This window comes from Dolichospermum sp. LEGE 00240 (assembly GCF_015207875.1).
In the GTDB taxonomy this organism is placed as follows: domain Bacteria; phylum Cyanobacteriota; class Cyanobacteriia; order Cyanobacteriales; family Nostocaceae; genus Dolichospermum; species Dolichospermum gracile.
Map to the genome: position 1 here is coordinate 57672 of NZ_JADEVZ010000007.1, position 50244 is coordinate 107915.

The 50244-nt window shown below is 38.2% G+C and carries 48 protein-coding genes and 2 pseudogenes (1 of these 50 cut by a window edge); 30 read left to right on the top strand and 20 right to left on the bottom strand.

What is annotated here, in order from left to right; all coding sequences use genetic code 11:
- The 5 genes and pseudogenes from IQ226_RS03905 to IQ226_RS25830 form a co-directional block, all read right to left on the bottom strand.
- Window positions 1-494 carry the 5' portion of a hypothetical protein gene (locus tag IQ226_RS03905; protein WP_193892376.1) on the bottom strand. 19 nt of this gene lie to the left of the window's left edge, so 494 of the gene's 513 nt are visible here — the first part of the coding sequence; its start codon is at window positions 492-494; its stop codon lies off the left edge, out of view.
- A gap of 260 nt (window positions 495-754) precedes the next feature.
- Window positions 755-991: a hypothetical protein gene (locus IQ226_RS03910; protein WP_193892379.1), complete on the bottom strand. Its 237-nt coding sequence runs from the start codon at window positions 989-991 to the stop codon at window positions 755-757.
- Window positions 988-1182 (bottom strand): hypothetical protein, encoded by a 195-nt coding sequence (locus tag IQ226_RS03915; protein ID WP_193892381.1) that lies wholly within the window; start codon window positions 1180-1182, stop codon window positions 988-990. The genes IQ226_RS03910 and IQ226_RS03915 overlap by 4 nt, the downstream gene beginning before the upstream one ends.
- A gap of 104 nt (window positions 1183-1286) precedes the next feature.
- Complete coding sequence (thrB, locus tag IQ226_RS03920) at window positions 1287-2207, bottom strand: homoserine kinase (RefSeq protein ID WP_193892383.1); 921 nt, start codon at window positions 2205-2207, stop codon at window positions 1287-1289.
- Window positions 2208-2392: 185 nt separating this feature from the next.
- A pseudogene (locus IQ226_RS25830) lies at window positions 2393-2485 on the bottom strand (rhomboid family intramembrane serine protease); the annotation flags it as partial.
- A 322-nt stretch (window positions 2486-2807) separates the two neighbouring features.
- On the opposite strand from IQ226_RS25830, the gene IQ226_RS03930 reads away from it, so the two are divergent.
- From IQ226_RS03930 to IQ226_RS03985, 12 genes and pseudogenes are all read left to right on the top strand, one after another.
- A complete protein-coding gene (locus IQ226_RS03930) occupies window positions 2808-4889 on the top strand; it encodes a serine/threonine-protein kinase (protein ID WP_193892385.1) in 2082 nt (693 codons plus the stop codon).
- A 209-nt stretch (window positions 4890-5098) separates the two neighbouring features.
- Window positions 5099-6215, top strand: a protein-coding gene (prfB, locus tag IQ226_RS03935) for a peptide chain release factor 2 (RefSeq protein ID WP_193892386.1) whose coding sequence is annotated in 2 segments (ribosomal slippage) — window positions 5099-5170 and window positions 5172-6215 — 1116 coding nt in all. Because the reading frame shifts where the segments join, the coding sequence is not laid out codon by codon here.
- A 191-nt stretch (window positions 6216-6406) separates the two neighbouring features.
- Window positions 6407-6562, top strand: coding sequence for a DUF3285 domain-containing protein (locus IQ226_RS03940; RefSeq protein ID WP_071992792.1), 156 nt, complete (start codon window positions 6407-6409; stop codon window positions 6560-6562).
- 13 nt (window positions 6563-6575) lie between these two features.
- Entirely contained in the window at window positions 6576-7076 is a 501-nt protein-coding gene (gene ybeY / locus IQ226_RS03945; RefSeq protein ID WP_193892387.1) for an rRNA maturation RNase YbeY, read from the top strand.
- A 387-nt stretch (window positions 7077-7463) separates the two neighbouring features.
- Window positions 7464-7827, top strand: a pseudogene (locus tag IQ226_RS03950) (four helix bundle protein).
- A 58-nt stretch (window positions 7828-7885) separates the two neighbouring features.
- Window positions 7886-9286 (top strand): HlyD family secretion protein, encoded by a 1401-nt coding sequence (locus IQ226_RS03955; RefSeq protein ID WP_193892388.1) that lies wholly within the window; start codon window positions 7886-7888, stop codon window positions 9284-9286.
- Between the two features lie 1152 nt (window positions 9287-10438).
- Window positions 10439-11116, top strand: a complete 678-nt coding sequence (locus IQ226_RS03960) for a response regulator (RefSeq protein ID WP_193892389.1) — start codon at window positions 10439-10441, stop codon at window positions 11114-11116.
- A gap of 76 nt (window positions 11117-11192) precedes the next feature.
- Entirely contained in the window at window positions 11193-12092 is a 900-nt protein-coding gene (locus IQ226_RS03965) for a sensor histidine kinase (RefSeq protein ID WP_193892390.1), read from the top strand.
- Window positions 12093-12213: 121 nt separating this feature from the next.
- The gene (locus tag IQ226_RS03970) at window positions 12214-13170 is read left to right on the top strand and encodes a ribonuclease Z (RefSeq protein ID WP_193892391.1); all 957 of its coding nucleotides are present in this window, start codon (window positions 12214-12216) and stop codon (window positions 13168-13170) included.
- Window positions 13171-13215: 45 nt separating this feature from the next.
- Window positions 13216-13692: a thioredoxin-dependent thiol peroxidase gene (gene bcp / locus IQ226_RS03975; protein WP_193892392.1), complete on the top strand. Its 477-nt coding sequence runs from the start codon at window positions 13216-13218 to the stop codon at window positions 13690-13692.
- A 467-nt stretch (window positions 13693-14159) separates the two neighbouring features.
- Window positions 14160-14786: a type I restriction endonuclease gene (locus tag IQ226_RS03980; RefSeq protein ID WP_193892393.1), complete on the top strand. Its 627-nt coding sequence runs from the start codon at window positions 14160-14162 to the stop codon at window positions 14784-14786.
- Between the two features lie 13 nt (window positions 14787-14799).
- Window positions 14800-15972 (top strand): IscS subfamily cysteine desulfurase, encoded by a 1173-nt coding sequence (locus IQ226_RS03985; protein WP_193892394.1) that lies wholly within the window; start codon window positions 14800-14802, stop codon window positions 15970-15972.
- A gap of 167 nt (window positions 15973-16139) precedes the next feature.
- Here the strand turns inward: IQ226_RS03985 and IQ226_RS03990 are convergent, their stop codons facing one another.
- Window positions 16140-17075 (bottom strand): alpha/beta fold hydrolase, encoded by a 936-nt coding sequence (locus IQ226_RS03990; protein ID WP_193892395.1) that lies wholly within the window; start codon window positions 17073-17075, stop codon window positions 16140-16142.
- Window positions 17076-17094: 19 nt separating this feature from the next.
- Window positions 17095-17598 (bottom strand): DUF4112 domain-containing protein, encoded by a 504-nt coding sequence (locus IQ226_RS03995; RefSeq protein ID WP_193892397.1) that lies wholly within the window; start codon window positions 17596-17598, stop codon window positions 17095-17097.
- A gap of 359 nt (window positions 17599-17957) precedes the next feature.
- Here IQ226_RS03995 and IQ226_RS04000 point away from each other — a divergent pair, with 359 nt between their 5' ends.
- The 5 genes from IQ226_RS04000 (at window position 17958) to IQ226_RS04020 (ending at window position 22536) form a co-directional block, all read left to right on the top strand.
- Complete coding sequence (locus IQ226_RS04000; RefSeq protein WP_193892399.1) at window positions 17958-18419, top strand: hypothetical protein; 462 nt, start codon at window positions 17958-17960, stop codon at window positions 18417-18419.
- Between the two features lie 195 nt (window positions 18420-18614).
- The gene (locus tag IQ226_RS04005; protein ID WP_193892401.1) at window positions 18615-19736 is read left to right on the top strand and encodes a ferrochelatase; all 1122 of its coding nucleotides are present in this window, start codon (window positions 18615-18617) and stop codon (window positions 19734-19736) included.
- Window positions 19737-20051: 315 nt separating this feature from the next.
- The gene (locus IQ226_RS04010; protein ID WP_193892403.1) at window positions 20052-20858 is read left to right on the top strand and encodes an inositol monophosphatase family protein; all 807 of its coding nucleotides are present in this window, start codon (window positions 20052-20054) and stop codon (window positions 20856-20858) included.
- A 45-nt stretch (window positions 20859-20903) separates the two neighbouring features.
- Entirely contained in the window at window positions 20904-21515 is a 612-nt protein-coding gene (locus IQ226_RS04015) for a hypothetical protein (protein WP_193892405.1), read from the top strand.
- 64 nt (window positions 21516-21579) lie between these two features.
- Window positions 21580-22536: an alcohol dehydrogenase catalytic domain-containing protein gene (locus tag IQ226_RS04020; RefSeq protein ID WP_193892407.1), complete on the top strand. Its 957-nt coding sequence runs from the start codon at window positions 21580-21582 to the stop codon at window positions 22534-22536.
- A gap of 28 nt (window positions 22537-22564) precedes the next feature.
- Here the strand turns inward: IQ226_RS04020 and IQ226_RS04025 are convergent, their stop codons facing one another.
- The gene (locus tag IQ226_RS04025; RefSeq protein WP_193892409.1) at window positions 22565-22816 is read right to left on the bottom strand and encodes a hypothetical protein; all 252 of its coding nucleotides are present in this window, start codon (window positions 22814-22816) and stop codon (window positions 22565-22567) included.
- Window positions 22817-22995: 179 nt separating this feature from the next.
- Window positions 22996-24654 (bottom strand): citramalate synthase, encoded by a 1659-nt coding sequence (gene cimA, locus IQ226_RS04030; RefSeq protein ID WP_193892411.1) that lies wholly within the window; start codon window positions 24652-24654, stop codon window positions 22996-22998.
- A gap of 759 nt (window positions 24655-25413) precedes the next feature.
- On the opposite strand from cimA, the gene IQ226_RS04035 reads away from it, so the two are divergent.
- The 8 genes from IQ226_RS04035 to IQ226_RS04070 all read left to right on the top strand — a co-directional run bounded on the left by IQ226_RS04035 (window position 25414) and on the right by IQ226_RS04070 (window position 34659).
- Window positions 25414-25845: a hypothetical protein gene (locus IQ226_RS04035; RefSeq protein ID WP_193892413.1), complete on the top strand. Its 432-nt coding sequence runs from the start codon at window positions 25414-25416 to the stop codon at window positions 25843-25845.
- Between the two features lie 247 nt (window positions 25846-26092).
- Window positions 26093-28051 (top strand): glycine oxidase ThiO, encoded by a 1959-nt coding sequence (thiO, locus tag IQ226_RS04040; protein WP_193892415.1) that lies wholly within the window; start codon window positions 26093-26095, stop codon window positions 28049-28051.
- A gap of 188 nt (window positions 28052-28239) precedes the next feature.
- Window positions 28240-28926 carry a Coq4 family protein gene (locus tag IQ226_RS04045; RefSeq protein WP_193892417.1) on the top strand — a complete coding sequence of 229 codons (687 nt, stop codon included), beginning with the start codon at window positions 28240-28242 and terminating at the stop codon, window positions 28924-28926.
- A gap of 222 nt (window positions 28927-29148) precedes the next feature.
- The gene (gene psb34, locus IQ226_RS04050; protein WP_193892420.1) at window positions 29149-29328 is read left to right on the top strand and encodes a photosystem II assembly protein Psb34; all 180 of its coding nucleotides are present in this window, start codon (window positions 29149-29151) and stop codon (window positions 29326-29328) included.
- A gap of 219 nt (window positions 29329-29547) precedes the next feature.
- Window positions 29548-31710: a tetratricopeptide repeat protein gene (locus IQ226_RS04055; RefSeq protein ID WP_193892422.1), complete on the top strand. Its 2163-nt coding sequence runs from the start codon at window positions 29548-29550 to the stop codon at window positions 31708-31710.
- A gap of 135 nt (window positions 31711-31845) precedes the next feature.
- Window positions 31846-33702 carry an ABC transporter ATP-binding protein gene (locus IQ226_RS04060; protein WP_193892424.1) on the top strand — a complete coding sequence of 619 codons (1857 nt, stop codon included), beginning with the start codon at window positions 31846-31848 and terminating at the stop codon, window positions 33700-33702.
- A 93-nt stretch (window positions 33703-33795) separates the two neighbouring features.
- The gene (locus IQ226_RS04065) at window positions 33796-34383 is read left to right on the top strand and encodes a Crp/Fnr family transcriptional regulator (RefSeq protein ID WP_193892426.1); all 588 of its coding nucleotides are present in this window, start codon (window positions 33796-33798) and stop codon (window positions 34381-34383) included.
- 75 nt (window positions 34384-34458) lie between these two features.
- Entirely contained in the window at window positions 34459-34659 is a 201-nt protein-coding gene (locus IQ226_RS04070; protein WP_193892428.1) for a type II toxin-antitoxin system HicB family antitoxin, read from the top strand.
- Here the strand turns inward: IQ226_RS04070 and IQ226_RS04075 are convergent.
- The 6 genes from IQ226_RS04075 to IQ226_RS04100 form a co-directional block, all read right to left on the bottom strand.
- Window positions 34625-35041 carry a putative toxin-antitoxin system toxin component, PIN family gene (locus tag IQ226_RS04075; protein WP_193892430.1) on the bottom strand — a complete coding sequence of 139 codons (417 nt, stop codon included), beginning with the start codon at window positions 35039-35041 and terminating at the stop codon, window positions 34625-34627. The two genes, IQ226_RS04070 and IQ226_RS04075, sit on opposite strands and share 35 nt — an antisense overlap.
- Window positions 35031-35255, bottom strand: a complete 225-nt coding sequence (locus IQ226_RS04080; protein ID WP_193892432.1) for a hypothetical protein — start codon at window positions 35253-35255, stop codon at window positions 35031-35033. Before IQ226_RS04080 ends, IQ226_RS04075 begins: the two co-directional genes overlap by 11 nt.
- 429 nt (window positions 35256-35684) lie before the next feature.
- Window positions 35685-36929, bottom strand: coding sequence for an extracellular solute-binding protein (locus IQ226_RS04085; RefSeq protein WP_193892434.1), 1245 nt, complete (start codon window positions 36927-36929; stop codon window positions 35685-35687).
- 374 nt (window positions 36930-37303) lie between these two features.
- Entirely contained in the window at window positions 37304-37852 is a 549-nt protein-coding gene (locus IQ226_RS04090; RefSeq protein WP_193892436.1) for an EF-hand domain-containing protein, read from the bottom strand.
- 139 nt (window positions 37853-37991) lie between these two features.
- Entirely contained in the window at window positions 37992-38291 is a 300-nt protein-coding gene (locus IQ226_RS04095; protein ID WP_193892438.1) for a type II toxin-antitoxin system RelE/ParE family toxin, read from the bottom strand.
- Complete coding sequence (locus IQ226_RS04100) at window positions 38288-38515, bottom strand: addiction module protein (protein WP_193892471.1); 228 nt, start codon at window positions 38513-38515, stop codon at window positions 38288-38290. The genes IQ226_RS04095 and IQ226_RS04100 overlap by 4 nt, the downstream gene beginning before the upstream one ends.
- A 216-nt stretch (window positions 38516-38731) precedes the next feature.
- Between IQ226_RS04100 and IQ226_RS04105 the strand changes: the two genes are divergently transcribed.
- Window positions 38732-39715, top strand: coding sequence for a DUF4365 domain-containing protein (locus tag IQ226_RS04105; protein ID WP_193892440.1), 984 nt, complete (start codon window positions 38732-38734; stop codon window positions 39713-39715).
- 150 nt (window positions 39716-39865) lie between these two features.
- On the opposite strand, the gene IQ226_RS04110 is transcribed toward IQ226_RS04105, so the two are convergent.
- Both IQ226_RS04110 and IQ226_RS04115 read right to left on the bottom strand, forming a co-directional pair.
- On the bottom strand, window positions 39866-40063 hold the full coding sequence (locus tag IQ226_RS04110) for a hypothetical protein (protein ID WP_193892442.1): 198 nt from the start codon (window positions 40061-40063) through the stop codon (window positions 39866-39868).
- A 132-nt stretch (window positions 40064-40195) separates the two neighbouring features.
- The gene (locus IQ226_RS04115; RefSeq protein WP_193892444.1) at window positions 40196-40537 is read right to left on the bottom strand and encodes a hypothetical protein; all 342 of its coding nucleotides are present in this window, start codon (window positions 40535-40537) and stop codon (window positions 40196-40198) included.
- Window positions 40538-42023: 1486 nt separating this feature from the next.
- On the opposite strand from IQ226_RS04115, the gene IQ226_RS04120 reads away from it, so the two are divergent.
- On the top strand, window positions 42024-42668 hold the full coding sequence (locus tag IQ226_RS04120) for a type I restriction enzyme HsdR N-terminal domain-containing protein (protein WP_193892446.1): 645 nt from the start codon (window positions 42024-42026) through the stop codon (window positions 42666-42668).
- A gap of 368 nt (window positions 42669-43036) precedes the next feature.
- On the opposite strand, the gene IQ226_RS04125 is transcribed toward IQ226_RS04120, so the two are convergent.
- The 3 genes from IQ226_RS04125 to IQ226_RS04135 all read right to left on the bottom strand — a co-directional run bounded on the left by IQ226_RS04125 (window position 43037) and on the right by IQ226_RS04135 (window position 47065).
- The gene (locus tag IQ226_RS04125) at window positions 43037-44293 is read right to left on the bottom strand and encodes a sulfatase-like hydrolase/transferase (RefSeq protein ID WP_370567075.1); all 1257 of its coding nucleotides are present in this window, start codon (window positions 44291-44293) and stop codon (window positions 43037-43039) included.
- 11 nt (window positions 44294-44304) lie between these two features.
- The gene (locus IQ226_RS04130; RefSeq protein ID WP_193892448.1) at window positions 44305-45804 is read right to left on the bottom strand and encodes an IS5 family transposase; all 1500 of its coding nucleotides are present in this window, start codon (window positions 45802-45804) and stop codon (window positions 44305-44307) included.
- 109 nt (window positions 45805-45913) lie between these two features.
- Window positions 45914-47065: a sulfatase-like hydrolase/transferase gene (locus IQ226_RS04135; protein ID WP_228039228.1), complete on the bottom strand. Its 1152-nt coding sequence runs from the start codon at window positions 47063-47065 to the stop codon at window positions 45914-45916.
- A gap of 395 nt (window positions 47066-47460) precedes the next feature.
- On the opposite strand from IQ226_RS04135, the gene IQ226_RS04140 reads away from it, so the two are divergent.
- The 3 genes from IQ226_RS04140 to IQ226_RS04150 all read left to right on the top strand — a co-directional run bounded on the left by IQ226_RS04140 (window position 47461) and on the right by IQ226_RS04150 (window position 50073).
- Window positions 47461-48297 (top strand): hypothetical protein, encoded by an 837-nt coding sequence (locus tag IQ226_RS04140; protein ID WP_193892449.1) that lies wholly within the window; start codon window positions 47461-47463, stop codon window positions 48295-48297.
- A gap of 109 nt (window positions 48298-48406) precedes the next feature.
- The gene (locus IQ226_RS04145; protein ID WP_193892451.1) at window positions 48407-48571 is read left to right on the top strand and encodes a hypothetical protein; all 165 of its coding nucleotides are present in this window, start codon (window positions 48407-48409) and stop codon (window positions 48569-48571) included.
- Between the two features lie 356 nt (window positions 48572-48927).
- Window positions 48928-50073 carry a cytochrome P450 gene (locus IQ226_RS04150; protein WP_193892453.1) on the top strand — a complete coding sequence of 382 codons (1146 nt, stop codon included), beginning with the start codon at window positions 48928-48930 and terminating at the stop codon, window positions 50071-50073.
- Window positions 50074-50244 lie beyond the last annotated feature (171 nt).

A 50244-nucleotide genomic window follows, 5' to 3' on the forward strand; every position in this document is an offset into this window, starting at 1 on the left:
ATCATCCATACTTCCCCATCTGATCTGACGAAAGGGACGGAAATGGTCTTAAAGCCTGTGATGAAAGGTTTGTAGTAAACTTGCCAATACATGGGACTAAGTTCATCGGCGCAGGTTTTGAGGAGTTTAATTTCTTTGGCTAGTTCCCCTGCTAGTTCGTTAACTCGTTCGGCATGAATTTGAGCAATTTTTTTGGCTTCTTCTAGCTGTTCTTGTTGTTGGGAGATGCGGATGGACATGGGCAAATACCGATTGAGATGAGCTTTTCTTTGTTGTATTTGCTTTTCTAGGTAATATATAGCATCGTCTATGCCTTTAAGTTCGGCGGACAGTTGGACGTTTTCTCTGGCTTGACGGCGGTAAGCTTCAACTATGGCCAGGGGTGAGTCGTTTTCAACCGATTCTAGATGATGATTAGTCAGTGCAGCGCGTTCTTGTTGGAGTGATTGGATTTGAGATTTTAGTGCTGCTATTTCTGACTGGATTTTTTCCATATATTTATGATGAGTTGTTGATAATTAGGGGTTGCTGATAGCGGAACGTGGCGTTAGCCATATAAATCGAAAACCTAGATATATTAAGAATTTCCGAGTTGAAACAGTGAATTAGGTGCAAGGAATAAGCATGAAAACCATTAAAAACATATCACTTTTCAGATTCGAGACTATTCTTATCTCCTTATAATTCTTCCTCCTGACTCCTAGCCCTCACAGACAACTTTTTCAGCAAACCCTAATTAGAAGTTGTTAAATTTTCAATCATCTGGTCTATCTTCGGTGAATTGATCAATTGCCTCTACCATGCCTTCTGAATAGGGTTCAAGGACTGTGGAACAAGCATAAAGATCAGCAAGTGCTTGGGAAAATTCTTCAGAATTGGGGTCAGTATGTTTGATGGCTTGAATTGCTTGAATTGCCTTTTCTAGCTGGGGTTGATATTCATTCAGAAATATTTCTAATCGTTCATAAGGATTTTTATAGAGTGCTATCATTTGCCTAATCTCCTTTCTAGTTTCGCAATATTTTGGCGACAATTTGCCACTGTTTTCTCCCAATGGGCAATTAACCCTTGATCTTGTCCTTCTGTTGGTTTCTCCTTTTCCTTGGCAATTTTTTCTAGATGTTCTTCTAAGGCTTGATGTTGTCCTTTTAGCTTTTTGCGGGTTTCCTGATTTTTACCCATAATTCTAATTTTAGTCTTCTCCTGACTAATTTAATTGTTATAATGCGATCGCCTGGTAATTCGGAGAAATCGCTATTTTTTGTGCAGATTTCTCGTAAATTAGATTAACTAGGAAATATACTTGTCCCTTGCGGATCTAGGGGAAGCGATCGCACAATTGAGTTCATACCCATTACCGTCCAGGTATTTGCCATTGCTGTTTCTACGGATTTGGCATAATTTGTATCAACTAAAGCTAAAAGTGTGGGGCCTGCGCCACTAATTACTATACCATAAGCACCAGCAGCTACAGCCGCCGCATTCACAGCCTCATAACCAGGAATTAAGGATTGGCGATAGGGTTGATGTAATTTATCTTGCAAGGCTGCTGTTAACCATTCTTCTCGATTAGTGGCTAAACCCCGCAATAATAAACCCAAATGAGAAATATTGAAAATTGCATCAGCACGACTGACTTCTGTGGGGACAACCTTTCGTGCTTCGGCGGTTGATAATTCAAAATCAGGAATTGCTACCACTGGAACTATATCTCGATGCCAGAGAATATCGCAAATTTCCCAACCTTTTTTGCCGGTAGCAGCCAGACGACAACCACCTAATAACGCTGGTACTACATTATCAGGATGTCCTTCCATGGCGATCGCTAATTCCATCACCTGTAATTCAGACAACGGCGAACCAGCCAACTCATTAGCAGCAACTAACCCCCCAACAATAGCAGTCGCCGAACTACCCAAACCTCGCGCTAAAGGTACACCCAACTTAATTTCTATTTTCACCGCTGGTGGTGTTTTCTCTATATGTTTATATAAATTTATAAACGCCTGATACAAAAGATTAGTCTCATCAGTTTGCACCTTTGCAGCTTCTAAACCAGAGACTTGAATAATTAACTCACCTGCATCAAGAATAGTAAACTTAAATTCGTTATACAGCTTTAAGGCTGCACCAATACAATCAAACCCTGGTCCCAAATTCGCCGTCGTCGCGGGAACTTTCACAGTAATGCTAGAAACTACAGACATTGAAGTTAATTGACAATTCCAATATGAACTACCCCATTTTACTTCCTTATACGAAATTTAAGATATGGAATAAGATATCAAGAATTATTAAACGCAGATGAACGCAAATAAACGCAGATAAATTCGGATGAATTGATGGATTTGATGATTCTGTGTAGTCTTACATAAAAATCACGGCGTTGGTGAATGAATGTCAAAACTGAATATATTTTTGCTTGGGGAAATTTGATCAGATATGCACCTAAAATAGTTGCGATCGCTCCATTTGCGCCGATAATTAATAATAGGCGGCGTTGCTGATTAGGGGTATGAATTTTAGTCTCACGCAAAGGCGCAAAGACGCACTGAGGTAAGATTTTTAAAGGTTCAATTTGGAAACGATTCAGCAACGCCTAAGAGGTTGATAAAACCAATCTGTGTAAAGAAAAGTAAAATCCCCCAAACCCTCTTCACTATTGCCTCTTGCCTTGCCATAAGGACTATTTTCAATGCTAACCTACTTACTGATTTTTAACTACTCATTAATATTTTTCCCCATCTCCTGATTTTTGTGTGGCAAGATTATCATAATGTAACAGAATGTTCAAATAGGCTCAGGAAATGCTAGGAAACACCCTTGTAGGCAGATACCAAATCACCAATTACCTGGGAGGTGGCGGATTTGGTGAAACTTATGTCGCTAATGATACTCAATTACCAGGTGATCCTCAGTGTGTAGTTAAGAAACTCAAACCTCAGTCTACGGATATTGCCACTTTAGAAATAGCTCGGAGGTTATTTGATACAGAAGCTCAAGTTTTATACAAATTAGGAAATCACGATCGCATTCCCCAACTTTTAGCTTACTTTGAAGAAAATGCCGAATTTTATCTGGTTCAAGAACTGATTATTGGTAATGATCTCAGTCAAGAATTAAAATCTGGTGTCATCTTCACTCAAAATCAGGTAATTTCTCTATTACAAGAAATTTTAGAAATTTTGGACTTTGTGCATCAACAAAAGGTAATTCATCGTGATGTCAATCCTCGCAATATTCTCAGACGAGAACAAGATAATAAGTTAATTTTAATTGATTTTGGTGCAGTCAAACAAATTACGACCAAATTAGTAAATTCTCCCGACATTACTAAATCTACTGTTGCTATTGGCACACCCGGTTATACGCCTGGAGAACAAGCACAAGGAACACCAAAATTTAGTAGTGACATCTATGCTTTGGGAATTATTGCTATTCAAGCTTTAACTGGATTATCACCTGATCAATTAGATAAAGATGTGGAAACAAATGAAATTATTTGGCAAAATTTTGCTACCGTCTCTCCAGAATTTGCCCAATTTTTAAATCAGATGATCTGTTATGATTTTCGCCAACGTTATGCTTCCGCAACAATAGCATTACAAGCCTTACAAGAATTAAATAAAAACCCATCAGGAACAATAATTATTTCCCCTGCTACCTTACCAAATCAAGCCAAAAATTCCAAAAATACAAAAGGTATATTCTGGAAATTGCTATTAGGAATATTTGTTTTAGGTATTGGTAGTTTCGGGGCAATATTTATCCTCAATCGCCTGAATAGTAAAAACGCTATAGAATTATATAATCAGGGCAATACTCTCATTCAATTACAACGCTATAAAGAAGCCTTAGCAACTTATGAAAAAGCCATAGATATCAAACCTGATTATCCTCAAGCTGTATATGGTAAAGGCAAAGCATTATTTCAATTAAAGAAATACCAAGAATCTTTAATAGCTTATGATCAAGCCATTCAAATTCAACCCAATTATTTAGAAGCTTGGACTAATCGAGGTTTTGTTTTAGTCAAACTCAAACATTATTCAGAAGCAATTGCCACTGTAGATAAAGCTTTACAATTAAAGAATGATGACCCCAAATTATGGCAACTTAAAGGGGATATTTTTATAAAAATGAGCCAATATAATGATGCCATCAAGGCTTATGAACAAGCGATTAATTTCCAAGCTGACAATCCTGAATCATGGTATAAGAAAGGATTAGCATTACAAAACCTCAAACAATACGAAGAAGCAATTACAGCCTACAAAAAAACTGTACAACTAAAATCCGATCATGAATTAGCTTGGTACAACTTAGGTAATTGCTTAGTGAATTTGAATCGTTATGAATTTGCCTTACAAGCCTATGATCAAGCCGTTCAGCATAATCCAAATAACTCCGCAGCTTGGTTATCCAGAAGTAATATCTTAATGACATTACGCAGGTATCCAGAAGCAATTGATTCCTTTAGCCAAGTGATTAAAATTAATCCTCAACAATATCAAGCATGGTATAATCGGGGTTGGGCATTACATCAAGTTAAACGCTATCCAGAAGCAATAGAATCTTACAAAAAAGCTATTAATTTAAAGGGAAACGATTATTTAGTATGGTACAATTTAGGGAATACACAATACAATTTACAAAAATATCAAGAAGCGATCGCCTCCTATAATAAAGCCATCCGTTATCAACCCAATCATTATGAAAGTTGGTACAGTAAAGGCAACGCATTGTTAAATTTGCAACAATACCCACAGGCGATCGCCGCCTACGACAAAGCCATAGAATATAAACCAGACTACCAACAAGCCATAGAAGCCCGCACAAAAGCCCAAAATCAAAATATCCCCAAATTTAAATTTCCCCCCAACTTCTAAGCTGTTGTGCATTTAGTTTGTATAATTCTAGCGGGCAAGATGCCCGCACTACAAAGTTCAAGTAAATTATGGTTATCAAATTTAGCTGCGTAACAGCTTAACTCTTTCCCTATTGCCTATTGCCTATTGCCTTGACTTTACCAAAATCCAGTAAGATCTAGAATATTATCTCAAAGAAATCTCAAGCCCTTGCAACTTGAGTCAAAATTATGGACGTATTAGAACTAAAACGCGAAATCGAAACATTGTCTAGCCGCCTGGGTAAAACCCAGGACTATCTTTGACGTACCCGCACTCAAAGCCAAAATTCACGACTTAGAACAAATTTCCGCCCAAACAGAATTTTGGGAAGACCAAACCCAGGCACAAAACACCCTACAAGAACTCAATGATCTAAAATCCCATTTAGATCAGTATTACCAGTGGCACACCAACTTAGATGATACCAGAGCAGTGCTTGAGCTATTGGAACTAGAAACCGACACAGCACTATTGCAAGAAGCGGAATCTACCATTACCAAACTCAATCATGACCTAGACCAATGGGAACTACAACAACTGCTTTCCGGCACTTACGACGACAAAGGCGCAGTCCTGACAATTAACGCCGGTGCTGGTGGCACGGACGCACAAGACTGGGCATTTATGCTCATGCGGATGTATACCCGATGGGCAGAAGATCATGGATACAAAGTCACCCTGGCCGAAGAATCAGAAGGTGACGAAGCCGGCATTAAATCCGCCACCCTAGAAATTACCGGACGTTATGCCTATGGTTACTTACGTTCCGAAATGGGGACTCACCGTCTTGTGAGAATTTCTCCCTTCAACGCTAACGGCAAACGGCAAACCAGCTTTGCTGGCATCGAAGTCATGCCGCAAATAGATAACACCGTCAAATTAGACATCCCAGAAAAGGATTTAGAAATTAGCACCACCCGTTCTGGCGGTAAAGGTGGACAAAACGTCAACAAAGTAGAAACCGCAGTCCGCATAGTTCACCTCCCCACCGGTTTAGCAGTCCGGTGTACAGAAGAACGTTCCCAACTGCAAAACAAAGAAAAAGCGCTCGCCCGTCTCAAAGCCAAGTTGTTAGTTATTGCCAAAGAACAACGCGCCCAAGAAATTGCCGAAATTCGCGGTGATATGGTGGAAGCTTCCTGGGGTAATCAAATCCGCAACTACGTATTTCATCCCTACCAAATGGTGAAAGACCTCCGGACAAACATCGAAACCACGGCCATTACCGATGTTATGAATGGTGAACTGGATATGTTCATTCAAGCCTATCTTAGACAAGAAAACCAGATAGTTGAGAGGGAATAGGTGACAGGTGACAGGTGACAGGTGACAGGGAACGGGTAATGGGTAATTGGTAATTGGTAATTGGTGAAAACAATTTCTTCTTCCTCCTGAACTCCTGATAGCGCGGCGTGGCGTTAGCCATACTCTTGACTCCTTCTCCCCATTTCCCCACAATCGGTTACAGTAAGAAAAGAGATGATAATGAATTAATTATGGAAAAATCTCCTGCCAAAGAACCTCAACCCAGCTATGTCAAACTCGCCATGCGAAACATGGTCAGAAAAGGCGGCACTTCCCTCAAACACTTTGCGCTAACTGCCGTAGGACTGTTATCTGTCCTCGTGGGTTTGGCATATCTTACTCGCTAAGAGAGGAAAACTTGTGCCGCTACAGGTTGAATTATATTTAGAAAATTGCTTTGATGACTCTTCCCCTATTCCTCTCGAAACTTGGGAAAACTGGTTTTGGCAATGGTTAGAAATTCTTGAGGATTACTTGCCAACTGCACCTAGTTATGAAATCAGTTTACGTTTGACAACCGATACAGAAATTCAAACCCTTAATTCCCAATATCGTCAACAAGATAAACCTACAGATGTCTTAGCCTTTGCATCTCTAGAAGCAGATTTACCACAAAGCGAAGAAATGCTGGTTGCCATGCCTTTGTATCTAGGTGATATAATTGTCTCCATAGACACGGCAAAACGTCAGGCACAACAGCAGGAACATAGCTTGTCCACAGAGTTGGCTTGGTTAACGGCTCATGGTTTACTACACCTATTAGGTTGGGATCATCCTGACAAAGAGAGTTTGATAGCAATGTTAAACGAGCAAGTTGTATTACTGAAGAAAATAGGTATTATTATTAACTTAGAGTTGTAGATATATCTTGACAACTGCAAATTTTGGTAATTACCTTATAGTGTGGCTTATTTAAAATAGCCGACAATTACCTCACAGTTGATCTAATCTAGGTGGGGGAAGTAGAGGGAGTAGGGGAGGTAGAAGGAGTAGGGAGTGAAGAGTAAAAGAGTAAAGGAGGTGAGAAAGAAGATGATTGGTAACTTAGAAGAGACAAACTCAATATCAATGGTTAAATTTCATAGAGATTTGGGAATTTATCAAGTGGCTTTTGACTTGAGTTTGGACTAAATTGACTTCCATAGCCTGAAACCCTTACTAGACAAGCATTGGAACTTACGAATCCCAAGGAGACTTCTAAAGCCTGAAACCTTCTCTCAGCTTGCGTCTGAAGCTTTAGCCGAATAAATTAGTCCAAACTCCAGTTTTGAAGCAGCAATGAAAATTTTTGAGTTATCAAAAAATTTTCCTGTTGAAGAAAGATATTCTCTAACAGATCAAATTCGTCGTTCTTCTCGTTCTGTTTGTGCCAATATGGCAGAAGCTTGGCGTAAACGTCGTTACGAGGCTGCTTTTGTTGCTAAATTAAATGATTGTGAAGCTGAATCTGCTCCCAACTCAAACATGGATAGAATTTACAGTTAAATGTAATTACTTAGATATTGAAACAGGACGTAAACTTTATGGTGATTATAATCAAGTTTTATCTGGTTTAGTGACTATGATCAATAACCCATCACGCTGGTTAATGAATCATAAAAACCATAAATAAAAACCATAAATATTAATCTTCCCCCACATCCCCCACATCATTCATTATTCAGATAACCATGCTTTACACTCATAATCAAGAATTTAATTCTGTCATTGAAACTGATAATTCACTACCACCTGTTAGTCGTTGGACATCCTTAGCAGGTTTATTTTTGATTGGTACTGTTATTACTAGCATTTATTTATCTTCATGGGTGAAATATAATGTCACGGTAAAAGCTGCGGCTATTGTTCGTCCCATAGGTGAAACTCGTGTGGTGCAATCAAGAATAGAAGGGACAGTTAAAAGTATTTTAGTCAAAGAAAATCAAATTGTTAAGCAAGGAGACATAATTGCCCTTTTAGATACTGAACAATTGCTAATTAAAAAAAGCCAATTAGAACAAAGTATTAAACAAAATAAATTACAAATATTACAAATATATGCTCAAAACCGGACATTAAATTATCAAATTATGGCTGAAAAAAGAGTTATAGAAACTATTGTTAATTCTGCCAAAGAGGACTTATTAAGAAATCAAAGGGAATATCAAGAACGAAAAATCAATACTGAAAGTGAATTAATGACAGCAGAGGTAAATATTCAAAAAGAATTAGTAGATTTAGAAAAAGCAAAAGCTGATTTAGATTTCGCAAAATCGGATAGAGATCGTTATAAGCAGTTATCCAAAATTGGTGCAATTGGTAACAGAGAATTTGAGCAAAAACAGCTAGTTGTGCAACAGACAACCTTAACACTACAATCTACAAAAAAAGCTGTTGATCTTGCTAAAATCAAAATTAAATCAACTCAAGCCGCGATTAATCCAACTACAGCAATGGTAAAAATTGCACAAGAACGGATTGCTCAAGAAACTGCTAGAGGTGAAGCAAATATAGCGGCTCTAAATAAAGAAAGAGAAGGCTTAATTCAGCGATTGGTAGAAATACAAACTCAAATAAAACAATCACAGAAAGAACTTCAACAACTAGAAACTCAGCAGAAAAGTAGTGTAATTCTTGCTACGAGCAATGGGATTATATTTAAACTAAATTTACGCAATTCTGGTCAAGTTGTGCGAGTTGGTGAATCTATTGCCGAGGTTGTCCCTGATAGTGCTTCTTTAGTAATTAAAGCCATAATTCCTACTGCGGAAATCAACAAAATTGCCATTAGCCAAAAGGTGCAACTTCGTGTTGATGCTTGTCCCTATCCTGATTATGGAATTGCTAATGGGACTGTTAAAACCATTGCTCCAGACGCAATTACATCTCAAAGCAAAGATACAACTACGACGAATTCTCCTGGTATTAGCTACTTTGAAGCCACAATTCAGCCGGAAAGTAATTCATTTGGAATTAATGGTCATAAATGTCTGCTACAATCAGGAATGAACGCTACAGCCGATATTATTTCTAGAGAAGAAACAGCATTGCAATTTATGTTAAGAAAAGCTAGACTAATTGCTGATTTATAATTAGCTGAATAGCCGGAAAGATTAATTAAATTAATTAGTAGAAACAAAGAATAGGAAAATAAACTATGTATGTAAGTAGGTGAAATGAAAAATTTAAAGGTATGTGAAGAAAAGTAAAATCGCCCAAAACTCTCTTCCTGTTCCCTTGCCACAACGACAATTTTTAACGCCAACCTACTTATCTCAAGTTGCTAGTTATCTCCTTGAGGCTGGTAATGGGTAATTGGTAATAAAAGCTCTGGTTTCATCCTGGACATCCTGATTCTGGTAATTTACCTAACTGGCTACAATAAATGTTGTTTTACATAAAGGGAACGGTAGAGCCAAAAATAGAGACATTTTGTACAATGTCTCTACAATTTTCGTGGAAAACATATACAAATTCTCTATTTATATTCATATTACTCTCGAACAAATACAAAGTATCAGGCTATTCTAAAAATTTTTGATCCTGATATATCTACTCTGATTTTTTATTCCCATTTACCAGAATCAGAGCATCTTTACAATAGCTTTAAATTCTTAATATCAGGTAAATGCTCCTACTTAACAATACCTTGTCTAAATCGAAAAAAGTCTTGATTTGTAGGTTGGATTGAGGTACGTTCGCGGAGCGTGGCGTTAGCCATAGTGTGGCGATAGCTTGCGTGACGACGTAGGAGTCATAGCCATAACCCAACAAATGCGTCGGGTTGCGCTGTCGCTTAACCCGACCTACAAAAAATGGACAAGGTATTGACTTAACAAAAACCTTATGTCAATTTGGCACTTTTATTAGTCAGTATTTTCTATTACTTAATATCTCCTATAGTACCTGTTACTATATCTGTCACAACTCTGATTAATCCTAAGTTTTTTTAAATAAACATATTTATTATTGTTATACATCAACTTCATAATCTCAGTATTTTCTAATATTTTTCATTGGGTGAGGGGTAACACCCCCCACCTTTAATAAGTTATAACTAAGAGAACCTAGAAAAAAGTAATTAATAGTAGTATACATAGGACTAATATTTGATTTTTGAAATATATGTAGGCTAGGCATTGCCCAGCCCACCCTAGACTACTTAAAATTTTTCAAATATGATTTATGATTCCTATAGCAACCAAAAATTATCATGTGTATAACTATTAGGAGAATTATTAGATATGCAACAAATTCCATCAGAAAAATCATGTTTAGCATTCATAGTAATTGATGACCACGAGTCAGTTTTAAATGGGACAGTAGAAATTTTACGAAAAAACTATCCTAGCGCTGAATTTAATACAGCTACAAATGCTAGTTATGCTTTTGAGCAAGTTATTAATTACCAACCTGACCTCCTAGTGATGGATCTTTCCATACCAGAAAAACTGGAAATGACAGCGAAAGTTGATACAGGTATTCAACTTCTTAAGGTTTTAATGGAAAATTATTCCCATTTGAATCTTGTTGTTCAAAGCGCCCATGTGAAAACATTAGTCCGCATTCGTCCTTATATTGATAATCATAAAGGAGGCTTTACTGTCGCTGATAAAAGTCTTTCTACCCAGGAAATGTTAACTAGAGTTGATTGGGCATTACAGGGATTAACTCATACAAAAGATATTAAAGGCATTCATTCAGGTTTAGAGGTAAAACCAGAGTGGTTGAAGGTGCTGAATCTAGCATTTGAAGAAGGATTACAAGATAAAGTAATTGCTAAAAATATGTGCATATCTGAACGCATGGTGCGTCATTATTGGAGTAAGTTACAAGACGCTTTAAATATTTACCCAGAAGAAGGTAAAAATATCCGTATTCAAACGGAAATGAGAGCTAGAGCCGAAGGATTAATTGATTAATCAACTAACAAATAAAGTTAGTATAATCAATAATATGTTTTCCATTATTAAGGTTTTGAGACTGGAATAAAAGCTTATGCAAACTCAATTTTGGAAAAAACTACAGGAAGAAATTTATTTTGTTTCTGTAGGCAAATTATCAGAAGTTATCATTACTATTTTTAGTCTAGTATTGATTAGTCATTTCTTATTAACTTGGGGTTGGTCATTTTCTATATTTCCAGCAATTTTTGTTATAGTTGTAAACAGTATCAGTCTTATGTCTTTATATCAATATAATCAAACAATTGAATCTGGAATTAAAGCTCATAAAACCATGATTGAAGCTACATTTGAAACAATTCACAACGGACCATTACAAACTCTAGCTAAAGTTTTACGTCTCGTCAAGAGAAAAGATTTACCCATTAATAATTTGCTACCTTTAATAGAACAAGAACTTGAAGAATTGAATCAAGAGTTACGAGGAATATATGAATTTTGGCAACAAGAAACTCTTAATCAAGATACTAGCCTTTATTTAGGAAGTAATGTACTCATAGATTTGCGAAACCCTTTACATGAAATTCTCTATCAAGTTTATACCTATACATTAGAAAGGGATTTTACCTGCTTTAAAACCCTCAAACTAAAAATCCATAGTTTTGAGCCTATAGATGAAAGCAGTTTGAGTATTGAAAATAAGCGAGGACTTTGCCGATTTTTAGAAGAAGCTTTATGTAATGTTGGTAAACACGCCACTGACATCACCTGTTTACAAGTTACTTATTCTTGGGCTGAAGATCAAGGGGTTTACACTTTAAGCATTATAGATAATGGTTTAGGAGTTTACCCATTAAAAGAAGGTTGGGGAACAAAACAATTTAAAAATTTAGCACAACAAATTAACGGTAAATTTAGGAGAGTTTCCCTTCATCCTCAAGGTACTCTTTGCGAGTTATCTTGGCCTTTACCAAATTCTTTCTGGTGGCAATAAAAACTAGGAAAATTAAAAAATCTTGATGTTTTGCTTTTTCTTCAATAGCTGACTGTGCCAATACTGTGTCAAGATAGAGAATCGAGGACTATATTGAGCAAAAGGAAAGCTAAAAAACACCGTGCAGATTACATTCTTAGGGACGAGTTCAGGTGTACCGACAAGATCACGCAACGTTTCCAGCGTAGCACTGAGATTGCCACAACGGGCAGAACTGTGGTTATTTGACTGTGGGGAAGGAACTCAACATCAAATTTTGCGGAGTGACTTAAAAGTTAGCCAACTATCCCGAATTTTTGTCACCCATATGCACGGTGATCATATTTTCGGCTTAATGGGATTGCTGGCTAGTTGCGGTTTAGCAGGTAATGTAGACAAAATTGATATTTATGGTCCATCGGGATTAAACGAATACTTACAAGCCGCTTCTCGTTACTCCCATACCCATTTTTCTTACCCGATTAAAGTGCATACCGTTCAGCCGGGGGTAATTTATGAAAATGATGAATTTACAGTTAGCTGTAGTCTTTTACATCACCGTATTCCTGCTTTTGGCTACCGAGTCGCGGAAAAAGATAGAACCGGACGTTTTGATATAGAAAAAGCCAAAGCCTTAGAAATTCCTTCCGGTCCAATTTATGGACAACTCAAGCGCGGTGAAACAGTCACCCTAGAAGACGGTAGAGTAATCAATGGTAGTGAATTATGTGGACCAACAGAAATCGGGCGAAAAATTGCCTATTGTACAGATACAGTTTATTGTAACGGTGCTGTGCAATTAGCAGATGATGCGGATGTGTTAATTCATGAAGCCACATTTGCTCATCAAGATTCAGAAATGGCTTTTCAAAGGCTACATTCTACAACTACAATGGCAGCCCAAACGGCACACATTGCAGGAGTTCGTAAACTGATTATGACACATTTTAGCCCTCGTTATGCTCCAGGGAATACTATTGAATTAAAAGACTTACTTAAAGAAGCAAAAGCAATTTTTCCGAAAACAATCATGGCTCATGATTTTATGGTTTATGATGTCCCTCGCCGACGGGAAATTGAATCAAATGTAAGTGTATGATTTTGATATAATTTCTACTTATCCCTAATTTATCGCCTTCTCATTATGAGCAATATTCCTCAAATTGGACAACCTGCACCAGATTTTTCCACCCCAGATCAAAACAATCACCTAATCAACCTCGCTGATTTTAATCAATGGCTAGTTCTCTATTTCTATCCTAAAGATAATACACCTGGTTGCACTACAGAGGCTCAAGATTTTACAGAATTATCCTCAGAATTTACCACAGCAGACGCAAAAATCATCGGTGTTAGTCCAGATTCTGCTACCTCCCATTGCAAATTTATAGATAAACATAATTTATCAATTACCCTATTAACTGATTCTGAACATCAATTAATAGAAGCTTATGGTGCATGGCGGTTAAAAAAGTTTATGGGTAAAGAATATATGGGGGTTGCCCGTTCAACTTTCTTGATTTCACCTGATAAAATCATTGCCTACGTTTGGCCTAATGTCAAAACAAGAGGTCATGCTGAAGCCGTCCTCAAGAAAATCCGGGAATTAGCAGCTAATTAAACTTTTATAGTTCCCCTTAGAGGTTGTTTGAAAAGTATTAGATGAACCCGATAATCTCTAGAAACCTAACCCCCCTTCCCCCCTTCCCTACAAGGGAATGGGGGTTTCAAAGCCTCTCCCCGCGTCGGGGAGAGGTTTGGAGAGGGGTTTATTTATACATTAAAAACTTTTCAAACATCCTCTTATAGTAAAAAGTATTAATTTCATTTTTGTAGGTTGCGTTGAACGAAGTGAAACCCAACATTAGGGTTAGGATAGCAAGGAGTGTTGGGTTTCCTTGTTTTACATAAAGGGAACAGTAGAGCTAACTTTGATAGTCCGATTTGTCAGCCTTTGTTGATATACCCGTGATATTTGATTGCCCAAATGTTAATTAATTTAAACTTTACTTTACCAAATTAGATTAATGAAATAACATAACCATTCCCACCTTATACAATAGGAATACCAATTCCATTATTTGTATTATGGTTCAATTCATCCAAGCGCAAAATATAGGCATTGCCGACTTAGAAGCAAGATTTGGTCTAGAACAAACCGACAATGAAACATTTTTTCCTGAATGGTTAGAAAATTTACCAGAAATCTCTGATTTAGAAAAGCAATATCTAGACAAAGTAAAATTTCATTTTCTCCGATTGGTTAAACATCCTCCTTTATCGGAAGAAACAGTAAAGTTAGTTGTTTTATCTCCCTTACTCAGTTTAGCTGGATTTTATGATGAACCTTTCTTTATTAGAAGTGAATCATCAATAGAAATTGCCGTCGAAGATGCAGAAGAAATTATTAGAGGCAGAATTGATGTTTTAGTTATCCAGCAACAATTATGGTTATTGGTAATTGAATCTAAAAGACCAACTTTTTCTCTTTTAGAAGCCATTCCTCAAGCGCTTACTTATATGCTGGCTAATCCTCAACCTACAAAACCCGTGTTTGGATTAGTAATGAATGGTAGTGATTTTATTTTTCTTAAACTTTCTCAAATCAATCAATCTCAATATGCTTTGTCTGATCAATTTACGCTTTTGAAGCGAGAGAACGAACTTTATCAAGTTTTCCGAATCTTAAAAAAACTAGGTCAAATTTTGAATTAATCGTTAATTAATTATGTCCAGTCGTCCTATCTACCTCGATTGTCATGCTACTACCCCCGTTGATGAAAGGGTAATGGCTGCTATGATTCCCTATTTTACAGAAAAGTTTGGTAATGCGGCTAGTATTAGTCATGTTTATGGTTGGGAATCAGAAACTGCTGTTAGACAAACACGGGAACTTTTAGCAAATGTAATTAACGCCACACCTGAAGAAATTGTTTTTACCAGTGGTGCAACAGAAGCAAATAATCTAGCTATTAAAGGTATTGCTGAAGCTTATTTCCAAAAAGGTCAACACATTGTTACCATCAACACGGAACATAAAGCAGTTTTAGATCCTTGTGAATATTTAAAAAATCTTGGTTTTGATATTACAGTTTTTCCAGTTGAAAAAGATGGACTAATTGATTTAAATCAGTTAGAAAAAGCCTTGCGTCATGATACAATTTTAGTATCTGTAATGGCTGCAAATAATGAAATTGGGGTTTTACAACCAATAGCCGAAATTGGGGCAATGTGCCGTCAACGGCAAATTATTTTTCACACAGACGCAGCCCAAGCTATTGCTAAAATCCCTTTAGACGTGGAAGCAATGAATATTGATTTAATGTCTCTTACAGCCCATAAAGTCTATGGACCAAAGGGAATTGGGGCTTTATATGTTCGCAGACGTAATCCCAGGGTGAAACTTGCTTCCCAACAACATGGGGGAGGACATGAAAGAGGGATGCGTTCTGGGACATTATATACACCGCAAATTGTCGGTTTTGGTAAAGCTGTAGAAATTGCCATAACCGAACAAGAAACCGAAAATCAACGGTTAACAGTATTAAGAGAAAGATTGTGGAACCAGATATCTACTCTAGAGGGAATTTATATAAATGGAGATCCTCAAAAACGACTAGCAGGAAATTTAAATATTAGTGTGGAAGGTGTAGATGGGGCGGCACTTTCTTTAGGTTTGCAATCAATAGTAGCTGTATCCTCTGGTTCTGCTTGTTCTTCTAATAATGTTGCTCCTTCCTATGTGTTAAAAGCGTTGGGACATTCAGATAAATTAGCTTATGCTTCGGTGCGGTTTGGAATTGGCAGATTTAATACAGTTGAGGAAATTGATCAAGTTTCCCAACAGGTAATTTCCACTGTTCAAGGTTTAAGAAGCGCGTCAGTAATTAGGGCTTATTAAAAAAGTAGGGGCAAACGTGGTTGTCCTGAGAGGTTTTTGAGGCAAACCCTCTGTGGTTGTCCTGATAAGTTTTGGCGCAAGCACGGGGGCATTGCCCCCACGGAAAACCGCCTGAACTTTGATCATTAATAATTGGTAAAAACACAATTTATATCATTAGTCAAAATTCAACAGAAATTGGTATCTTTTAAAAACTCCAAAATTGTAGCATTCACCACATCAGCAGAACCAGTTGACGCATCATGATAACAATTTTGTAGAATTTGTAAGCGAGAATTAGGCAGATTTTGATGTAGTTTTTCTCCATGACTAACAGGAAACCAACTATCTTGATCACCCCATAAAACCAAAGTTGGACATTCAATATTTTTGAGATTATTTTGAATATTTTTCAGCATACTTGGCTGATTTTTTCGCAAATTCTCAATTTCTTGGGCAGCAATTTGTAACTCTTCAGCCACTTTTACCAACGTTCCCGGAATTTCAATGAATGGGTAAGTAAGCCAATAAATATCTTCTTCTGTTAATAATGAAGGATCATATAAGACCTTGCGTCTTTCTGCTCCCATGACTTCTCTGACTAAAGGTGCAAACCAATATGCTAGACGTAAATTATCAATTGTATGGATAATTTCTATTGGTGTTTGTGCTAGTAAACCCATAGACCAATGAGGTAAAGTTTCTGTAAAAATAGGGGCATTAATTACTACTAACCGTCCGATTAAATCGGGACTTTTACCGGCTAATCCCAGAGAAATTAATGCGCCTATAGATTCTGCGACAATAATGGGTGGTTCATCACACAAACCTTGAATAATACGTTTTAGTTCAATAATTTGATGTCCTGTTTCTTCCCGACGAGATACAGGTTTTTCCGAAAAACCAAAACATTTAAAATCACAACAAATTACTCGAAAATGTTGAGATAATGGTCCAATACTATGCCGCCAATTATAACTCCAACTACCTAAACCATGTAATAAAATTAACGGTCTCCCGCTACCTTTTTCACCATAGGCTATTTGAATTGGATAACCTTGAGAATCATTAATAATGAGATTTTGCCGCCCTTGAGGGAAATTATCTTGCCACCAATCTTTCATAATTTTATAGATAAGTCATTTAACTACCAGTGAAAATTTGCCATAATATTCTTATTAATATCACGGGTATGGATATTAAGACAATAGCCAGTAGAAATAAGCCAATACCAAAAATGAGGATAAATGAGTTATCTGCTTTTTGATTTTGATGTGGAGATTTTAAGGCTGCTTCCAATAAAAGGATATTGTAATTATTCGCCCTCCAGCCAAAATCAAACAAATCTCCTAACATGGGAATAGCCCCAACTAAGGAATCTACAATCACATTCATTACCATCCGTCCTAATGTGGCTGCGGGTACGCCTAATTGTGCGGCCTCAATGATAATATAAAATGAAAATATTAATCCTAAAGCATCACCACCTATAGGCAGTAATCCTATAATTGGATCTAACCCAATTCCTATTTGTGTTCCGGGAATGGTAATTATATTATCTAATAGTCCACTAAGTTGACGTAGACGCTTTAATCTCGGTGCATAACCATCGGGTGTAATTACAAATGGTTTAGAAGAATTAGGCATTATTAATGATTTCCACTGACTGAGTGATTAACTTCCTGAGAGGATGTTTTCAAAGTTTATGGCTAACGCCACGCTAGGCTATCGGCGATTAGAAAGATGCCTCCGGCACGCTGACGCATTTGTTATATCATAAGTACCTGAGCTCGACATATTTGTGGAAAACTCGCCATGAGTCTCAAACCCTGATGATCTCGTTGAAAAAATCATAACTCCGTTCGCGTAGCGTCTCCGAAGGAGAAACTCCGAACTCAGGTTATACTGTGTTGGTTTTGACTTTTGACTTCCGCCCTGCGGTACTAGTCTACTACTCTATTGGTTTGATCAAAAAGGTTCAACCTATCTACTACAAAAAACTTTCTATGACTCAAGATCTAACACAAAAATGGTTAGCGGAAATTCAGTCTCTCACACAACAGATGAGGCAATTTCAGCAGGAACGAGATGAAGCTTGGGAAAGTTCGCAAAAATGGCGGCAACTTTATAATACTGAAGCGGAGCAAAGACGCGCAGACGCGAAGATGCACCAAGAAGCTGTGGCATCTATAAAGGCTGAAGTCCAAAAATTTTCGGGTGTTAATGGAGAAACCGGAACTGATATAACTACAGCTATTCAGCAAGAAATTCTCCAGTTTAATTCTCTAGAAGAGTTACAAGCTCAATTATTAGAAGTCATAGAAGAACGTGATTGTCTATTACAAGCTTTGAAACTTGAGCAAGAAAATCACGCTCAAACTCGGAAAAGTCTCACGACAGCTTTAGGTGATGCTATTGATAGTTTAGCGCGTTTAAGAAAAAATGATAGAAATGCGGTATGTGAGTAAATTTGGGCAATACTGGCATTAATGATAGTTATATGGTTGTATTATGCTTTTACACAGGTTAATTTATCCATGTAGATGTGTATTTTTATTTTTATCCCCTCCCCCTGGATAGGATATTATGCTACAAATTGATAGAGATAATCTAGCAATTGTCTAGGCTTGTCTCTCTGTTTTAGTTATCTTGAGGAACTCATTGTGGTTGCAACCCCGGAAAAACTGCACGCTACCCATAGCCACGATCATCTACCCAGTAAAGACCGCGTAGCCGTATTACTTATGGGCTATGGCGAAGTCGAAAGCTACGAAGACTTTGCTAACTATAACGAACAAGCTTTAAATTTACTAACTGCTAAATTCGCTCCTGTTCCTACTTGGATTTATCCCCCTTTAGCCAAGCTTTTGGCATTATTCGATCGCCATGAATGGGGACATACACATCATGATTTTATTTCCCCACATAATGCGATTTTTGAAAGACAAAGAGCCGGGATTGAACACGAATTACAACATAAATGGGGTAATGGGGTTCAAGTTTTTAAAGCTTTTAACTTTTGCGCTCCTTTTTTACCAAACCAAGTTTTAGCCGAAATTAAAGATCAAGGCTTTAGCAAACTTCTGATTTATCCATTATTGGTTGTTGATTCCATTTTTACCAGTGGTATTGCTATTGAACAAGTAAATAATGCTCTGGTAGAATTAGCTGATGGTGATGAACATTGGATTAAAGCCCAAAGATATATTCCTTCCTTCTACAATGAGCCAAAATATATTGATTTAATGGCGCATTTGGTAGAAGAAAAAATTCATACTGATTTGGCTACAGGTTATTTACCTTCGCAAATTGGGATTATCTTGATGAATCATGGTTGTCCCCACAAAGCGAAAGGCTTTACTTCGGGGATTGATGAGAGTCAAGCCATGTATGAGTTAGTGAGAAATAAGTTAATTAACAATTATCCGTTAATTTCTGTGGGTTGGTTAAACCACGATACACCGTTAATTGAATGGACTCAACCAAATGCTACCCAAGCTGCTCAAAATTTGATTCAATTGGGTGCAAAGGTATTGCTATTTATGCCCATTGGTTTTGCCACAGAAAATCATGAAACTTTGTTAGATGTGCATCACATTATTCATGATTTGGAAAAACAACATCCAGATGTAGATTATTTACAAATGGCTTGTGTTAATGATGATCCACAATTTTTAGCTATGGCTGCTGAATGGGCAAATGTACATATAGCAGAGTTGATGGAAACTGAAGGTATGGCTGTTAATTCCCAATCAGCTATCACTCATCACCATCACCATCATTAAGTAATTGGGGCGCTTAGAACCCGCATCTACACAGGCAAAACCTCAAAATATTTAATTTTTTATTAGTCCATTTAGGTGGACTTTTTTTGCCTTTTTCCACTTTTTCAGCAAGCCCTAGACAAATCAATATGGCGATAATGCTATAGTTTTAGCACCTGATTGGGTCGCAGCAGATATTCAAGATATTTTCAAAAAAGCTTATGATAATTACTGTGTTTAATAAATACAGATTTTTGCTTCTTACTGAATTTTCCATGAATCCATCTGTGATAAAATCACTTAATAATTGACAACTAACAACTAAAAACTAATCAAATGAATGATTTTTGGAATACGATTTTAGACTTTGCGGAAACTACTACTACTAGAGTAGGAAAACAATTAATGCAGGATTTTGGCAAAGTCCAAGCTTCACAAAAATCTGATGGTAGCTTAGTCACAAAATCTGATAAATGGGCAGATCAAGAAATTAGAGATGCGATTGTTTCTACCTTTTCCGGTTACGGCATTTTGAGCGAAGAAAGTGATCAAATTTTTCCGAATACAGAATGGTGTTGGGTTATTGATCCTTTGGATGGTACGACCAATTTTACCAGAGGAATTCCGATTTGGTCTATTTCTTTGGGCTTACTTTATCGTGGCACACCCATTTTTGGTTATGTTTACGCACCACCATTAAATCAAGCCTTTCATGGATTTTGGGCGGGTTCATCGGGCTTAACAACGCCAACGGGGGCATTTTTAAATAATCATCCCATTCATAGCAGTAAAGATGCTCCCAGCAAAAACCACTTTTTTAACCTTTGTTCTCGCAGTACCGACATTATTCAACCAGGTTTTCCCTGTAAAATTCGGATGTTAGGAGTTGCTAGTTATAACTTTCTTTCAGTCGCCACTGGTGCGGTTTTGGGGGGAATTGAAGCCACACCAAAGGTATGGGATATTGCTGGTGCTTGGGTAATTGTGCAAGCTGCGGGTGGGACATGGATATCGCTCAATTCTGAGTCTTTTCCATTATCACCGGGAATAGATTATAGCGATCGCTCTTTTCCCACGATGGTTGTCAGTAATTCCGATATAATTTCAATATTTACACCCTTTCTCTCCCATCTAAAACTCTAAAACATCTACCACGATTTCTTCTAGTTATGAAAAAAGGCAGATGCTATGACTAAACTCAAAATCTTACAGGATAATCAGTCCTACACCTTCCGCTCTTATTTCGAGTTACCTTATGAAGCAGATGATATTCTAGCCGAGTTTGATTATACACTAATTAAATCCCATCTATCTTTACCACAAACTACCCAACCATTAAATCAACTACCAGAACTCAAACAAAGAATAGAAGACATTTTACCATTCATCAGTTTAAGCAACGAAACCGCTAGAAGGGAAACTTTAGTATCTCCCATACTATTGGAAGTAATTCGCTATTGTCAATGCCAAATGCGAATTGAATATCCTCTATCCATCAACAATCGGCTCAAAGGAAACCTTGATTATCTATTACGGTTAAAAAACAATTTGCTAGTTATTGAAGCTAAAAACGATGATCTTACTAGAGGATTTACTCAATTAGCAATAGAGTTAATTGCTTTATCTCATATTGAAGAAAAAACTACCTTATATGGTGCAGTAACAATAGGAAATATTTGGCAATTTGGTAAAATTGATAGTAGTCAGCAGCAAATTACCCAAGATATTAACCTATTTAAAGTTCCTGGAGATTTAGATAATTTAGTCGCTGTCATTGTAGGAATTTTAGAAGGAGTATAAATATTTAGCTCCTTGATACAATCTTTAATAGATAATTTGAATATTCTTTCCCAATCAAAAACTTATGAAAGGACTTTGGTTAGAAAATAATCAACTAGAATTACGCACCAATATTCCTATCCCTGAACCACCACCAGGAGAAGCCTTAGTGAGGGTTTTGCGAGCAGGAATTTGTCATACAGACCTAGAATTAATTAAAGGTTATTATCCCTATACTGGCATTATCGGTCATGAATTTGTTGGTATTGTCGAACAAGGTCCCCAACAGTTAATTAATCAAAGAGTCGTTGGTGAAATTAACGCCGCTTGTGGTACTTGTCGTTTTTGTCGTCGCGGACAACCAACACATTGCGAAAATCGTACCGTTTTAGGAATTGTTAACCGTAATGGTGCCTTTGCAGAATATCTATCTCTACCTATTGAAAATTTGCATCTTGTCCCCGAAAATGTATCTACAGCAGCCGCAACTTTTACCGAACCCATAGCCGCAGCATTGGAAATTCAACAACAAATACAAATATGTAAAGATGACCGAGTATTAGTAGTTGGTGATGGTAAACTAGGACAACTAATAGCCCAAACTATAGCTTTAACTGGTTGTGAATTATTAGTAGTTGGAAGACACAAAGAAAAATTAACAAATTTAGCAGCTAAAGGAATTAAAACAGGTTTAGCTGATAGCGTCACCGATAGATATTTTGATATCTCCGTTGATTGTACCGGTAATCCTGAAGGTTTTAATATTGCACGTCGGGCTTTACGTCCTCGCGGAACATTAATCTTAAAAAGCACCTATGCGGGAAATCTGAGTTTAGATGCTTCCTCTTTAGTAGTAGATGAAATCACCCTGATTGGTTCTCGTTGCGGTCCCTTCGTTCCAGCCTTGGAATTGTTAGCAACGGGAAAGATAGATATTGAATATTTAATTGATAGTTATTATCCCCTTTCTCAAGGTTTAGAAGCTTTTGAAAAAGCCAAAACAAAGGGCGTTTTAAAAGTGTTATTGGAAATGAGTTCGTAATTATTTGTCAGAATCAGGATTTACAGGATTAAAGGATTTGCAGGATGTGTTCAGCAAGAATTTGATCATGATTTACCGAGGTATTCAAAAATCCACTTCCTTTATTTGCAGGAGTAAAGTTTATTGGTTTTTTTGGTGGTAAATAACCACGTTGACCAAGAAATTCCATGATGGCATTTTCAATAATATCATTGGCAGGTAACACATTTTCTTGATCGTTAATATAACTATTCAGTGCATTTGCTAATGTATCTGGTAATGTAATATTTAGGGCTTGCATAGGCTGTTATTGCAAATTGTATCCATATTATATTCTTGTTAGCAGCAAATAGTTATCTTTTAATTAAATATCTCTACCAAAATTTATAGCGGTATGCACTCTTTGTGAGATACATTCAGGAAATCACACAATAGGGGCGGGGTTTCCCCGCCCTCTCGATTGTATTGCTATATCAACTCCTAAACCTTCAACGCCTTTTCAGCTTGGAAATGTAGCAATAACCCATATTCCAAACCTTCAACCACAGCTTGATAAGAAGCCTCCAAAATATTACTAGAAACTCCTACAGTAGTCCACCGTTGTTGACCATTACCCGATTCTACTAAAGCACGAGTTTTTGCAGATGTTCCCGTATTTCCGTTGAGAATTCTCACCTTATAATCAGTCAACTCAAAATCGGCAATTTGGGGATAAAAATTCACCAAAGCTTTCCGCAAAGCCGCATCTAAAGCCGCTACTGGACCATTACCTTCTGCGGCTTCCAGAATATTTTTACCATTAACAGCTACTTTAACAGTTGCTAAAGAATTAGTAATTTCTTTCACCTCCACCAAATCACAATGAACCTGAAAACCCTGGACTTCAAAAAACTGTTGACGACAAGATAAAGCCTCATACATCAAAAGAATAAAACTAGCCTCTGCGGCTTCAAATTGATAGCCTTCACTCTCCAATTCCTTCATGCGTTGGAGAATTTGTCTAGCTTGGGGATGATCCTTATCTAATTCAATCCCACAGGTTTTAGCTTTCGCTAAGACATTACTCAAACCCGACTGTTCAGAAATGACAATCCGGCGTTGATTTCCTACCAATTCTGGTTGAATATGTTCATAGGTTAAAGGATTACGTTCCACCGCAGAGACATGAATCCCACCTTTATGAGCAAAAGCTGAACGTCCTACAAAAGCTGCGTGTTCGTCAGGTGCGAGATTAACAACCTCGCTCACAAACCGACTAGCTTCTGTAAGTTGATTTAGCTGGTGTTCACCGATACAACTATAACCCAATTTTAGTTGTAAATTGGGAATCACAGAACACAGATTTGCATTACCGCAACGTTCCCCATAACCGTTAATTGTTCCTTGCACCATCTTAGCTCCAGCCATAACTGCTGCTAAGGCATTAGCAACTGCCATTTCTGAATCATTATGAGTATGTATGCCAATTTGGGGAATGGGTAATTGGTAATTGGTGATTGGTAATTGGGAAAGAGTTTCTTCTGTATTCCCTGTTCCCTTAACTACAACTGACACAATTTGCGAAACTTCATGAGGTAAAGTCCCCCCATTGGTATCACATAAAACTAACCATTCTGCACCTGCGGTGACTGCTGCTGTGAGCGTCTGGAGAGCATAATCAGGATTTTGCTTATAACCATCAAACCAGTGTTCAGCATCGTAAATTACCCGTCGTCCTTGAGAACGCAGATACTCGATGGTATCACCAATCATGGCGAGATTTTCCTCTAGGCTGGTCTTGAGTCCGGCTGTAACGTGCAAATCCCAGGATTTACCGAAAATTGTCACCCAGCGCGTACCTGCTGCTAAAATCGCTTGCAGCATGGGTTCATCTCCGGCTTTGGTATGAGGACGACGGGTGGAACAAAAGGGGACAACTTCTGCTTGTTTGAGGGGATTTTCTTGAAGTTGCCAGAAAAATTGGACATCTTTGGGATTTGCTCCCGGCCAACCACCTTCAATGAAAGGAATACCTAATTCATCGAGTTTGTGAGCAATGCGTAACTTATCTTCTATGGACACTGATAGTCCTTCCCGTTGAGTCCCGTCGCGGAGAGTAGTGTCATAGATCCAAAGTTGATTTGAGGGAGTTTTGGTCATAAAAATTTGGTGAACCTTTGGTTCAACACTTACACCTGAGAGACAATTTTGCGGCGATGTTCCAACATACGACAAAACGCTATTTCGGTAATTTCAATATACCGATAAAAAAAATGCTAATAATGGCTAACATTTTTTCCTGTTTCCCTCTGAAAGGGCAGTACCAATCCATAAGCTAACATGGTCTACCTGACCACTATATGTATCGTAGAAGCTGCGAAAATTTCTATAGGGTGAGGAGCTAATGACCATTGTTAATAACTCAATTCTAGTACAGCACTGGGTGAATAAACCAACCATTCTCAATTGCCAAACAGCTTGCTCAATATTACTTTTGACTTCTGCCTTGCGGTACTAGGCTGTTTTAATGCAAAAGACCACTCAGGGTAATACTACCCCAAATCCTGTTAAATCTGAGTCGAGGTATTGGCACTTGTGGTACTTATGCGGTTAAGGTAGAAGGTGAGTGGCCACAGCAAATTGGCGTAAGTGAACACGGCGGCGTTCCTTTTTTGCCAACTTTCCTGCAAGTTGCTTGGGTTTAGCTTGTCACTTGATTTTCGATTGACGTTAGCGAAGTGTACGCAGCGCAGGGAGTATTTTGAATTTGGGATTGACTCCACCCTCAAGGACGGGGATTTTACCAAATTTTTGTAATCTAAAATCTAAAATCTAAAATCTAAAATTCCTTTCATGGATTTTGGGATCAAGGTTCTCAATTAGTTTGGACACCAGAAGGTTTACAAGGAGAGAAACAAGATGGGTAGATGGACACCCTTGATTTTAATGGCTGGCGGCGTAGCAATTTTGCTAGGTACGTTACTGGGAATTAATTTTCCTATGGGCGGACAACAAACTGCTAATGTCCCTCAAGGACGGAAAGCATCTAGTGTTCTCCCGGCTAATATTAATGTTAATAGTGCTGCCAATGGGAATGATGCGGAAAATATTAGTGGTAATGAGTCAGAAACTTCCAGCGGAAGTAATTCTGCCAGTGAAAGCCGCCGTACTAGTGTAGCTCAAGGTAATTTCTCTACGGAGACTACTAACAATTCTTCTAATACTACTCAAGAAACAAGTGGTAGTAATGACAGTTCCAGTTCTACCAATGAAACTGCCACTACACAGAGTAACTCAAGTGCTAGTGGTAATGAAGGTCGGAAGAAAGAACCAATTCGCGCTTTGTGGTAATTAGGGAAAAATTAAGTCAAAGGTCACTCGATTTGGGATTGACGTTAGCGAAGCGTACCCAGCGCGGCGAGTATTTTTCCGTCCTCAAGGACGGGGACTTGTACCAAATTTTTTTCATCTAAAATCTCAAATCTCAAATTCCCGTGACCAATGACCAATTTTCGCGCCCCTTGTGAGCCATTTATGAGTTATTAGTTATTTACTGATGACTAATGATTGGGCGCAGGCCCTGCGCCCCTACTGACTAATGACTAATGATGTTTTAATTATTGGTGGTGGTATTATTGGGTTGGCTTGCGGTGTTGAACTGCGATTACGGGGTGCAAATGTAACCGTACTTTGCCGTGATTTTACTGCCGCAGCCAGCCATGCCGCAGCGGGAATGTTAGCTCCTGATGCGGAAAATATTCCTAATGAGGCAATGTTGGCTTTATGTAGGCGATCGCGTAATTTATATTTAGACTGGACACAAAAATTAGTACAATTAACTACCGAGAAAGATTTAAATAATACAGGTTATTGGTCCTGCGGTATCCTCGCACCAGTTTATCAACAACCTAAAGACACAGGAGACAAAACGGCTTACTGGTTAGATCAAGATGCTATTAACCAATATCAACCAGGCTTGGGCGCAGATGTGGTAGGTGGCTGGTGGTATCCTGAAGACGGGCAAGTTGATAACCGGGCGTTAATTAAAGTTCTGCGGACTGCGGCTGACTCTTTGGGTGTTGTCTGCCAAGATGGAATTACAGTGGCAGGGATTTCTCAACAGCAGGGAAAAGTTATTGGTGTCCAAACTAATACTGGTTTATTTCGCGCTGACCATTATCTTTTAACTGCTGGTGCTTGGGTAAATCAATTGTTACCTTTACCAGTGCGTCCCCGCAAAGGACAAATGCTGAGTTTGCGAGTCCCAGATTTTCTGACTGAATTACCTTTAACCAGGGTGTTATTTGGTGAAAATATTTACATTGTGCCTCGAAGGAATCGCTCTATCATTATTGGTGCAACTAGCGAAGATGTAGGATTTACTGCCCATAATACCCCTAGGGGAATTCAAAATTTACTACAATCAGCCATTCGCCTATATCCGCAATTAGAAAATTATCCTATTCAAGAACTGTGGTGGGGATTTCGTCCCGCTACCCCCGATGAATTACCTATTTTGGGTCATAGTGATTGTGATAATTTAACTTTTGCGACTGGTCATTACCGCAATGGGATTTTACTGGCACCAATTACAGCCACATTAATTGCTGATTTGATTTGCGAACAAAAAGCAGATCCTGTTTTAGCTAATTTTCATTATTCTCGCTTTTCTACTGTGTCATCTACTACTACACCGATGTTAATTCACGCGACTACTGCCACTAACGGACACCGTAACCCGGAAATATCAGATTTAATTATTCCCGATTCACCATTAATTATTGCGGGAAAAAGCTTTAAATCTCGGTTAATGACGGGAACCGGTAAATATCGCCATATCCAAGAAATGCAGCAAAGTGTCACTGCAAGCGGTTGTCAAATTGTCACGGTGGCTGTGCGACGGGTACAAACTAACGCCCCAGGACATGAAGGTCTAGCGGAAGCCTTGGATTGGAGTAAAATCTGGATGTTACCCAATACTGCTGGCTGTCAAACTGCGGAGGAAGCTATTCGGGTGGCCCGGTTGGGACGAGAAATGGCGAAGTTATTAGGACAGGAAGATAATAATTTTGTTAAGTTGGAAGTGATACCTGATGCTAAGTATTTACTACCTGATCCCATTGGCACTTTGCAAGCTGCGGAACAGTTGGTAAAAGAAGGTTTTGCTGTATTGCCTTATATTAATGCTGATCCGATGTTAGCCAAGCGGTTAGAAGAAGTAGGTTGTGCCACAGTCATGCCTTTAGCTGCCCCCATTGGTTCGGGACAAGGGCTAAAAACTACCGCCAATATTCAGATTATTATTGAAAATGCCAAGATTCCAGTAGTGGTAGATGCTGGCATCGGTGCGCCCTCTGAGGCTGCTGAGGCGATGGAATTGGGGGCGGATGCGTTATTAATCAATAGTGCGATCGCCCTGGCTGAAAATGCCCCAGCAATGGCTTATGCGATGAATTTGGCTACTATTGCCGGTCGCATGGCTTATTTAGCCGGCAGAATGCCCATGAAGAATTACGCTAGTGCTAGTTCACCTTTAACGGGAACAATTACAGGTTAGTTTTGTTTTGTTCAGATCCCCGACTAAGAAGTCGGGGATCTGAATTTTGTCTTTTTTATGTCTACCAAAAGTAAAATTAATTGTATAAATAAATCCCTCTTTTGATACACGAAACTCTCTTCTATTATCCCCAATAATGAGGTCAGAAAAAGATTAGTAATCCTATCTTCTCAAAAGGGAGAATTATCATGGATAACATCATTAATTATAACAATGATAAAGGACTCTTAGCATACATTCAATTTCTCGCCTCAAGAGCATTAAGAACCCAAGATGCTGGAACTGATCCAATCTTTGATTTTGAAGATGCACTTGACCAAACAGAAATAGCACATTTAACTGTAGACGAACTGAAAAAAGATCCGGAAATCAACTCTTTATTTACAGAACGATGGCTACCTAAACCCATAAATTTAGATGAATTAAGCAAACTTCCCGAAGGAACTTTAGGTCATATTTATGCTAAAGAAATGAAAGCTAGAGGCTTCGATCCTCATTTCTATAAAAAAGTGCCTGTTGTTGATGATATTTCTTATATGAAAATGCTGTGGAGAACTACCCATGATATTTATCATGTAGTCACTGGATTTGAAACTAATGTGGTGGGTGAATTGGGTTTACAAGCTTTTGTTTTAGCACAAACTCCTACACCTATTAGCATCATGTTAGTAAGTTTTGGCATGGTTTCTATTAGTCTTTATCAACCTACTAAATTCAAACCTTTAATGACGGAAATATCTCGTGGTTATTATCTAGGTTCTCATACTCCCGTCAAATTTATCTCCAAAAAATGGGATCAGTTTTGGAATGTCCCCATTAGTGAACTTCGCACTCAATTAGGAATAAATTCTATTCCTGAATTAGCAGTTAGGTAAAATAGAATTGCACAAAACAAAACATGAATTGTCTATTTTGTCAAGATACCGCAGATTGTAGATTAATGAGGTGCAGGATCTAAATTCAAAGCCAGACAGCAAGCCAGTTTTACTCGGTGATTCCTGACTTCTTTAGATTCATGTAATTATTTGTTTATTTTTATGAGAGTGCTGTAAAATTTGTTTAACATTAAGTAAAGAAAGATAATAAGGAATCACTTCATGCCTTACACAAACGAAGAGGGTGGTCTTCTCAATAACTTTGCTAAAGAACCCAAGGTTTATCAAGCTGAACCGCCAACGAATGCTCAAAAGCGTACTTACATTGTTCTAGGACTGGCAGCGGTGTTTTTAGTTGGTGTGGTAATTTTTGTGGCTTTCTCTGTTTCTAGTGCTAGTTAGTTGGAAAACTGTCCTTTAAATATTAGCCTTTCCTGATTTCAGGTTCTTATTTTGATCAAGAGCCTGATTTTTTGCTAGAATGGCAAAATACAAGTATAATTATAGTCTTTTTTGTTGACATTCTAGCCCGTAAAACTTGATTCATCCTGAAAAAGAGAGCATCTCCGTGAAAATCCAATTTATGAGATGTGACATTAATATTTAATTTATTCAGTCAGGATGTATACAGAAACAAGGGGTAAAACCCAACTAAATACAAGCGTGAATGAAACCGTACACACAGAAAACATTGGTTTGAATCGGCAAGTATATCAACGCCTAAAACTTGCTTTGAGTCTGGGTTTACGTAGACAAATTTTCTTTGCTATATGTGATGATTTACATTTAAGAAACCGGATAGCAGCACGCTTACACTCAACCCTTGCTTATCCAGTGGGTAAGGTTTTATATCAACGCGCCAATGTGGGAGATTTTAGCACTCCAGCCTATCCACGATTGGTGACAATACGCTTAAATTTAAGTGATCCTAATCCCATTGCACAAATTAACCAATGGTTAGCTAATTATCCACCTCCACTGGTTGGAGGTTCAACAGAGAATCCTGGCCGTCCTTTACCAATTCCAGGATTTCAGATTGTGGGGGTGGAAATGCTGACTAAAGAACCAGTCGCAGTCCAACGGTTGTTTTTAAATTATCTCCGTTTAAGTGAACAACATTTATCGGGTGATGAATCTAGTCGTTTTTTAGAATCTAGTTTGTTATTTTGGGTTTCTCGTCCTTGGTTGTCAGCAATTCAGCAATCAGCACCCAAATTTTGGCATTGTCGCACGGGTGTATTTGTATTTGAGGGAGAACCGACACCAACTATAGATAATAGGGGTTATTCAGAAGTTGTGGCTGACTCCCGTAGTTTAGAACGAGAAAATTTAGATCATTTAATTGTGAAGGAGGAAAAAATTTCTCCAGATATAAAATTCACAAATAATCCTGATTTACCTTTAACGACAACTACAGATTTAATTACAGAAATACCAGAACCATCTCCTGTTCCCTCTCCTCAGATTACCAATAATCAGAGCGAACTTGCCTTATCTCATATTAATCGAGAGTTGCAAGGATTAATTAAGGCAACCATAAATGCTGATGATAGTGAGCAAATTCAACAAATACTGGGGGAAATTGAACAGTTACATATTCAAGAGGCTAAGGGAGAAGAGCTAGGGATAGCTTATCAGAATCTTGGGAATTTCTATCGGTTGCAGATTGAGCAAGGACAAGCAACGGTGGAAAATTTGATGATCGCAATTCTAGCTTATCAGGAGGCTGTTAGTTATGATGAAAGTTCTCCACAACTTCCAGATGTTTTGAATGATTTGGGGACTCTTTACTGGATGTTGCACCGTATCCCTGACAATTCTGAAGAAGCCAAGATTTATATTCAGCAAGGGATAGATTTTTATAAGTTAGCGCTCAAGTTAATTGCAGGTGATACGCAGCCGGAAACCTATGCTCGTATTCAAAATAACCTGGGTACTGCCTATGGTGATTTGGCTAGGTTTGCTGACGCGGTGGAAAACTGGAATTTGGCGGTTGTGGCTTATGATCAGGCTTTGCGTTACCGACAGGAGGATATAGAACCTTTAAAATATGCTGCTTGTCAGAATAATTTAGGTACAGCTTACTGGCATTTAGGACAGTATAATCAGCCTGTGGAACATTTGACAAGGGCGATCGCTGCTTATAAATTAGCACTTATTCACTATGAACCGACAGATGAACCCCTAAAATATGGCATGATTCAAAATAATATTGGTACTGCCTATTGGAATCTTTCCCAGTACGAACAACCAGTAGAAAATCTCCAGTTAGCAATTCAGGTTTATAATGAAGCACTAAAATATCGGACATCTGTTGATGTTCCCCAAGCCTATGCTGCTACTCAAAATAATCTGGGTATCGCTTACTGGCATTTAGCAAATCAGCCGCAAACAACCAAGGAAGATCAACAAAAACTTATAAAATCATGTATTCATGCCTATGGAGAAGCTGTGAATATAGCTCACTCATTTAGTAATCTGCCTTTAAATTTTGATTTATATGTGACACACAATAATTTAGCATTAGCTCATCATGATTTAGTGACAAATTTATCTTTTAATGGTGACAAAAAAACCCTATCTCAACATTTAGAAGCTGCTTTAGAAAATCATTTACACGCGCTAAGTGGATTTGAGAGAAAAACAGAAAACTATCAAACAACAATCGGTTATATTGTTAACACAATTCGGACTTTTCACAATGAGTTAGGAATTCAAGGACAAAATTTAGCTTTGTCTAAACTTCCAGGACAATTACTACCAGATGTTTTGCCGAAGTTGTAATAGGAATTGGGAATTGGGAATTGGGAATTGGGAATTGGGAATTGGGAATAGGCAGGGGGGAAGATGTAAGAGGCAAGATTTAAAGGTGTTTTTTTTTTTAATTTTTCATTTTGAATTAATTTATTTGCCAATTTTATGAAAGAAATAATTTTAGGGGTTCGCAATCTACAAGTTGAATTTATCAGTGATAGCGGTAAAGTTAAAGCTATTGATGATATTAGTTTTCAGCTACATCAGGGTGAAACTTTAGGAATAGTGGGAGAGTCGGGAAGTGGAAAGTCAGTTACGGCTTTAGCAATTATGGGTTTGTTGCAATATCCGGGAAAAGTAAGTGGAGGGGAAATTTTATTTTCTCGGACAAGTGGAAAACCGTTGAATTTATTAACATTATCACCTGACGAAATGCAGCTTTATCGAGGTGGTGATATTGCGATGATTTTTCAAGAACCAATGAGTTCTTTAAATCCGGTTTATAGTATCGGGTTTCAGTTGCAAGAAGCTATTATGCGCCATCAAAATGTGAATGCAATTGAAGCAAAAAAAATTGCGATCGCCGGGTTGCAAGAAGTTAAACTTTTACCTAGTGATGAACAAATTGAGGAACAGTATCTTGATCATGATTTGTCAGCACCCGGTAGTTTTAAATTGGCACAGTTGGTGAAAGAACACAAAGAAGCCATGCTAGAAAGATATCCACATCAGCTATCTGGAGGACAATTGCAACGGGTAATGATTGCAATGGCAATTTCCTGTAATCCATCTGTGTTGATTGCTGATGAACCAACTACAGCTTTAGATGTGACTGTGCAAGCGACAATCCTATCATTGTTATATGAACTGCAACAAAGTCGCAATATGGCAATGATTTTTATTAGCCATGACTTGGGTTTAATTTCGGAAATTACTGACCAAGTAGCGGTAATGTATAAAGGTAAAATTGTTGAATATGGTGCAGCGGCACAAATTTTCAATAACCCCCAACATCCCTATACTAAAGGACTTGTAGCTTGTCGTCCTAGTCTGAATCGTCGTCCCCACAAACTACTGACTGTTTCTGACTACATGAATGTGACAGAAGATGAATTGGGAAAAGTGACAATTCAGACCAAAAAACCTGCACAACCAGCGGAAATTACTGGGGAAGAGATTGACGCAAGATTAGCAAATATTAGTTCAAAACCACCTCTGTTGTCCGTTAGTAACCTGGAAGTTGGGTTTCCAGTCAGGGGAGTATTTGGCAGCACAAAACGTTACCATAAGGCTGTAAATGGGGTTTCCTTTGATGTTTTTCCGGGGGAAACCTTGGGACTGGTGGGAGAATCTGGTTGCGGTAAAACTACTTTAGGGAGAACGTTGCTGCGATTAATCGAACCGATGAGCGGTAAAATATTATTTAATGGACAGGATATTACGCACTTGACTGGGAAAAGTTTGCAGCATTTACGACGGGAAATGCAGATTATTTTCCAAAATCCTTTTAGTTCTCTCAATCCCCGGATGAAGATTGGGGAAGCGATTGTAGAACCTCTGTTGATTCATGGGGTGGGGAAGTCGAAACAACAGCGACAAGCTAGGGTAGTGGAATTGTTGGAACGGGTGGGTTTAAGTGCGGATGATATGAAAAAATATCCTCATCAATTTTCCGGTGGTCAGCGTCAACGGGTTTGTATTGCTCGCGCTTTGGCTTTAAATCCTAAGTTTATTATTTGTGATGAGTCTGTTTCAGCTTTAGATGTGTCTGTGCAAGCGCAAGTTTTGAATTTATTGAAAGAATTACAAGCGGATTTTCAACTAACTTACATTTTTATTTCCCATGATTTAAGTGTAGTCAAATTTTTGAGCGATCGCATTTTGGTGATGAATCAGGGGAAAATAGTAGAATCTGGTACATCTGAAAGTATTTATCTCCACCCTAAAGAAGAATACACCCAAAAATTAATCGCTGCAATTCCTACAGGTAGTCCCGAAAGGATCAAAAATCGGCACAATTAAAAAATTCCCCACCCAAAACAGTAGCTTTTTGTCACCAGATATATATATACTACGGCTAGTACATCGGAAAATAGTAATATACAATATATACTGATGTCATTATACACAGGTAAGCTGGCAACATCTACAAATAACTCTCAACAGCATTTTACCAGGCGATGCTTATTGCCAAGTAAAAAAGGTGCTTTGTGGCGAATAGAATCTGGTTTCGTGATGAATTATACCTACTTAGAAGATGGGACAACAGTAGCTTTAGGGTTATGGGGTCCTGGAGATACAGTTGGGGAACTTCTATCCACCATGAAACCCTATCAGATTGAGTGTTTAACCAATGTAGAAGCAACTATTGTACCTGTAGATGACTGGAATCAACTAACAAATACTTTACTTGATCACATTCAACAAGCAGAAGAATTAATGCTAATTCGCAGTCATAGAAAAGTAGAAACTATGCTGATGCAATTATTAGCATGGTTATCCAAAAAATTTGGTTCAGAAGTAGAAAAAGGACGTTTAATTGATATGCGTCTGACTCACGAAGATTTAGCAGCACTAATCAATTCTACTCGTGTAACTATCACTCGTGTCTTAGGACAATTAGAACAGGAAGGATTAATTGATAGACTTTCTCTGCACCGGATTATGGTGAAACAAGATGATATTTGGTATTACGAAATTTAATCAGAAAATTGTGTTAAATACGGAGATATAGCTAAAGTATCATCATTGCCTACTTGAAAAATTGAACTTCAATTTATGACAATAAAAGTCATTTTTCACAAAGAAGCAGAAGTTTACTGGGTAGAAGTTCCTGCTATTCCCGGTTGTGCTACCCAGGGAGATACTTTTGAAGAATTACTACAAAATTTATATGAAGCCGTTGCAGGTTGTCTACTCGTTGAGTTTGATCCATCCTATATGACTACAGAACTAGATTTAAAAAATCATCTATTTTAATTATTTCTACGCCTTCAAATAACTTTAAAACAAGTAAATCTTGATCGCCAGTAATAATATAATCTGCTTTTCCATTCAACGCTAAAGACAATATTTTATCATCTTTCGGATCACGACAAATATTAATAATTTCTCCAACTTCTACAAACTCAACTGTTTTCAGAAAGTTACTCAGAAAAAATCGTCTTTCTATAGTCGTAACATATTTATCAAATTTAGGTCGAAATAAAACTTCTTCTATTTCCAATAAAACAGAAGATGACATTAGGATCTTTCCTATATCTTGTGCCTTATCTAAGGCTTGACGCGCTTTGCTGGTTTTGGCAAGAACGGCACTAACGAGAATATTTGTATCTAAAACTAAATATTGTTTACGGTTCATTAATTATTGATTCTAAAATTTCTGGTGTTAAGCCTCTAGCAGTTGCTCTATCGCTGATTTCGTCCATAATCTTTCTGAGAAAATCAATGTCATTTTCCTTTTCTTTTTTGAGTAAAAGGCTAACAATTTCCTGAATTTGTTGACGTTCTTCTAAGGAAGCAAATTGATAAGCTTCGGCAATTTCGGAGGTAACTTCAAGGGTGATTGTCTGCATAGTTATGCAATTTTAAAATTTCATGGGATAGTTTGATTATATCAAAACGTCTGGCTAAGTGCTATGCCGTTTTTTAACGTCTTCCCAACTAGAACTGGTTGTAGGGTTTTTTCGTAATTTTCTAACCGTCGCTCTAATTCTTGTAGTCATAGAAAAGTAGAAACTACACAAACAAAGTCCACCTTCGTGGACTAACACAAAATTAAGGTTTTCAAACCCACGCAGGTGGGTTTCGCCTGTGTAGACGCGGTTTCTAACCGCCCAGATATGTATGAATTTAGACTTTTCAAACAACCTCTTAAGAGTTGCCTGTTTAAAAAAGTGAATCAGGTGCAAGAAATAAGCATTGAAACCATGAAAAACCTATCACTTTCTGAAATTTGAGACTATTCTGATTTCCTGCTAATTCTTACTCCTGACTCCTGACTCCTAGCCCTGTTGTAACTCTTTAAGAATTAATTGCTTTAATGTTTTGCGAACTTCTGGAAAGCCAGAATTAGGATAAGGTACGGCATTTTTGATCACTTTTTCTAGAGTCTTATAATAAGAATCTTTGTGGAGTGAGTCAGTTTTAAAAGCACTATAGGTAGCAGGAATTAAATAACGTGGTATACCATTTACTCCAGCATCTTTACTACTTAAAATCCATTCTTGAGTGTTAGGATTATCCAAATAAGCTGCAAACTTATTCGCGGCATTCTGACAAGTTTGATTACAGTCTTGGCGTAAAACCAAAGCATCAACAAATAGCACAGGATTACTACCTTCACTCAGAGGTAAAGAAGCTAATTTGACATCAGGATTGATGCCATTTTTGAATATATAGCTGAGTCTTTCCGAATAACCAAAAAAGGCATCAACTTGATTATTAATAAAGGCTTCCGCACCACTATCTACATCGCCATACTTATCAAAACAAGGGTTAGCATCTCCCACTTGGCAATTGTTAGCAAATTTTTTGAAAGATTTAATTACTAACTTATCTAGATTAGGTGATAAAGCAGAATCAATTTCTTTTGTACCATAGGTATCCGCCCAAGCATCTAAATACAAAGCTGGTAAATTCCAACTTCCTGTTAAATCTCCTGCTAAATTGGGTATATCTGGAGTTATAGATTGTAAAATAGTCAAAATTTTGTCCACAGATTTAGTTTTGACTACTTGATCATTACGAGAAAAAATAAAATGACCACATAATAAATGTGGGATACCGTAGATATTTCCGTTGATAGTTACAGCATTTAACCCAGCAGGATACCAATCTTTGGTGTTTTCAGGATTGTTCCAAGCTTTAGCTACATTTGCCTTAACCAAATCACCTAATAGTAAAGTATCTATCTCTACTAGATGATAACCATTTTGTTCATTGGTAGAATTAGATAACCACTGCTTTAAAGTGTCTAGATTATAAAATCCTTCTTCATCAGGATTTAGAGGTTTCAATACTAAATCAATGCTAGGATTTTGAGTTTCAAATTCACTTTCAATTCTAGTTAATAGTGCTTGATATTGATCCTGTGCCGAATCAGGAATATAGGGAAAGAGAGCAACTTTTAAAGTAGTGTTAGGAATCGTTTGTGCGTAGGCAATATTTGGGGAAGAAAATGCCCATTGTCCTAGAAATGCTAAACTGAATATCAGTAAGGAGAAAAATATATTTTGTAATTTTTTCATGTCGCACAGCCCATAAGTTTGAGATATATCCAAAAACTCATTATTTATGGACAGGGTATACTTACTGTAGTTTTTTTACAAAATTTAATATATTCTTATTTGTATGACTAAAATATAATAAACCACGCCATATCATGGGTTTTTTCGTAATTTCCTAACCTTCGCTGTAATTCTTGTTTTTGTGTTTGACTCAAGATTTTACTCTTTTCTCTCCTGATTACGATACAAGGGGTTTAGCACTACTAAACCCCCACCCACAGAATCAAATAATTAAGCCATGTTGAATATATCTCATCGATCTTCAGCAAGTTGGATATGTTTTGCAATGCTGAGTTCAGAAATGTCAAATTTTCAGAGGGGATGGAGACTCATCATTACTCCATAGAACCATCCACCTGACCCCAAAACCAGTTACCTACAGCACCAGGTTCTTTTTCTGTTAGAAATTCTTTCTTAGCCGAAACAAACTCTTTTTTAGAGAGGATACCGTCCTGATCTATATCAAGCTTGGAGAAAACAAAAGCTGATTTTTCAGCATCTAGGTCAAACATACTGAAGAAGAGACGATGTTCTTGTTCTGATATATGACCATCACTGTCTAAATCAATAATGTCAAACAAAGTTTCTATTAAAGGGTCGTTGTCATCTGGATTTGAAACCGTCTTTTCTATACCCTGACAAAATTCTTCAGGACTGACCTTACCATCTCCATCCAAATCCGCTTTAGACCAAAAATTCTCCCAAATATAAAGCCACTTAAACAACAAATCTTTGTGAATCTCTGAACCAATCTCTGCGTTACGGATGTTGGCGAACCTCTCAGCCAAAATCTCAGTATCTTCTTTGCTAATGAAGCCCGAATTATCAGCATCCAGACAGTAAAAGTAATGGAGTAACTTTTTTCTATGATATACACTTAACATGATTTTTCCCTTTTACTTACTAAACATACCTAAATTACCACAGTGGCACATCTACGAAACGATAAAAAGATGATATTAAAATTTTTTTATATTTTGTGCCTTAATCTAAAACTTGACTCGCTAGGAACAAAGAGAAATTTTATTCAATTCTATCTAACCACTGTTTTGGATCACGTTTTGCATGGAAGCAAGCAAATACAAAAACAGTATCTTGTTCAAAAACGTAGAGAATTACATAAGGGAATCGCCGGATTAATACTCTTCTTACCTGTTTGTAGGTAACTTGGTAAGCAAGGGGTTGTCTTCCAATTCCAGACAGACAAGCATCAACAGCACGAACAAATTCCGAACCTAAACCCGGATTTTGGGATTCGTACCACTCAAAAGCATTTTGGATATCGTATTCTGCTTCTGGCTGAATAATCAGGTTATAGTTCATTGGGAAAATCCTAACCGTTTTTTAACGTCTTCCCAACTAGAACCGGTTGTAGGGTTTTTTTCGTAATTTTCTAACCGTCGCTCTAATTCTTGTTGTTGTGCTTGACTCAAGGGAAGTTCTTCTTGCTGTTCTAAGATGCTGTCCCATAAATCTTCAGCAAGTTGGATACGTTCGGCAATGCTGAGTTCAGAAATGTCAAATTTTAAGAGGGGATGGAGACTCATTGAGTATAGAGTTAGGGTTGAGCTTTTATCTATTTTATAACATTGGGAAGTTTGAATCTTGTAGGAAAATTGCTGGATACCAGTAATGGATATACCGATATGATACGGAAAATTTCTGTATAATAGTTGAATACCGATGATATCCAGAATATTTCTTGATATTAAGACCAAAATGCTGAGACTCTTTATCTTTCCGTTAATTGGTTAATATTATATATGGCAGGCTTTCCAAAGTTTTCTAACTCCGCTCAAATGGGAGAATTGGGTGTAATCCTCGTTAATCGCCTATTTTCCCAAGACTTTCAATGGATCTTCCGTCGTGTACACCAAGAACAAGATTTTGGTATTGATGGATATGTAGATATAGTCAATGACAACAATCAAGTTACTGGGCGTACATTTGCGGTTCAGATTAAGTGCGGAAGCAGTTACTTTAAAAAATCATCAAAATATGGTGAATATTTGTATCAGGGAGAGAACAAGCATTTAAATTTGTGGTTAAATTTTTCAGTTCCCGTAGTTATAATACTTGTGAATCCGGAAAGTGAAGAGTTTTTCTGGAGACATTTTGATATTAATGATACTGAAGAGTATGGTGATGGCTGGAGAATGCCAATACCCCAATCACAAAAGCTGACACTAGAAGCGAAATCCTCTTTGATATCATTAGTAGGTGAAGAGAAAGACTTTAATGATCAGATAGATTGGTATTGGAAATTAAACAATTTGTTGGGCAAGGATCTCAATCCTCTTATTTGCGTGATTTCTCGTAATGAAATTGAGGCTCAAAACTTTTCAGGTCCAACTAAATTTTTTGATCGAGTCCTTATTAACTCTGCTGTAGCTCGAAAGTGTCAGAGTAGCGTAGAATTTTGTATTTATGGGTACGAGTCAGATCCTAGAGAGCTATACGAGATTTTGGAGGTTCGCCATTATTTACAAGCACTTGAACCTATGGTCAAATATTGGTTTTTCTTCCTAAAACATCATCCTAGTTCACATAGCTTGAAATTACTCATGTCATGTGTTTGTGGTATTAATATAATTGGCAATCGTATTAGTATTGATGTATATGATAGAGCCGCTTTTATGATGAGAAATTTTAATTGGCTGAATGAAATTAGTGATCAGCTTAATATCTCGGAGGAGAAGAATCAACAGATATCGGAATCTATAACTGAATACTTATATGACAACTAACATGGTAAATCTTATGAGTTAGCTTAACTAACGCAACCCAACATTAACAGAGCGATCGCCTGTGAGAGTCCTGAAAGCGATCGCCTATTGAGAACGTAAACTATGAGCGATCGCTGAAGGCATCGCTAAACGACAATATTCACCATTACCCTATAAATCTTTATCCAAGTGGCGTAAATAATTAAAAAATCGTATTTTTATCAGAAAGATTAATTTACCAGCAGTTTCTGACTGTTCCTGACTATAACCAAGTTTTGCATAGATACCAGCAGCGGCATTTGCTAATTCTGTAAACTCCTCAGCATCATGTAACCAATATATCTGCGCTTGCAGTTCCCCCAACATCACAGCTAAATTTTCATTAATGGTTTTCTTGATAGATTTCCCAGCAATTATACTAACATGATAATTACTTTGGCATTTCCTCTAAGAATTTCTCAGTACCCCCGGTGATTCTTAGAGGAAAATCCCAAAGGTACGTTATTCCGCCAAATATTCTATCACTGCTTCCAAATCTAACATTGCCTGATTAAATCTATTTAACATTGCTTCTGCTACTTCTGGTTCAGCATTAACTTTTGCTAGTTTTTCTCTAAACACACAGTCCAGAGCTTCTATCCACAGTGCTAAATTTATATGTTGAGCTGCTTTTAATAACCCCATATTAGTAAGTACGGACAAATGAAAACCTAGATTATCTTGTCCACCATACCCCATATATCCGTTACTTAGTTCTAGTTTTTGTGGGGTAAATTCTACATATTGGTCAAAGGTGATACCCTTGGGTTCTAATTGTGGTTGTGGTAAAGATGGTTGAGTCATAAAGTTTATCATTGGGGGAAAGTTGAAGAAGTTGTTGTTCAAGTTCTGAAATAACCATATTTTTATTTAGAAGAAACTGGTAACGATATACTGCCAGTAGACTGTATTTTTGAAGGCGATACAGAATTTCCCAAATCATATTACGATACAGAGGAAAAAGATGATGCGTAAATGGATTGTTTTCCGGGCTGATAAGCGTCAACCAGGTGAGTATGGGGTTCGATATGATAGTGATTTGTTATTGTAAATACTCGCCTATTAATACACCACTTCAATTAATGCCAGAACGACAGATAAGGCTACAGCAAAAACAAACAGTACAAATTTAATATTACACAAACTTCCATTTTGGGAGTTTTTTTTATTGAGATACTAAGTTTAAATTAGCACTGTGGAATTAACTGAAAAAAATTCTTAGAGGAAAATTACTATTGATTGGATTTCCTGGAGTTTTTACTGAGTGCTATAAATTCTCTTATATTTTGTGTAGTATTGCCGTTGTTGATCATGTTTCCCACAGCATGAACTATTTTGTTGGGGACTCCCACAGAACGGTTTTTCCATATTCCAACCAAAAGTAATCGTTCTCTAAGGAAGGGGGCGGTAAAGTGTCCTGAACATACACAAATCCATTCCGCATCGTACCCTTAGCTGTCAATGGTTGCGATCGCGCCTGTAAAATATGACCCTGATGGTTGTTCTGGGTAGTTTGGACAGGTGAGTAATCCGGTAACGTTTTCGATACAAAAGAATTTGGGTTGGATTCTGGTAATGCTTGGTGGTGCAGAAAACCCCTGAAACACCTATAAATAAAGGATTATACCCGAAACAATGGATTTGGGATTTCTCAAGACATCGAACGAGGTCATTGGGTTTCAGCTTCTATTTTAACCCTTCAGGCTTTTCATTGTGAAACTCAAAAAAGTTTTCTGCACCACTAAGTACTTGTACTATGATTTACTAATTAGTTTTGTCGGTTATTGAGGCGCGGGGATACTACTTTAAACTAAAATTTAGGGTTCTACCGCTCCCTTGATGATTTTCCCGGAAAAATATGGCGTAAACCCTTATCATGATTAGGTTTGAGGCTTTAATATTCCTCAAAAATAGCGATTCCTAGGTCGCGCTAGTTCCCTCTGGGACGCAATGCGTTCGCTATCGCTTATTAATTTAGATTAAACCCATGTACAGCAACGTTTTTAGATACCTAAAAGGGATGTTTGATCATAAGGGAAACGGTAGAACCAAATTTAGTTAGATCACCCGGATTTCTCACCAAAATTCTCAAACCCTTATAAAATCTGGATTCTGGAGTTTCACCCTACATCAAAAGTCAACTCCGTAAAAAATGCCTGAAACCGATTCTCTATCCGGGTTATACAACTTGCGATTACATTATATGTGAGAAATACGGGAGCAAAGGTTTCAGGCTTAATAGCTTTTTCTGTACACTGGAGCCTAAAATTTCGTCAGGAGAAATATCAAGATGGTTCAGTCTATTGCGGCCAAGGATGTGACGCTACGGGAATTAAAGCAAAATTTTGGCATTCAAATCGTTCAAGATGCTACTTTTTTTCCTGAGTGGTTGGATGGGCTTGAGGCTTTGAACAAAGAAGAGCAACATTTATTAGATCGGGTGAAGGCTAATTTTTTAGAATTGATGGATGATCCCCCAATGCTAGAAAATACGGTGAAGATGGTGGTACTTGCGCCCTTGTTAGATTTAGCTGGTTTTTATCATAAACCGTTTAGGATTGAAACAGAAACGGGTGTGGCTTTAGAAATGGAGGATGAAGGAACGATTATTCGGGGGCGGATTGATGTTTTGGTGTTAAAAAATCGGCTTTGGTTGTTGGTAATTGAATCAAAACGGAGTGATTTTGCGGTGACACGCGCAATTCCTCAAGCTTTGGCTTATATGTTGGGTAATGAGGAAACTGTGCTACCAACCTTTGGCATGATTACCAATGGTAATGAGTTTTTATTTTTAAAGGTATTGGAACATAAATATGCTAATTCACGGCTGTTTTCTTTGGTAAATCCTGATAATGAGCTTTATAGTGTATTACAGGTATTAAAACGTTTGGGAATGGAGGCGATAGCGAACGCATTGCGTACCGAAGGGAACTAGCGCGACCTAGGAATTGCTGATTGGAATTAGACAATACTCACAACACCCCTAAGCGCGTTCAAATACAATTTGTCGTAGATTAGTAGGAATATAAGTTTTACTCATGCACCTTGTTGTAACTTGAGCAAAGCTTGAGCCTTAGCAAGACGTACCAAATGCTCAATAAACTCATAATGTATCCCTAAATTCCACCAATATAATAAAAGTAGATTTTCACAAGAGGAAACCTGTAGGCTAGGAAAAACCTGACAAAATTGTTAAATTAGTTGTGAGAATATAACTAACTAGAACAATCATTCTGTTGAGTTCTCTTATATGCTGCTGTTGGGTTGCGCTGTCGCTTAACCCAACCTAAAATTCTGTAACGCCTACTGTCGCGCCATAATAGTCCGCATTTCAGCTTCCCGATCTTGAATCAAATCGCCACTAACATCCACCATCACACTATAAATCTTACCCGTAAACTTAAAAGGCGGTTCATAATCCGGTGTAACAGGCGCACCAGGGGCAATTCCACAGGTGACACCACTGGTCAAACCTAGTGCTAAAGGAGTAGTTACAGGCATATCAATCTGCCCGACCAATTTTTCATCAATATACAATTGGGCGCGTCCTGGCGTTCCTTTTCCCTTCGCTAAATCTGGTTGACCAGTAACTTTAAACTCAAAACGCAACTGATGACGACCTACCGGCACAGATGACCCAGATTCTACATGATAGAGCGATCGCCCCACATAATTATGAACCCAGTGCAGTTTGCCATCTTTGACATAGAAAGAATAACCACTATCATTACCCCCATGAGCCAGTAATATCCCTTCAGCGCCACCTGGGGGAATCTCCACATCAGCCGTAATACTGTGGGGACGATTTAACACCCTCACCGCACTACCGGCGGGAATTGCTTGAGTATCAGGATAGTAAACATAGCGGCTACGATTGACCGTAATTTGCGGGCGTTCTTCCGCCAGTCGTTGCACACCACGTCCATCCACAGGCAATACATTATACTTACCAGCTTCCACATACCAAGTAGCAATCATCTCAATTAACTTAGGACGATTATCAGCCGCAATATTGTGATTTTCCGCAAAATCTGAGGCGACATGATACAGTTCCCAATGATGAGTATCCAAATCCGTCAGAGTTTCCGCCGAAATCGCCTCACCAAAAAACTGCCCCGCTTCTGTAAATGAAGGACCCGGCCAAGGACAAACCGCCCGCCAACCATCATAGTAAAGAGAACGATGTCCCATCATCTCGAAATATTGGGTAATATGCTTAGTAGGTGCGGTACTATGATTAAAAGTATGGGCAAAACTGACACCTTCAATGGGGGATTGAGTCACACCCTTAATCGTTGTCGGTGGTTCAATTTCCAGTAATTCCAGCACCGTCGGCACAAGGTCAATAGCATGAGCGTACTGAGTCCGAATTTCCCCTTTAGCCTCAATACCTTGACTCCAATGGACAATTAAAGGGTCGCTAATTCCCCCCCGATAGGTTTCCCGTTTCCACCGTCTAAAAGGCGTATTCCCTGCCCAAGTCCAGCCCCAAGCATAATGATTAAAAGTTTCTGCACTACCTAGGGCTTGCTGAAAAAGTGGAAAAATGCAAAAAAAAATTGCCCAGGTAGTTAGGCAAAAGCAAAGATAAGTTTTTGTTGTTTAAAATCATGTAAAACATCATTTTTTCTCATCAAATTAGAGAAAACAGAGGTTATTTGGAAAAATTGCCATAAAAATCCGCAAAAACCCCTTGATAGTAAGGTAGAAAGATTCATAACTAAAAAAGTAATAGCAATAGTAGTCAGAGAGGTATGAGGAAGTTTAGCCATGACTCTACCCAAACTAAATCTTCGTTTACCCTGCCCAAATTTACCTTCAATACAATTACGAATACCTTCGTCATCAGCGGCTTGTTTCTTATTTTCTTTACTAACATTTTTGGGTGGTCTCCCCAAAGGTGGTCCACTAAGTCTAATTCCTCTTTCTTGACACCAAGCCCGGTTGTCTCTAGTCCGGTAAATTTTATCAGCATGGACTGATTCTGGATAATATCCCGTGAAAGTTTTGTATGCTTCCACCTGTGATTTTAAGTCTCCTGATTCGTTAAAATTATCCCAACTTATATGATCTATAAAGACATATCCGTCATGGCAACTGGCTGATAACTTAGCTCCAAATTCCGTCTTTTTACCCGCTTTTCCCCGAATAATCGGACGGATATGTGGTTGACTTAAACTAACTATCCGGTCTTCTATGCTTTGTTTTTGATTTTCATATAACCAAAGTTGTTGACGATATACTTCTTCTACTACTAGCAAAATTTTGTATTGCCTATTACTCAGGTTTTCTAGTGACGCTCCTAGCTCTATTAGCTGTTGAATATGACCTAAATTTCTCTTAATATATTGGAGTTGAACTTTGATAGCTTTTCTTTTTTCTTTAAGGGTTGGTTTTCTTTTTTTTGCCACTAATAAATAATTTTTTCTAGCTATATTTCTATAAGTTCTTGGTTTGTTTATAGTTTTTACTTCTAGAGATTTATAGAGAATATCTATAATTGTTTCTGTGTGCTTTCTAGCTTGATTTAATAATCCTAAGTCTGTGGGATAACTGACATCTGCTGGTGTACAAGTGGCATCTAATATTAATTTTCCCCGATTGGTCGGTTCACTTTTTGAATCCTCTGCTTCTGACTTTTTTTCTTGTACTGTTTCCTCTAATATTTCTAACGCCTGTTTTACTATTTCTCGGTTGATTTTGTTAACTAGATTTATATCTATTCTTTCTCTAAAATGAACTAACATTGAAGGGTCAAATGGTGGTTTATTACTATAGGCTGACATCCCTATGAAGTATTGTAGGTAAGGATTTTCCCTGATCTGTTCTACTGTTTCTCTATCACTTATTCCTAACTTTTCTTTGATTATTAATGCCCCCAGTGCCATCCTAAATGTTTTAGCTGGCGCGCCTATTTTTTCTGAAAATATTGCTGCGTATTCGCCATCAAATTCTGACCAAGGAATCATTTTTGCCATGATTACCCATCGGTTGTCTAATGCCAATTTCTCCTCAAAGGGTAATTCAAAATTTTCTGGTGCTGTTTCCTGTTCTTGCGCTTTTCTATACATCTTAATACGCCTTGATGCAAGAGGTTTTACCCATTTTAACTCTTTTTCTTGCACCTTTTTCACTTTCTATCCCCATCAAGTCATTTATTTGTCCCGGTTTTATGTTTATTCAGCAAGCCCTACCTAATTTATCCAAGGCCTTGAGATTTTCCTCTAGGGATTCTGGCACATTGTTAAAAAACAGGTTCTCATTTACTGAACCAGTCGGTCCCCCTTCCGAACTTGCGCCATTGTCGGAAATCACCATAATTACAGTATTCTCGAACTCACCGATAGATTTGAGGAAATCGAGTAAACGACCGATATGGTAGTCAGTATGGGTTAAAAAACCAGCATATACTTCCATCATCCGGGCATAAAGCCGTTTTTCTGCGGCAGAGAGAGTATCCCAGCGCGGGACATCGGGATCATGGCGAGAAAGTTCGGCATCTGCGGGAACAATCCCCATTTCCTGCTGACGGGCAAAAACCTTTTCCCTGTAAGCTTCCCAACCATCATCAAATTGTCCCGCGTAAGCATCAGCCCATTCTTTGGGGACATGATGAGGGGCGTGCATCGCTCCCGGACAGAAATACATGAAAAAGGGTTTATTTGGGGCAACCTGCTTGGCATCAGCGATAAAGCTAATGGCCTTGTCTGTTAAATCTTCCGTTAAATGATAGCCTTCTGCGGGGGTCTTTTCTGGCTTAACGGTGTGATTATCATAAACCAAATCTGGATAATATTGGTGGGTTTCTCCGCCCAAAAAGCCATAAAAACGCTCAAAACCGCGACCGAGAGGCCAGCGATCATAGGGTCCGGCGGCTGAAAGTTGGTCTGAGGGGGTTAAATGCCATTTTCCCAACGCATAGGTGTTATAACCCTTTTGGAGTAATATTTCTGAGAGAAACCCATTTTCAAAGGGAATATTCCCATTACCTCCGGGATAACCCGTAGACCCTTCTGTAATGCAGGACATGGCGTTAGAATGGTGATTGCGCCCAGTTAGCAGACAAGAACGGGTGGGAGAACACAAAGCCGTTGTGTGTAAGTTGTTGTAGCGTAAACCATTGGCGGCTAGTGCGTCTAAGTTGGGTGTTTTGATGGGACTTCCGTAACTTCCAAATTGTCCAAATCCTGTATCATCGAAAACGATAAATAGGACGTTTGGTGTATTTTCTTTTGCCCGTAATGGTTCTGGCCAAGCTGGACTGGATTTATCAACTGTCCGGCCGATGACTCCGGGGAAGGTAGTTCCGGGTTTGTATTCACGCAGAGACATAAATCTAAACTCTTGAGAATATTTAATTTTTAACAAAAAGCCCGAAATCTTATATCCTCTTGAGGACGGGTTAATTCATAAATTCATAGATTTGCGTTTCTATACTCATGAGTTACGCGAGTATTAAGAGATACGATCAGATAGATGTATTAGCAGTTCTTGAAACAAATAACGAAATAGAGTAAAATAATCATGAACACATAACCCGACATACAGAAGACCAGACAGAGACATAGCGGAACAGTGCCAGCTAAACAATAAAATATTTTTAAATTTCTTTGAAATTTTAATAAAATAATGTTCTTCTCTAAAGAAGAGGTTAAAACAACCTCACTACTAACATCATGTTATACAATCACCCATTGAAACAAATAACCTAATTGGAGTAAAATACAATGACCGCAGATCAACCAAGAGAAACAGAATTTGGTGAGTTATTAGTCAAAATAATAAAAAAACCATATATTCCTGTTTCCAAAGAACTACTAACCCATCCATGTCCCTCTGATAAACCTGGACAGCCAAAAAGGTTAAGACAAAGTAAACTATCACCCCATGCCTATGCAGAAGTGAGAGAAAAATCGAATAAGATAATTGCTGAACGCAACTTGTACCCTGACTCACATGGGCTATCTTATGATATGTTCATGAAAGTGTTACGTGACTTATTTGGCTGTGATGACGTTCGAGATCCTGAAATGCCAATAACACGCGAGGGAGTCAATCACTTAGTTAAGACCGGAAACCCTTGGAATAAAACAAAATCAGCAGCTACTTTGCAAGAATATAATTTAAAGTTTATTTCCTGTTTCACTCAGGACTACACTTTTGAGCAACTTAAATTAGTGGGTGAAAAAGTAGTGGAAGATTATCATAACTACAGACGCACAGCAAAAGCCGAACCAGTTAAGCTCAGTTTAGATTTTTCACTACATCAGAACAATATACCCAGAGAAGACCTTTATATGAGTCATAAGGATAAAATAACAGATGATAAAGAGAGTGCAAATAATTTGCGATCTCTTATCTGGAATACTTTGATCGAAAAAGGAAGAGATTATTTTCTATGCGCTGGTATTTCAGCAGAAGAAATTTTAACTTTGATTGAAGAAAAAGACCCAGTAATCCGTCCTTCAACTATGAAAAGTCTGTCATTACTTCTAAACTTGTCCTTAGAAGAACTATTTAACTTACTTACTAAGGATACAGATAATCTAAATGTCGGTTTCTAATTTTTTAACCCAAGGATGACCATTTAGAATAGAGTTCCACATAACTTTCTAGAGGCTACGAACCTGTAATCATTTGTACTCCTGAAGAACTTATAGAGAGGTAAAATTGATGTGGGAAGATCCAATTGTAGAAGAAATTCGTCAGACGAGGGAAGCACATTCTCGACAATTTAACTACGATTTAAAGGAAATTTATCAAGATTTAAAAGCACAAGAACAGAAAAGCAAAAGACAATTTGTGTCTTATACTTCCAAAAAGATTAGTTTAGTATAATCGCTTTTGTCCGGCCAATGACTCCGGGGAAGGTAGTTCCGGGTTTGTATTCACACAGAGACATAAATCTAAACTCTTGAGAATATTTAATTGTTAACAAAAAGCCCGAAATTCTATATCCTTTTGAGGACGGGTTATTTCTTGAAACTCCACTCTCTAAAGCTATTCATGAAAGTATTTTGCGAGATTTGCGGTCGCACTAATTACGCTCAATAGGACCTTTAACCAAAGTCCAGTTTCATACTTAAGTTAGAGTACAATTTTTAAACTTATAAGCTAGGTTTTATTGGTTAGTAATTGGTATTAATTACTAATCAATGTAATTGTATATTCGCAATCGTGCGAGAGGAGCATCCATGTCTGACCACACTCCACTACAGGATTGGAATCCGCAGGATACAGAGGTGTTAGCTGATAAGCGTCATGCTTACGACAAAATGCGTAAACGATGCCCCGTCGCGCACAGCGATACGATGCACTGGTCGCTTTTCCGGCACGCAGATGTTGTCGCAGTGATTGATGACCCGGACACCTTTATCAACGCCTCACCGCATCGTGCCATCCCGAATTCCATGAACGGGGTTGAACACGCGAAACACCGCGAGATTCTAGCACCTTACTTCTCCGCATCCGAGATGGCAGGATTCGAGCCGACGTGCCGGGAAATCGCCACGAATACGATGCAAGCGATCGCCCTTCCGGGTACGGCTGATGCAGTGGCGGACATTGCCGAGCCGATCGCTTTCCGAACGATGTGTGCGTTTCTCGGCTGGCCGGAGAAGATGTGGGAACGCATCCGCAACTGGAGCCACAGTAATCGTGCGTCCACAGTCCATCCCGATACTGAGTCTATGCAGATGATCGCGGAGGAATACGCTGCGATTGTAACTGAGGCACTTGAGGATCACCGTCGTCAGGATATCCGGGACGATGTTACCGGCCAGCTAATGATAACCGAGGTAAACGGTCACCGATGGAACAATGAGGACATCATCGCCGTGCTGCGGAACTGGATTGCAGGGCATGGCACTGTAACCGCAGCAATGAGCATTGTGATTGCACATCTAGCGGAGGATCAAAACCTTCAACGCCGTCTGCGCGAACAGCCGCAGCTAATTCCCGCCGCTATGGATGAGATTCTACGAGTGGACGGTCCATTGGTTGCTAACTCCCGAACAACAACGCGGGAAGCCACGATTAACGGTCGTAAAATTACTGAGGGCGAGCGGATCTCGCTGATGTGGATCGCCGCTAACCGTGATCCGCAAGCGTTTGATGCCCCAGAGGAGATCCGGCTTGAGCGTGATCAGCAGTCCAACCTGCTCTACGGTGCGGGCATTCACTACTGTCTGGGAGCGCCGCTCGCTCGGCTAGAGTTGCGCGTGACCATCGAAACGCTACTCGCACACACCACTGAGATATCACTTGCCTCACCCGATCCGCTGGAGCGCGAGACCTACCCCGGAAACGGATTTGTTGCTGTACCAGTGCATATTCGCTAAGTGTCTTTTACCCATGTACCATTTTTGGGCAATTTAGTAAATTATAGGACTTACGCATTGACAAAAAAATGAATCTATGTTGATGAAGCAGCACAAGCATTGGTAAGATTGTCCACAATGTAGTCGCGCACAACTAAAGTGAATAAGTTTCTTTGCACTTCATACCAATTA

What these genes read in the sequence shown, in the direction of transcription:
- bcp (WP_193892392.1), top strand. Translation starts at nt 13,216, where the DNA reads ATGAGCAATATTCCTCAAATTGGACAACCTGCACCAGATTTTTCCACC.
- IQ226_RS04120 (WP_193892446.1), top strand. Translation starts at nt 42,024, where the DNA reads ATGGTTCAGTCTATTGCGGCCAAGGATGTGACGCTACGGGAATTAAAG.
- IQ226_RS04100 (WP_193892471.1), bottom strand. Translation starts at nt 38,515, where the DNA reads ATGAGTCTCCATCCCCTCTTAAAATTTGACATTTCTGAACTCAGCATT.
- IQ226_RS04090 (WP_193892436.1), bottom strand. Translation starts at nt 37,852, where the DNA reads ATGTTAAGTGTATATCATAGAAAAAAGTTACTCCATTACTTTTACTGT.
- IQ226_RS04145 (WP_193892451.1), top strand. Translation starts at nt 48,407, where the DNA reads ATGTGGGAAGATCCAATTGTAGAAGAAATTCGTCAGACGAGGGAAGCA.
- IQ226_RS04135 (WP_228039228.1), bottom strand. Translation starts at nt 47,065, where the DNA reads ATGTCTCTGCGTGAATACAAACCCGGAACTACCTTCCCCGGAGTCATC.
- IQ226_RS04075 (WP_193892430.1), bottom strand. Translation starts at nt 35,041, where the DNA reads ATGAACCGTAAACAATATTTAGTTTTAGATACAAATATTCTCGTTAGT.
- IQ226_RS04015 (WP_193892405.1), top strand. Translation starts at nt 20,904, where the DNA reads ATGACTAAACTCAAAATCTTACAGGATAATCAGTCCTACACCTTCCGC.
- IQ226_RS03965 (WP_193892390.1), top strand. Translation starts at nt 11,193, where the DNA reads ATGCAAACTCAATTTTGGAAAAAACTACAGGAAGAAATTTATTTTGTT.
- cimA (WP_193892411.1), bottom strand. Translation starts at nt 24,654, where the DNA reads ATGACCAAAACTCCCTCAAATCAACTTTGGATCTATGACACTACTCTC.
- IQ226_RS03995 (WP_193892397.1), bottom strand. Translation starts at nt 17,598, where the DNA reads ATGCCTAATTCTTCTAAACCATTTGTAATTACACCCGATGGTTATGCA.
- thrB (WP_193892383.1), bottom strand. Translation starts at nt 2,207, where the DNA reads ATGTCTGTAGTTTCTAGCATTACTGTGAAAGTTCCCGCGACGACGGCG.
- IQ226_RS03940 (WP_071992792.1), top strand. Translation starts at nt 6,407, where the DNA reads ATGGAAAAATCTCCTGCCAAAGAACCTCAACCCAGCTATGTCAAACTC.
- IQ226_RS04025 (WP_193892409.1), bottom strand. Translation starts at nt 22,816, where the DNA reads ATGCAAGCCCTAAATATTACATTACCAGATACATTAGCAAATGCACTG.
- IQ226_RS04070 (WP_193892428.1), top strand. Translation starts at nt 34,459, where the DNA reads ATGACAATAAAAGTCATTTTTCACAAAGAAGCAGAAGTTTACTGGGTA.
- IQ226_RS04055 (WP_193892422.1), top strand. Translation starts at nt 29,548, where the DNA reads ATGTATACAGAAACAAGGGGTAAAACCCAACTAAATACAAGCGTGAAT.
- IQ226_RS04085 (WP_193892434.1), bottom strand. Translation starts at nt 36,929, where the DNA reads ATGAAAAAATTACAAAATATATTTTTCTCCTTACTGATATTCAGTTTA.
- IQ226_RS04045 (WP_193892417.1), top strand. Translation starts at nt 28,240, where the DNA reads ATGGATAACATCATTAATTATAACAATGATAAAGGACTCTTAGCATAC.
- IQ226_RS03985 (WP_193892394.1), top strand. Translation starts at nt 14,800, where the DNA reads ATGTCCAGTCGTCCTATCTACCTCGATTGTCATGCTACTACCCCCGTT.
- IQ226_RS04065 (WP_193892426.1), top strand. Translation starts at nt 33,796, where the DNA reads ATGTCATTATACACAGGTAAGCTGGCAACATCTACAAATAACTCTCAA.
- IQ226_RS03910 (WP_193892379.1), bottom strand. Translation starts at nt 991, where the DNA reads ATGATAGCACTCTATAAAAATCCTTATGAACGATTAGAAATATTTCTG.
- IQ226_RS04010 (WP_193892403.1), top strand. Translation starts at nt 20,052, where the DNA reads ATGAATGATTTTTGGAATACGATTTTAGACTTTGCGGAAACTACTACT.
- thiO (WP_193892415.1), top strand. Translation starts at nt 26,093, where the DNA reads ATGACTAATGATGTTTTAATTATTGGTGGTGGTATTATTGGGTTGGCT.
- IQ226_RS04035 (WP_193892413.1), top strand. Translation starts at nt 25,414, where the DNA reads ATGGGTAGATGGACACCCTTGATTTTAATGGCTGGCGGCGTAGCAATT.
- psb34 (WP_193892420.1), top strand. Translation starts at nt 29,149, where the DNA reads ATGCCTTACACAAACGAAGAGGGTGGTCTTCTCAATAACTTTGCTAAA.
- IQ226_RS03955 (WP_193892388.1), top strand. Translation starts at nt 7,886, where the DNA reads ATGCTTTACACTCATAATCAAGAATTTAATTCTGTCATTGAAACTGAT.
- IQ226_RS03930 (WP_193892385.1), top strand. Translation starts at nt 2,808, where the DNA reads ATGCTAGGAAACACCCTTGTAGGCAGATACCAAATCACCAATTACCTG.
- IQ226_RS03990 (WP_193892395.1), bottom strand. Translation starts at nt 17,075, where the DNA reads ATGAAAGATTGGTGGCAAGATAATTTCCCTCAAGGGCGGCAAAATCTC.
- IQ226_RS04020 (WP_193892407.1), top strand. Translation starts at nt 21,580, where the DNA reads ATGAAAGGACTTTGGTTAGAAAATAATCAACTAGAATTACGCACCAAT.
- IQ226_RS04000 (WP_193892399.1), top strand. Translation starts at nt 17,958, where the DNA reads ATGACTCAAGATCTAACACAAAAATGGTTAGCGGAAATTCAGTCTCTC.
- IQ226_RS03915 (WP_193892381.1), bottom strand. Translation starts at nt 1,182, where the DNA reads ATGGGTAAAAATCAGGAAACCCGCAAAAAGCTAAAAGGACAACATCAA.
- IQ226_RS04105 (WP_193892440.1), top strand. Translation starts at nt 38,732, where the DNA reads ATGGCAGGCTTTCCAAAGTTTTCTAACTCCGCTCAAATGGGAGAATTG.
- IQ226_RS04115 (WP_193892444.1), bottom strand. Translation starts at nt 40,537, where the DNA reads ATGACTCAACCATCTTTACCACAACCACAATTAGAACCCAAGGGTATC.
- IQ226_RS04140 (WP_193892449.1), top strand. Translation starts at nt 47,461, where the DNA reads ATGACCGCAGATCAACCAAGAGAAACAGAATTTGGTGAGTTATTAGTC.
- IQ226_RS04080 (WP_193892432.1), bottom strand. Translation starts at nt 35,255, where the DNA reads ATGCAGACAATCACCCTTGAAGTTACCTCCGAAATTGCCGAAGCTTAT.
- IQ226_RS03960 (WP_193892389.1), top strand. Translation starts at nt 10,439, where the DNA reads ATGCAACAAATTCCATCAGAAAAATCATGTTTAGCATTCATAGTAATT.
- IQ226_RS04095 (WP_193892438.1), bottom strand. Translation starts at nt 38,291, where the DNA reads ATGAACTATAACCTGATTATTCAGCCAGAAGCAGAATACGATATCCAA.
- IQ226_RS04060 (WP_193892424.1), top strand. Translation starts at nt 31,846, where the DNA reads ATGAAAGAAATAATTTTAGGGGTTCGCAATCTACAAGTTGAATTTATC.
- IQ226_RS03980 (WP_193892393.1), top strand. Translation starts at nt 14,160, where the DNA reads ATGGTTCAATTCATCCAAGCGCAAAATATAGGCATTGCCGACTTAGAA.
- IQ226_RS04130 (WP_193892448.1), bottom strand. Translation starts at nt 45,804, where the DNA reads ATGTATAGAAAAGCGCAAGAACAGGAAACAGCACCAGAAAATTTTGAA.
- IQ226_RS04150 (WP_193892453.1), top strand. Translation starts at nt 48,928, where the DNA reads ATGTCTGACCACACTCCACTACAGGATTGGAATCCGCAGGATACAGAG.